General features: G+C 47.6%; 43 protein-coding genes, 3 rRNA genes and 2 riboswitches. Of the genes, 39 read left to right on the forward strand and 7 right to left on the reverse strand.

Going from position 1 to position 57,671, the window contains the following annotated elements; all coding sequences use genetic code 11:
* Positions 1-136 precede the first annotated feature (136 nt).
* A riboswitch (purine riboswitch) is annotated at positions 137-236 on the forward strand.
* Between the two features lie 173 nt (positions 237-409).
* From AC1S8V_RS03815 to AC1S8V_RS03840, 6 genes are all read left to right on the forward strand, one after another.
* Positions 410-1,786, forward strand: a complete 1,377-nt coding sequence (locus AC1S8V_RS03815; RefSeq protein WP_482072497.1) for an NCS2 family permease — start codon at positions 410-412, stop codon at positions 1,784-1,786.
* Positions 1,787-2,556: 770 nt separating this feature from the next.
* Positions 2,557-4,109 (forward strand): 16S ribosomal RNA (locus AC1S8V_RS03820).
* Between the two features lie 364 nt (positions 4,110-4,473).
* Positions 4,474-7,401, forward strand: a 23S ribosomal RNA gene (locus tag AC1S8V_RS03825).
* Positions 7,402-7,540: 139 nt separating this feature from the next.
* Positions 7,541-7,657 (forward strand): 5S ribosomal RNA (gene rrf, locus AC1S8V_RS03830).
* The 16S, 23S and 5S rRNA genes sit together here, the layout of an rRNA operon.
* Before the next feature lie 360 nt (positions 7,658-8,017).
* Complete coding sequence (locus tag AC1S8V_RS03835) at positions 8,018-9,514, forward strand: alpha/beta hydrolase family protein (RefSeq protein WP_482072498.1); 1,497 nt, start codon at positions 8,018-8,020, stop codon at positions 9,512-9,514.
* Between the two features lie 442 nt (positions 9,515-9,956).
* Positions 9,957-10,964 (forward strand): beta-ketoacyl-ACP synthase 3, encoded by a 1,008-nt coding sequence (locus AC1S8V_RS03840; protein WP_482072499.1) that lies wholly within the window; start codon positions 9,957-9,959, stop codon positions 10,962-10,964.
* A 174-nt stretch (positions 10,965-11,138) separates the two neighbouring features.
* On the opposite strand, the gene AC1S8V_RS03845 is transcribed toward AC1S8V_RS03840, so the two are convergent.
* The gene (locus AC1S8V_RS03845; protein WP_482072500.1) at positions 11,139-13,073 is read right to left on the reverse strand and encodes an amidase family protein; all 1,935 of its coding nucleotides are present in this window, start codon (positions 13,071-13,073) and stop codon (positions 11,139-11,141) included.
* A 372-nt stretch (positions 13,074-13,445) separates the two neighbouring features.
* Between AC1S8V_RS03845 and AC1S8V_RS03850 the strand changes: the two genes are divergently transcribed.
* The 24 genes from AC1S8V_RS03850 (at position 13,446) to AC1S8V_RS03965 (ending at position 40,895) form a co-directional block, all read left to right on the forward strand.
* Positions 13,446-15,575, forward strand: a complete 2,130-nt coding sequence (locus AC1S8V_RS03850; RefSeq protein WP_482072501.1) for a DNA topoisomerase III — start codon at positions 13,446-13,448, stop codon at positions 15,573-15,575.
* A gap of 95 nt (positions 15,576-15,670) precedes the next feature.
* Positions 15,671-15,808: a hypothetical protein gene (locus tag AC1S8V_RS03855; RefSeq protein WP_017690703.1), complete on the forward strand. Its 138-nt coding sequence runs from the start codon at positions 15,671-15,673 to the stop codon at positions 15,806-15,808.
* Positions 15,809-15,935: 127 nt separating this feature from the next.
* Entirely contained in the window at positions 15,936-16,199 is a 264-nt protein-coding gene (locus AC1S8V_RS03860; protein WP_221818707.1) for a DUF1294 domain-containing protein, read from the forward strand.
* Positions 16,200-16,389: 190 nt separating this feature from the next.
* A complete protein-coding gene (locus AC1S8V_RS03865; protein WP_105405782.1) occupies positions 16,390-16,824 on the forward strand; it encodes a universal stress protein in 435 nt (144 codons plus the stop codon).
* A gap of 269 nt (positions 16,825-17,093) precedes the next feature.
* Positions 17,094-17,195, forward strand: a riboswitch (purine riboswitch).
* A 193-nt stretch (positions 17,196-17,388) separates the two neighbouring features.
* The gene (gene purE / locus AC1S8V_RS03870; protein ID WP_145326161.1) at positions 17,389-17,874 is read left to right on the forward strand and encodes a 5-(carboxyamino)imidazole ribonucleotide mutase; all 486 of its coding nucleotides are present in this window, start codon (positions 17,389-17,391) and stop codon (positions 17,872-17,874) included.
* Positions 17,871-19,073: a 5-(carboxyamino)imidazole ribonucleotide synthase gene (gene purK / locus AC1S8V_RS03875; RefSeq protein WP_482072502.1), complete on the forward strand. Its 1,203-nt coding sequence runs from the start codon at positions 17,871-17,873 to the stop codon at positions 19,071-19,073. Before purE ends, purK begins: the two co-directional genes overlap by 4 nt.
* Entirely contained in the window at positions 19,070-20,368 is a 1,299-nt protein-coding gene (purB, locus tag AC1S8V_RS03880; protein ID WP_047840491.1) for an adenylosuccinate lyase, read from the forward strand. Before purK ends, purB begins: the two co-directional genes overlap by 4 nt.
* A gap of 293 nt (positions 20,369-20,661) precedes the next feature.
* Entirely contained in the window at positions 20,662-21,534 is an 873-nt protein-coding gene (locus AC1S8V_RS03885; protein ID WP_482072503.1) for a phosphoribosylaminoimidazolesuccinocarboxamide synthase, read from the forward strand.
* A gap of 578 nt (positions 21,535-22,112) precedes the next feature.
* Positions 22,113-22,358: a phosphoribosylformylglycinamidine synthase subunit PurS gene (purS, locus tag AC1S8V_RS03890; RefSeq protein WP_017690695.1), complete on the forward strand. Its 246-nt coding sequence runs from the start codon at positions 22,113-22,115 to the stop codon at positions 22,356-22,358.
* Between the two features lie 4 nt (positions 22,359-22,362).
* Positions 22,363-23,052 (forward strand): phosphoribosylformylglycinamidine synthase subunit PurQ, encoded by a 690-nt coding sequence (gene purQ, locus AC1S8V_RS03895; protein WP_036606071.1) that lies wholly within the window; start codon positions 22,363-22,365, stop codon positions 23,050-23,052.
* Positions 23,030-25,273 carry a phosphoribosylformylglycinamidine synthase subunit PurL gene (gene purL / locus AC1S8V_RS03900; protein WP_482072504.1) on the forward strand — a complete coding sequence of 748 codons (2,244 nt, stop codon included), beginning with the start codon at positions 23,030-23,032 and terminating at the stop codon, positions 25,271-25,273. The genes purQ and purL overlap by 23 nt, the downstream gene beginning before the upstream one ends.
* Complete coding sequence (gene purF, locus AC1S8V_RS03905; protein WP_482072505.1) at positions 25,258-26,736, forward strand: amidophosphoribosyltransferase; 1,479 nt, start codon at positions 25,258-25,260, stop codon at positions 26,734-26,736. The genes purL and purF overlap by 16 nt, the downstream gene beginning before the upstream one ends.
* Before the next feature lie 9 nt (positions 26,737-26,745).
* A complete protein-coding gene (locus AC1S8V_RS03910; protein WP_482072506.1) occupies positions 26,746-27,234 on the forward strand; it encodes an immunity 26/phosphotriesterase HocA family protein in 489 nt (162 codons plus the stop codon).
* Between the two features lie 158 nt (positions 27,235-27,392).
* Positions 27,393-28,433, forward strand: a complete 1,041-nt coding sequence (gene purM / locus AC1S8V_RS03915; RefSeq protein ID WP_076329579.1) for a phosphoribosylformylglycinamidine cyclo-ligase — start codon at positions 27,393-27,395, stop codon at positions 28,431-28,433.
* The gene (purN, locus tag AC1S8V_RS03920; RefSeq protein WP_482072507.1) at positions 28,433-29,050 is read left to right on the forward strand and encodes a phosphoribosylglycinamide formyltransferase; all 618 of its coding nucleotides are present in this window, start codon (positions 28,433-28,435) and stop codon (positions 29,048-29,050) included. Before purM ends, purN begins: the two co-directional genes overlap by 1 nt.
* 333 nt (positions 29,051-29,383) lie before the next feature.
* The gene (purH, locus tag AC1S8V_RS03925) at positions 29,384-30,931 is read left to right on the forward strand and encodes a bifunctional phosphoribosylaminoimidazolecarboxamide formyltransferase/IMP cyclohydrolase (RefSeq protein ID WP_482072508.1); all 1,548 of its coding nucleotides are present in this window, start codon (positions 29,384-29,386) and stop codon (positions 30,929-30,931) included.
* Between the two features lie 130 nt (positions 30,932-31,061).
* Entirely contained in the window at positions 31,062-32,327 is a 1,266-nt protein-coding gene (purD, locus tag AC1S8V_RS03930; RefSeq protein ID WP_482072509.1) for a phosphoribosylamine--glycine ligase, read from the forward strand.
* A gap of 717 nt (positions 32,328-33,044) precedes the next feature.
* Positions 33,045-34,382 (forward strand): hemolysin family protein, encoded by a 1,338-nt coding sequence (locus AC1S8V_RS03935; protein WP_482072510.1) that lies wholly within the window; start codon positions 33,045-33,047, stop codon positions 34,380-34,382.
* 244 nt (positions 34,383-34,626) lie between these two features.
* On the forward strand, positions 34,627-35,709 hold the full coding sequence (locus tag AC1S8V_RS03940; RefSeq protein WP_482072511.1) for a hemolysin family protein: 1,083 nt from the start codon (positions 34,627-34,629) through the stop codon (positions 35,707-35,709).
* 252 nt (positions 35,710-35,961) lie between these two features.
* Positions 35,962-36,912 carry a ring-cleaving dioxygenase gene (locus tag AC1S8V_RS03945; RefSeq protein WP_482072512.1) on the forward strand — a complete coding sequence of 317 codons (951 nt, stop codon included), beginning with the start codon at positions 35,962-35,964 and terminating at the stop codon, positions 36,910-36,912.
* Between the two features lie 14 nt (positions 36,913-36,926).
* Positions 36,927-37,532, forward strand: a complete 606-nt coding sequence (locus AC1S8V_RS03950; RefSeq protein ID WP_482074380.1) for an alpha/beta hydrolase — start codon at positions 36,927-36,929, stop codon at positions 37,530-37,532.
* Positions 37,533-37,856: 324 nt separating this feature from the next.
* Complete coding sequence (locus tag AC1S8V_RS03955) at positions 37,857-38,747, forward strand: alpha/beta fold hydrolase (protein WP_482072513.1); 891 nt, start codon at positions 37,857-37,859, stop codon at positions 38,745-38,747.
* A 253-nt stretch (positions 38,748-39,000) separates the two neighbouring features.
* Positions 39,001-40,293 carry a threonine ammonia-lyase IlvA gene (gene ilvA, locus AC1S8V_RS03960; protein WP_482072514.1) on the forward strand — a complete coding sequence of 431 codons (1,293 nt, stop codon included), beginning with the start codon at positions 39,001-39,003 and terminating at the stop codon, positions 40,291-40,293.
* Positions 40,293-40,895: a GNAT family N-acetyltransferase gene (locus AC1S8V_RS03965; RefSeq protein WP_482072515.1), complete on the forward strand. Its 603-nt coding sequence runs from the start codon at positions 40,293-40,295 to the stop codon at positions 40,893-40,895. Before ilvA ends, AC1S8V_RS03965 begins: the two co-directional genes overlap by 1 nt.
* A gap of 149 nt (positions 40,896-41,044) precedes the next feature.
* On the opposite strand, the gene AC1S8V_RS03970 is transcribed toward AC1S8V_RS03965, so the two are convergent.
* Positions 41,045-42,013 (reverse strand): hypothetical protein, encoded by a 969-nt coding sequence (locus AC1S8V_RS03970; protein WP_482072516.1) that lies wholly within the window; start codon positions 42,011-42,013, stop codon positions 41,045-41,047.
* Between the two features lie 316 nt (positions 42,014-42,329).
* Between AC1S8V_RS03970 and AC1S8V_RS03975 the strand changes: the two genes are divergently transcribed.
* Positions 42,330-45,473: a stalk domain-containing protein gene (locus AC1S8V_RS03975; RefSeq protein ID WP_482072517.1), complete on the forward strand. Its 3,144-nt coding sequence runs from the start codon at positions 42,330-42,332 to the stop codon at positions 45,471-45,473.
* Positions 45,474-46,114: 641 nt separating this feature from the next.
* Positions 46,115-47,023 carry an AraC family transcriptional regulator gene (locus AC1S8V_RS03980; protein WP_482072518.1) on the forward strand — a complete coding sequence of 303 codons (909 nt, stop codon included), beginning with the start codon at positions 46,115-46,117 and terminating at the stop codon, positions 47,021-47,023.
* 16 nt (positions 47,024-47,039) lie between these two features.
* Here the strand turns inward: AC1S8V_RS03980 and AC1S8V_RS03985 are convergent, their stop codons facing one another.
* Positions 47,040-47,852 carry a DUF1129 family protein gene (locus tag AC1S8V_RS03985; RefSeq protein ID WP_482072519.1) on the reverse strand — a complete coding sequence of 271 codons (813 nt, stop codon included), beginning with the start codon at positions 47,850-47,852 and terminating at the stop codon, positions 47,040-47,042.
* Positions 47,853-48,266: 414 nt separating this feature from the next.
* Between AC1S8V_RS03985 and AC1S8V_RS03990 the strand changes: the two genes are divergently transcribed.
* The 3 genes from AC1S8V_RS03990 (at position 48,267) to AC1S8V_RS04000 (ending at position 50,475) form a co-directional block, all read left to right on the forward strand.
* Positions 48,267-48,500 carry a hypothetical protein gene (locus AC1S8V_RS03990; protein WP_482072520.1) on the forward strand — a complete coding sequence of 78 codons (234 nt, stop codon included), beginning with the start codon at positions 48,267-48,269 and terminating at the stop codon, positions 48,498-48,500.
* A gap of 255 nt (positions 48,501-48,755) precedes the next feature.
* The gene (locus AC1S8V_RS03995) at positions 48,756-49,586 is read left to right on the forward strand and encodes an alpha/beta hydrolase (RefSeq protein WP_482072521.1); all 831 of its coding nucleotides are present in this window, start codon (positions 48,756-48,758) and stop codon (positions 49,584-49,586) included.
* A gap of 103 nt (positions 49,587-49,689) precedes the next feature.
* Positions 49,690-50,475 (forward strand): DODA-type extradiol aromatic ring-opening family dioxygenase, encoded by a 786-nt coding sequence (locus AC1S8V_RS04000; protein ID WP_482072522.1) that lies wholly within the window; start codon positions 49,690-49,692, stop codon positions 50,473-50,475.
* 166 nt (positions 50,476-50,641) lie between these two features.
* On the opposite strand, the gene AC1S8V_RS04005 is transcribed toward AC1S8V_RS04000, so the two are convergent.
* Together AC1S8V_RS04005 and AC1S8V_RS04010 are read right to left on the reverse strand one after the other, a co-directional pair.
* The gene (locus tag AC1S8V_RS04005) at positions 50,642-50,854 is read right to left on the reverse strand and encodes a hypothetical protein (protein ID WP_017690673.1); all 213 of its coding nucleotides are present in this window, start codon (positions 50,852-50,854) and stop codon (positions 50,642-50,644) included.
* A 157-nt stretch (positions 50,855-51,011) separates the two neighbouring features.
* On the reverse strand, positions 51,012-51,551 hold the full coding sequence (locus AC1S8V_RS04010; RefSeq protein ID WP_215078003.1) for a DoxX family protein: 540 nt from the start codon (positions 51,549-51,551) through the stop codon (positions 51,012-51,014).
* Positions 51,552-51,888: 337 nt separating this feature from the next.
* Between AC1S8V_RS04010 and AC1S8V_RS04015 the strand changes: the two genes are divergently transcribed.
* The 4 genes from AC1S8V_RS04015 to corA all read left to right on the forward strand — a co-directional run bounded on the left by AC1S8V_RS04015 (position 51,889) and on the right by corA (position 56,170).
* Complete coding sequence (locus tag AC1S8V_RS04015) at positions 51,889-52,962, forward strand: DUF3048 domain-containing protein (protein WP_482072523.1); 1,074 nt, start codon at positions 51,889-51,891, stop codon at positions 52,960-52,962.
* 318 nt (positions 52,963-53,280) lie between these two features.
* Positions 53,281-53,898, forward strand: a complete 618-nt coding sequence (locus AC1S8V_RS04020; RefSeq protein ID WP_062327047.1) for a DUF47 domain-containing protein — start codon at positions 53,281-53,283, stop codon at positions 53,896-53,898.
* A 14-nt stretch (positions 53,899-53,912) separates the two neighbouring features.
* Entirely contained in the window at positions 53,913-54,902 is a 990-nt protein-coding gene (locus AC1S8V_RS04025) for an inorganic phosphate transporter (protein ID WP_482072524.1), read from the forward strand.
* 308 nt (positions 54,903-55,210) lie between these two features.
* A complete protein-coding gene (gene corA, locus AC1S8V_RS04030) occupies positions 55,211-56,170 on the forward strand; it encodes a magnesium/cobalt transporter CorA (RefSeq protein ID WP_482072525.1) in 960 nt (319 codons plus the stop codon).
* A gap of 142 nt (positions 56,171-56,312) precedes the next feature.
* Here corA and AC1S8V_RS04035 read toward each other — a convergent pair whose 3' ends face one another.
* Both AC1S8V_RS04035 and AC1S8V_RS04040 read right to left on the reverse strand, forming a co-directional pair.
* Positions 56,313-56,783, reverse strand: a complete 471-nt coding sequence (locus AC1S8V_RS04035; RefSeq protein ID WP_482072526.1) for a MerR family transcriptional regulator — start codon at positions 56,781-56,783, stop codon at positions 56,313-56,315.
* The gene (locus AC1S8V_RS04040) at positions 56,755-57,483 is read right to left on the reverse strand and encodes an SDR family oxidoreductase (protein WP_482072527.1); all 729 of its coding nucleotides are present in this window, start codon (positions 57,481-57,483) and stop codon (positions 56,755-56,757) included. Before AC1S8V_RS04040 ends, AC1S8V_RS04035 begins: the two co-directional genes overlap by 29 nt.
* Positions 57,484-57,671: the final 188 nt, after the last annotated feature.

Raw genomic sequence — 57,671 nt, forward strand, 5'->3', positions numbered from 1 at the left:
TTTAATTGGGTTGTAAACCGCTGAACTGGTTCTTTCTGTTAAATAATACGAACGATAATATAAGAGGGTGAGATTAATATTCGTTTTTCTCATTGACAAAATAGACACTACCCTCCTAAAATAGTGATGGGAAACAAACAAATAGCGCATACTAATTCGTATAATCCCGGGAATTGGCCCGGGAGTCTCTACGAGATCACCCTAATGATCTGGCTACGAAGAGGAGAAGGCTGAGCACAGGAATTCTACATGATTGCGGGGACATCACGCACATTAGAATTTTTTTTGTTCTTAGTAAAGGCCATAGTGCCACTCCTTATCAGCTGAGCCCTGGGGGAAGAGTCATCTTCAGGGTCATTTGTCGTTTTTCAATATGGCTTCAACATCTCTAAGGGGGAGTTAGTGAATTATGGATCGTTTCTTTAAACTAAAAGAAAACGGAACAAACGTTAGAACGGAGATTGTTGCGGGTCTTACTACCTTTATGACAATGGCTTACATTCTTTTTGTGAACACGTTGTTCTTGGGTCAAGCCGGGGCGGGAATGTCGGATAATGCCGTATTTTTTGCAACAGCCGTCGGCGCCGGATTAATGACTATTATTATGGGATTGTTCGTGAATATTCCGATTGCGCTCGCACCAGGTATGGGATTGAATGCGTACTTCATGACTGTCGTTCTTAGTTCGAATGGGGCGATTACTTGGCAAGCTGCTCTCGGAGCGGTATTCCTTTCCGGTATAGTGTTCATTATTCTGACCGTGACGAAGATTCGGCAAATGCTGCTTGTTGCAGTTCCGCAGTCGATCAAAATGGCCATTACGGTAGGTATCGGTCTCTTTATTACCATTATTGGTTTCAAACTTGCTAATCTCGTGGCTGTAACAGTTAATGTTGCACCAGACGCAGATCTGAGTCAGCCGATTCCAGGTAGCAGTTTTAATCTGTCATTGGGTAACTTTATAACGCATCATGATGCATTGCTGGCCCTGATTGGTTTACTCCTTATTGCTATACTGATGGTTATGCGCGTCAAAGGCGCTCTGCTGATCGGGATCGTAGCAACAACGCTGATTGGTATTCCGATGGGAGTTACGAATCTGAGTGGTCTTTCAGGCGCAAGCTGGTTGCCTAACTTCAGTGATCTGGCGGTTGGACAACTGGATTTGAAAGGTGCCCTCAGTCTCGGATTGTTCGAGATTATCTTTATCTTTACCTTCGTTGAATTGTTCGACACGTTTGGTACGATGGTAGGTACGGCAACGCGTATGGGCATTATGAAGGATAAGAAAAAAGGCGAGAAAACCATCGGTAAAGCGATGCTCGTCGATGCAGTTGGTGTCAGCGCGGGTGCTGCACTAGGTACAAGTACAATTACGGCATACGTTGAAAGTGCTTCAGGTGTTGAGGCAGGTGGACGTACAGGACTGACTTCGGTAACGACAGGTTTGCTGTTCATTTTGGCCCTGTTTATCGCGCCGCTTGCGCTGGTTGTCCCATCCGCTGCCACTGCTCCGGCATTGATCATCGTGGGTGTGCTTATGATGAGTCAAGTGCGCAGCATCGAGTGGGATGATTTCCTGCAAGCTTTCCCTGCGTTCCTTACCATTGTATTGATGCCTTTCACAGGCGGTATCGCGAACGGAATCTCTGCAGGTATCGTATCTTATGTGATTCTGGCGGTGTTCAGTAACTTGGTTACAGAGCGTAAAGTGAAAATTCACTGGCTCATGTGGATCTTGGCGCTCATTGTAGTCTGCCGATACGTATTTATTGGCGGGGAGTAAACTTAATTTAGTTTCTATGAAGAATAATAAGATAAGTTTATTATCTTAGAAATGAAAGAAGCGGAAGCCACGGGGTTCAAACCCGAAGCTTTCGCTTTTTTTGTATTCTTTTCTTAGCAAAAATGAATTTCAAAAATGTTTTCCTTCTATATATAAGGAATGAATATAATGATCTATGATTTGTTGGTTGTTTATCCAATGAAATCATCGGTTATAAAGTTCTAAAACGTGATGGGTCTGTACTGTATACAACATGAGTTTCTCTTTAATTGGATTAGGTATCATGTGAAAAACTTTTGCGTATGTAAGTTTATTACTCCGATCATTAAAGTTAGTGCGCAGATGTATCATTTAGCCGGCTATAAGAAGATACTTGTTAAAAGGTCTATAGGGTACTCATTTTATAAGAATTTAATGTTTATTGAAAAAAGACTTGCGTTCCATAACTGTACATGGTATATTCTATTTCCGGCCGAAAAAACACGAGATACATGGTGCGGCAAGCAAATTAAATAAGCTTCGAAAGAAACTTGAAAAAAGAGCTTGCAAAGTTGGTTTGGAAGTGTTATGATATAAAAGTTGCTGATGTGAAAAACGCTCGGTAACGAAATGAGTTTGATCTTTGAAAACTGAACAACGAGTGAGTAAACATTCTGCTTGCAGAATGAACGCGAAAGTTGGAAACAAGCCTTGGCTTGAATCGACTGGAGCACAAATGAGATTTTTAATCTCGTCAGATTCAAAATGAGCTTATCGCTCTTTTCAATACTTTATTGGAGAGTTTGATCCTGGCTCAGGACGAACGCTGGCGGCATGCCTAATACATGCAAGTCGAGCGGAGTTGATAGGAAGCTTGCTTCCTGGATACTTAGCGGCGGACGGGTGAGTAACACGTAGGCAACCTGCCCTCAAGTTTGGGACAACTACCGGAAACGGTAGCTAATACCGAATAGTTGTTTTCTTCGCCTGAAGAGAACTGGAAAGACGGAGCAATCTGTCACTTGGGGATGGGCCTGCGGCGCATTAGCTAGTTGGTGGGGTAACGGCTCACCAAGGCGACGATGCGTAGCCGACCTGAGAGGGTGATCGGCCACACTGGGACTGAGACACGGCCCAGACTCCTACGGGAGGCAGCAGTAGGGAATCTTCCGCAATGGGCGAAAGCCTGACGGAGCAATGCCGCGTGAGTGATGAAGGTTTTCGGATCGTAAAGCTCTGTTGCCAGGGAAGAACGCTTGGGAGAGTAACTGCTCTCAAGGTGACGGTACCTGAGAAGAAAGCCCCGGCTAACTACGTGCCAGCAGCCGCGGTAATACGTAGGGGGCAAGCGTTGTCCGGAATTATTGGGCGTAAAGCGCGCGCAGGCGGTCATTTAAGTCTGGTGTTTAATCCCGGGGCTCAACCCCGGATCGCACTGGAAACTGGGTGACTTGAGTGCAGAAGAGGAGAGTGGAATTCCACGTGTAGCGGTGAAATGCGTAGATATGTGGAGGAACACCAGTGGCGAAGGCGACTCTCTGGGCTGTAACTGACGCTGAGGCGCGAAAGCGTGGGGAGCAAACAGGATTAGATACCCTGGTAGTCCACGCCGTAAACGATGAGTGCTAGGTGTTAGGGGTTTCGATACCCTTGGTGCCGAAGTTAACACATTAAGCACTCCGCCTGGGGAGTACGGTCGCAAGACTGAAACTCAAAGGAATTGACGGGGACCCGCACAAGCAGTGGAGTATGTGGTTTAATTCGAAGCAACGCGAAGAACCTTACCAGGTCTTGACATCCCTCTGACCGGTACAGAGATGTACCTTTCCTTCGGGACAGAGGAGACAGGTGGTGCATGGTTGTCGTCAGCTCGTGTCGTGAGATGTTGGGTTAAGTCCCGCAACGAGCGCAACCCTTATATTTAGTTGCCAGCACTTCGGGTGGGCACTCTAGATAGACTGCCGGTGACAAACCGGAGGAAGGTGGGGATGACGTCAAATCATCATGCCCCTTATGACCTGGGCTACACACGTACTACAATGGCCGGTACAACGGGCTGCGAAATCGCGAGATGGAGCCAATCCCAACAAAGCCGGTCTCAGTTCGGATTGCAGGCTGCAACTCGCCTGCATGAAGTCGGAATTGCTAGTAATCGCGGATCAGCATGCCGCGGTGAATACGTTCCCGGGTCTTGTACACACCGCCCGTCACACCACGAGAGTTTATAACACCCGAAGTCGGTGGGGTAACCGCAAGGAGCCAGCCGCCGAAGGTGGGATAGATGATTGGGGTGAAGTCGTAACAAGGTAGCCGTATCGGAAGGTGCGGCTGGATCACCTCCTTTCTATGGAGAATCGTTTCCCGCGTGGAAACATTCAAATAAGCAGGTTCTTAGAACCTGCGACAGCAATTCATTTCGGTCCGTCACTTCGGTGTGGATGAAATGAAGAGCACAACACTCACTCGTTGCTCAGTTTTGAGAGCTCAAACTCTCAAACAGCTTGCTTTTGCATGGAGCTTGTTCTTTGAAAACTAGATATCGAAACGAAACAAACGCGAATTAGAACATTCCTTTTTAGCTGAACTTGTGTTAAAACAAGTTTCAATAAAAACGGTAGATTGCTGGAGCGAGTGATCGAAATGGAGCGACTTTTGGATTTGGACACAGTCCAAACCAAGCGGAGCGACAGCTCGAACACGAGCGCAATGGTTAAGCTACTAAGAGCACACGGAGGATGCCTAGGCGCTAGGAGCCGATGAAGGACGTGGCGAACAACGAAACTGCCTCGGGGAGCTGTAAGCAAGCTTTGATCCGGGGGTGTCCGAATGGGGAAACCCAGCTGGGGTAATTTCCAGTTACTCACAACTGAATACATAGGTTGTGCAGAGGCATACCAGGGGAACTGAAACATCTAAGTACCCTGAGGAAGAGAAAACAATAGTGATTCCGTCAGTAGCGGCGAGCGAACGCGGAGAAGCCCAAACCAGAGAGCTTGCTCTCTGGGGTTGTGGGACGTCTCACATGGAGTTACAAAGGAACCGGTTAAGCGAAGAGGTCTGGAAAGGCCCGCCAAAGAAGGTAAAAGCCCTGTAATTGAAAGTTGGTTCCCTCCGAGACGGATCCCGAGTAGTGCGGGGCACGTGAAACCCCGTATGAATCCGGCAGGACCATCTGCCAAGGCTAAATACTTCCTAGCGACCGATAGTGAAGCAGTACCGTGAGGGAAAGGTGAAAAGCACCCCGGAAGGGGAGTGAAATAGAACCTGAAACCGTGTGCTTACAAAAAGTCAGAGCCCGTTTTAGGGGTGATGGCGTGCCTTTTGTAGAATGAACCGGCGAGTTACGTTCCCGTGCAAGGTTAAGGTGAAGAGCCGGAGCCGCAGCGAAAGCGAGTCTGAATAGGGCGAGTGAGTACGTGGACGTAGACCCGAAACCGGGTGATCTACCCCTGTCCAGGGTGAAGGTGCGGTAACACGCACTGGAGGCCCGAACCCACGCATGTTGAAAAATGCGGGGATGAGGTGGGGGTAGCGGAGAAATTCCAATCGAACTCGGAGATAGCTGGTTCTCCCCGAAATAGCTTTAGGGCTAGCCTCGGAAAACAGAGTCGTGGAGGTAGAGCACTGATTGGGTGCGGGGCCCGCAAGGGTTACCAAGCTCAGTCAAACTCCGAATGCCATAGACTTACTTCCGGGAGTCAGACAGTGAGTGCTAAGATCCATTGTCAAAAGGGAAACAGCCCAGACCATCAGCTAAGGTCCCCAAGTGTGTGTTAAGTGGGAAAGGATGTGGAGTTGCACAGACAACCAGGATGTTGGCTTAGAAGCAGCCACCATTGAAAGAGTGCGTAATAGCTCACTGGTCGAGTGACTCTGCGCCGAAAATGTAACGGGGCTAAACACACCACCGAAGCTATGGCTTGATGCTTTGCATCAGGGGTAGGGGAGCGTTGTATAAGGGTTGAAGGTGTACCGTAAGGAGCGCTGGACATTATACAAGTGAGAATGCCGGTATGAGTAACGAAAAGATCAGTGAGAATCTGATCCGCCGAAAGCCTAAGGGTTCCTGAGGAAGGCTCGTCCGCTCAGGGTAAGTCGGGACCTAAGGCGAGGCCGAAAGGCGTAGTCGAAGGACAACAGGTCGAAATTCCTGTACCACCGTAAGCCGTTATGAGCAATGGGGGGACGCAGTAGGGTAGTGACGCGGACTGATGGATGTCCGTCTAAGCAGTAAGGCTGATGTGTAGGCAAATCCGCACATCGTAAGGCTGAGCTGTGATGGGGAGTGAAAATTACAGTAGCGAAGGTCATGATCTCACACTGCCAAGAAAAGCCTCTAGCCAGGTGATGGTGCCCGTACCGCAAACCGACACAGGTAGGCGAGAAGAGTATTCTAAGGCGCGCGGAAGAACTCTCGTTAAGGAACTCGGCAAAATGACCCCGTAACTTCGGGAGAAGGGGTGCCCCGGTAGTGTGAATAGCACGAGGGGGCCGCAGTGAAAAGGCCCAAGCGACTGTTTAGCAAAAACACAGGTCTGTGCGAAGCCGTAAGGCGAAGTATACGGGCTGACGCCTGCCCGGTGCTGGAAGGTTAAGGGGAGTGGTTAGGGAGCAATCCCGAAGCTGTGAACCGAAGCCCCAGTAAACGGCGGCCGTAACTATAACGGTCCTAAGGTAGCGAAATTCCTTGTCAGGTAAATTCTGACCCGCACGAATGGCGTAACGACTTGGGCGCTGTCTCAACGAGAGATCCGGTGAAATTTTAATACCTGTGAAGATGCAGGTTACCCGCGACAAGACGGAAAGACCCCATGGAGCTTTACTGCAGCTTGATATTGAATTTGGGTACGATCTGTACAGGATAGGTGGGAGCCTTTGAAGCAGGAGCGCCAGCTTCTGTGGAGGCAACGTTGGGATACCACCCTGATCGTATCTAGGTTCTAACCTGGTACCGTAAACCGGTGCGGGGACAGTGTCAGGTGGGCAGTTTGACTGGGGCGGTCGCCTCCTAAAGAGTAACGGAGGCGCCCAAAGGTTCCCTCAGAATGGTTGGAAATCATTCGAAGAGTGCAAAGGCATAAGGGAGCTTGACTGCGAGACCTACAAGTCGAGCAGGGACGAAAGTCGGGCTTAGTGATCCGGTGGTACCGCATGGAAGGGCCATCGCTCAACGGATAAAAGCTACCCTGGGGATAACAGGCTTATCTCCCCCAAGAGTCCACATCGACGGGGAGGTTTGGCACCTCGATGTCGGCTCATCGCATCCTGGGGCTGAAGTAGGTCCCAAGGGTTGGGCTGTTCGCCCATTAAAGCGGTACGCGAGCTGGGTTCAGAACGTCGTGAGACAGTTCGGTCCCTATCTGTCGTGGGCGTAGGAAATTTGAGAGGAGCTGTCCTTAGTACGAGAGGACCGGGATGGACGTACCGCTGGTGTACCAGTTGTTCCGCCAGGAGCACCGCTGGGTAGCTATGTACGGAAGGGATAAACGCTGAAAGCATCTAAGCGTGAAGCCCCCCTCAAGATGAGATTTCCCAGTATGTAAGACCCCTTGAAGACGACGAGGTAGATAGGCTGGGGGTGGAAGTGCAGCAATGCATGGAGCTGACCAGTACTAATCGGTCGAGGGCTTATCCAATATGCAAGTTGTAATTCGTAGGTTTCGTTTCGAATCTAGTTTTCAGAGAACAACACTCTGAAGATGCGCTGAACCATTCATCCACACAGCCGTGCCCGGACCGAATGGAACGCGAACGCATTTGTTATACAAATGCCCGTTTGGTGGCGATGGCGGAGGGGTTCCACACGTACCCATCCCGAACACGACCGTTAAGCCCTCTAGCGCCGATGGTACTTGGACCGCAGGGTCCTGGGAGAGTAGGACGCCGCCAAGCAAAGAACCACTGCCGATGTTATTCGGTGGTGGTTTTTATTTTTGTCTAATTGGATCTATGAAATTAGGAACAGCTCAGATTTGACGGGCTGTTTTTTTATTACCCATTCACCTTAGATATCCAGATGTGCACTTAACCAGCAACCTGGATACATACTTGATAGATGAACAAACAAACTAATCTTGCCGAAAGGAAGAAGCCAGCACATAACATGCTGTTTTCTGCCCCATCGTAGGCAACTTACAACAATCTTACAAGAGTGTAAGGCGATTGTAATCTAGATCAATAGGTATCAATCTTGCTGCTCCTGTATATTAATCCTATCCATTGCTGGGATTAATTTTTATAGGGGGAGTTGGCGTGAGACTTTTTGAAATACTGCTGTTCTTTTCAAGTGTTTTTTTGTTGGCAATCCCATTTATTTTCAATCAACGTATCAGGAGATCTGCTTTGCTCCTGACAAGCGGAGCAGGCTCCATTTTTTTAGTGATACATCTTCTTGTCGAAGGATACAGGGTTCAGCTTTTATTTTTATACGGATTTACGATCCTGATGCTTATGCTTTCAATTATAGATGTTTTCATAACGCAGAAAGCCGTACGGACTACCTCGCGAATCCGTAGAGTGCTGGGTCCCCTTTTAATTGTGATTGGGTTAATCGCAACAGCGTGCCTTAACTATGTGTTTCCCGTATTCGACCTTCCGGCGCCAACCGGCAAGTTGAAGGTAGGTACGCAAGTCTTCCATTTCGTTGATCTTAACCGAGAGGAGACATTTGGAAAAACCGCGACGGGCAAGAGAGAATTGATGGTTCAGGTATGGTATCCGACTGAAGCCGGCACTGGGGAGTACGCTTCCTTTATCCCTGATACCCGGATTTTATCTTATATGGGGGAGAACTTTGGTCTTCCCGGGTTTACTTTTCAACACCTGAAGTATGTATCCAGTCATTCATATTCGGGGGGCAAAGTCTCTTCGGAACAGGCCTCATACCCGTTGATCCTTGCAAATCCCGGAAACGGATCTTCCAAGTTCCTCCACACGTCGCAAGCCGAAAATCTCGCGAGTCACGGATATATCGTGGCTGTGATCGACCACACCTACAATACATTTGCGACCAAGTTTCCGGACGGTCGAATCACGACCAGCACAACCGACAACTTATTCTCGCCCGATCATGATTACCGGACGGGAAGGGGAGTTCGAGACAAGTTGGGAAAAGTTTTAACCGAAGATGTGGCATTTGCGCTGGACCAATTCGAGCTCATTCAATCGGGGCAGATTCCAAGTCATCTAAAAGGGAGGATCGATCTCGGTCATGTCGGGGTGTTCGGTCATTCCATAGGCGGAGCGACGGCCTATGATGCTTCTTACGATCCGAGAATCACGGTTGGAATAGACTTAGATGGAGGGCTTTATCGACTGCGTGAAAGAGAGGGGCTGCGAAAGCCGTTTTTGTTCATCAACTCGGAAAGCTATTCCGAAAAATTAAAAAGGGTGTTGGATAACCGGGTCTACACGGATGCAGAGCTCAACCGTATGGGCTCGACAAGAGAGTGGGAGGATCAAGTAACGGAAGATAAAAAGTTAGAGCTTGAACGGATGCTCGAAACGGTCGACGAAGGGGGACAAGTCCTCTATATCGATAATACGGAGCATTTGAATTTTGCCGATGTACAGTTCATTTCTCCGATTTTCAACATGCTGGGAATTACGGGGAAAATTGCGCCCGAAAGAGCGAACTCCGTTATCAATGCCTATATGCTGGATTTCTTCGATATGTATCTGAAAAATCAAGGCGGAAACTTAATGAAAGGACCGGATAGCCGCTTTCCGGAGGTGAAGTTCGTAAACTAGCTATTATAATTACAGAACAGGCTGCCGATTCTGCGATAGCCTGTTCTCTATGTGATATCGTATCCGTTTCCTCAAGCGTGGCTGCCCATTATGCCAGGACACAACTACAGTCCAGCAGTCGGGCACAAGTTAGTGTTGAACGCTCTTGAACGCTGCTTCCATCCTTCCACAAACAGATGTATCTTGTATTTTACTTTGAAGGCAAGATTGACTCTGAGGTGTGGAGATGGCTCGGTTCAATTGCCGCGGAATTCGATGATGCTGTTGACCGCGTCCCAGAACGGCTCATCATGATTTACATTCAACTTGAAACTTGTTATGCGGAGCAAGGAGATTACATCTATTATATTTCGCAAAGAATTGAGCTGTCTTCTCACAAATTAGTACCAAGTACTAGAAGTTAGTGCTATAATGATAAAAAACAAAAGAGGTGACTACCGGTATGAATCATCAATCAAAGGCAACCATCACGGCAATGGGGACGTATGTACCGGATCGAATATTAACGAATGCTGATCTGGAGAAATTGGTCGAGACAAGTGACGAATGGATTGTGCAACGTACAGGCATGAGAGAACGGCGAATTGCAGCTGAAGATCAATTTGTATCTGACTTGGCTACCAAGGCTGTAGAAGACATGATCCGCCGTTACCAAGTAAGTGTAGAAGATGTGGACATGATCCTTGTGGCTACAAGCACACCTGAATATGCCTTCCCAAGCACGGCATCCCGGGTACAGGCCAACCTAAAAATCCCACACACCGGCGTACTGGATTTAAATGCTGCATGTGCAGGTTTTACTTACGGGCTACAGCTAGCCGACAGTCTGGTGACCAGTGGAATGTACCGTAAAGTACTGGTTATTGGAGCAGAGACGTTGTCCAAAATTACGGATTACACAGACCGTACGACTTGTGTATTGTTTGGTGACGGAGCTGGAGCTTTTTTGGTGGAGAGCTCAGCGGCTGAAGAAGGTGACTTTATGGCAGCCGTATCAGGTACACATGGAGAAGGCGGTGTACATCTCTATAAGAGTGGTCTGTCTTCAGAGATGAATGGTGTGCCTTTACAGGGTGAGGGATGCCTTGTTCAGAATGGGCGAGAGATTTATAAGTGGGCTGTACGGACGATCCCAGAGCAATTGGATAAGCTGATAACAAAAGCTGAATTAAGCCCTGACCAGATTGACTGGTTTGTCCCGCATAGTGCCAATATGAGAATGATTGAGGCTGTTTGCGAACGTGGTCCGGTTCCTTTGGAACGTACTTTAACCAGTGTCGAGTATCGTGGTAACACATCTGCTGCTTCCATTCCGCTTGCTTTACAGCTTGCAGTGGATGAAGGGAAATTGAAAGAAGGACAGAGCGTAGCTCTCTTTGGCTTTGGCGGTGGTCTGACGTACGCAGGTCTGGTGCTGAAATGGGGTGTGCCGGACAAGGTTCAGGAATGAGTAACATACGACTGTATGCAACACAAAAATAAATAGAGAACATAAAAGAGACCACCCAAACTTCATGTAGTCATGAAGAAGGTGGTCTCTTTTATGGGGTAACTCGTTTTAAAAAAGTGATATGATTGCATCTATTTTTTGTGTTAACCGGAATTGCTTAATCCCGTAAATATTTTATGGCGTAAGCGTAGGTGCTTGGCGGTGATGAGTTCCTTGTTCGTAGCTGTAAGCCAGCTTGATCAAGGTTCCTTCATCAAAGGCACGACCCAGGAATTCCATACCTACAGGTAAACCATCGGTTGTGAAACCAGCAGGGACCGTGATCGCCGGGAAGCCGGAGAAAGGACTTAGTCGGTTATTACCACCTGATGATTGCCCTTCACCAATAACACCAGCAGCCTGTGTAGACGTAGGATAGATGATGGCATCCAGGTTGTTGTCCGCCATAACTTTCAGCAGGGACTCACGTGTAACTTGGGTACGCTTCAGAACAATGTCCTTATATTCGGTAGTCTCGAGTGTTTGGCGTGCATCCCGCGTCTTCATGGATTGCTCTTGGGACTTGTCGAACTCTTCGGAAGCGATGATCTCGGACAGAGTGTGATATGGAGCATCTGCACCCAATGAGTCCAGATAGTCATTCAGTTGGAACTTGAATTCATATCCACTAAGGCTTGGGTATTTGTTGATCTCAGTCAAGTTGGGGATGGAAATGGGAACTGCGGTAGCGCCCAGTGACTTCAGTTCTTCCACAGCTGTGTTGATCACGTCAGCTACGGCTTTTTCTTCGGCTTTGGTGCTTGGGATGAGTTCTGTGGCCACACCAATGCGTGCACCTTTCAATCCGTTCACATCCAAGAAGTCTGTATAGCTGGTAGGGATTTTTCCAACTGCGTAAGCTGTAGTCACATCCTTTTTGTCATAGCCGGCTGTAGCATCCAGCATGATTGCGGCATCACTTACGGTACGAGCCATAGGTCCACCGACATCCTGTGTCAAAGCCAAGGGGATAATGCCTTCACGGCTGGACAGTCCGATGGTTGGACGGATACCCACGAGGCTGTTGAAGCTGGACGGGATTCGGATCGAACCGCCAGTATCTGTACCCATGCCGGCTGCAGCAAAGTTAGATGCAATGGCAGCCCCTGTTCCACCGCTTGAGCCACCTGGATAGTGGTCCAGAGCGTAAGGGTTCAGCGTTTGTCCACCCAGTGAGCTGGATGTCGTGATGCCAAATGCGAATTCATGCAGGTTTGTTTTGCCCAAAATAATGGCACCAGCTGCTTTGAGCTTCTTCACTTGTTCAGCATCGTGAGCAGGAATGGAATCTTTCAGACAGATACAGCCTGCGGTTGTCGGCATATCGTTGGTATCAAAGTTATCTTTGACCAGAATCGGAACGCCATGCAGAGGTCCACGAGCACCTTGAGCTGCACGTTCTTCATCCAATTGCTCCGCAATTTTCAGCGCATCTGGGTTCAGTGTTAATACCGCGTTGATGCTTACACCTTGATCATCGTATTTTTCAATGCGGTCCAGATATTTCTGAACCAGCTCTTTCGATGTTAGTTTTCCTTGCGTCATTGCGGCCTGGAGATCCATGATGGTTGCTTCCTCCAGGACAAACGGTTTTATGTAGTTATAAATGCGGTCTTTCAATATATAGAGGTCCTTCTCGGTAAGTACAGCGTTTGGAAGAAAGAGGGATTCTGTATAACCTTTCATTAAACCTGCGGTATTCAATGCACCTACAGCACCCGCGTAGGAAGCTTGATCTGGAACATCTTTGAATGATTCGGAAGCAGACTCAAGTTCGAGCCATTGTTGCAAGGCGACCGCAGCATCTTTACGTTGTACGCTTGAGCCAGAGAGCTTGTCCATGGTAAAAGGAACACCTGCAAGTGTTGCGGCTTCTTCCATGGCCTTAGCAAATGCTGCGGCAGTAGCAGGCGCTTTACCTGCGGTTACAGCTGCAACCGTAGTTTTGCTCGTAGGCGTTGCCGTTGCGGCTGATGCCGATGGTACCGTTCCTCCCCATGTTGTGGCAACAACAGCTCCTGCCAATAACAAAGCCCCACTTTTTTTCAATACAGATCCATGATAAGTCATGCATCCACGCTCCCTTCGTGTGTCCCATTGATGTGTGTTAGCAGCGATTCTGTTTCTATGCTTTTGACACATTGTATAGTTATGTTAGGTAATCTTACAATGCTTAGATTTATCCAAAAAAACGTATACATCAATACTCATCCGGATAAAATCTTATTCATGCTTCTATTTACGTGAGCTCAGGAAAACTATTAAACACTCTTATGTAATTAAACATAACGTGTATTTGACATGTTGACTAAACATGAGGTTTCAGGATGCGAGTAGATTAGGAAGTAGAGATGACAGAGCATACCTTTACCGCGAAATGATATAATGAAAAGATAGGAATAAAAGAGACATAACGTTCCACCAGAGAGGAAGAGATATGAAGTGAAGACATTGGTACTCGCAGAAAAACCATCTGTAGCACGCGAAATAGCCAGAGTCATGGGTGCGCGTGATAAACATAAAAGTTATATGGAGGGCCCGAAATATATCGTTACCTGGGCACTTGGGCATCTGGTTGGATTAGCTGAGCCGGAGGATTACGATAAGAAGTATGCAACATGGAATCTGGAGGACTTGCCAATTCTGCCAGACCGTACGAAACTGAAGGTACTTAAAGAGACCAACCATCAATATAAAGCGGTGCAGCAGCTGATGAAGCGTCAGGATGTAGGTGAGCTAGTCATTGCGACGGATGCGGCCCGTGAGGGAGAATTGTTGGCCCGTTGGATCATGCAGATGGCGGGGTGGAAAAAAACTTTTAAACGCCTGTGGATTTCTTCCCAGACGGATAAGGCGATCAAAGACGGATTTGCATCGCTGAAGCCAGGCAGTCAGTTCGACCGTCTCTATGAATCAGCACGTTGCCGGGCGGAAGCCGACTGGATGATTGGACTTAATGTGACCCGTGCACTTACCGTTCGTTTCAAAGCGCAGTTATCTGCTGGGCGGGTTCAGACGCCAACCTTGGGCATGATTATGGACAGGGAAAATGAAATTAACGGTTTCCGTTCGCAGGAGTATGAGACGTTAACGGCAGATTTGGGAGGTTTTCAGGCAGTGTGGCGGGCAGCTGGGGGAGATTCACGAATCTTCGACCCTCAAGAAACCCAGGAATTAAAGAAACGGGTAGACGGGCGCAAGGGCACGATTGCTCAAGTGAAGAAAAGCGAGAAGGTAGAACCACATCCACTGGCATATGACCTGACGGAACTGCAACGGGATGCCAACAGGAAATACGGTTTCTCGGCGAAGCAAACATCAAACGTCCTGCAACGTCTGTATGAACAGCACAAGCTTGTGACATATCCGCGTACGGACAGCCGATACCTGACTTCGGATATGACAGCAACGTTGAAGGAACGGCTGGACAGTGTTGCCATTGGGCCTTATGCGTCTCTTGCACGTCCTTTGCTGCGCAAAAATCTGAATATCACCAAACGTATTGTGGATGACAGCAAAGTGACCGATCACCATGCGATTATCCCAACGGAGCAGACGGTGCTTCTGAATCAATTGAACCCGGAGGAACGCAAATTGTACGATCTGATCGTACGTCGTTTTATCAGCCTGTTCTATCCGGCAGCGAAGTATGATTCGGTTGCGATTACGGTTCAGGTAGGGAATGATTCATTCCATGTCAAAGGTACAACGGTGAAAGAAAGTGGATGGCGTGAAGTATACGGCGGCGATTACAGTGATGATGACGATGACCATGCTGACGATGCAGCAGGCCATGAGCGTGCGCTTTTGCCAGATGTGCAGCAAGGACAGTCTGTGACAGTTCAGCGTTGTCATATTAAAAGTGGCCAGACGATACCGCCCAAACGGTATACCGAAGCTGCTTTGCTATCCCAAATGGAGAAGTATGGGCTGGGTACTCCGGCGACACGAGCAGATATTATTGAGAAGCTGGTTAGTTCCGATACCATTGATCGTCAAGGTAATAGCTTGCATCCAACCGGCAAAGGAAAACAGTTGATTGAGCTGGCTGCCCCACAGCTGCGTACACCGGATCTAACTGCCCGCTGGGAAGCTGAATTGGAACGCATCGCTCGTGGGCAAGGGAAACCGGGACCATTCCTGGATAGCATCCGTTCTATGGCGAAAGAGCTTGTGTCTACGGTGAAAGGAAGCAAAGCGGAGTATAAGCCACATAATGTGTCGAATAGCCATTGCCCGGACTGTAATGCACGATTACTGGAGAAGAAGGGCAAGCGTGGCAAATTCCTTGTATGTCATACCGAGGACTGCGGTTATCGTCGTTCGGCAGAGAAAAGGTTATCCAACCGACGTTGTGCGCAGTGCCACAAAAAGATGGAAATCAAAGAAGGCAAGGCGGGGCTATACGTGCAATGTCTGCCATGCGGTATTACAGAAACATTGGATAAGGACAAACAGCATGTGAACAAACGGGATCAGCAAAAGCTGGTGAAACAATATGCAAAGCAGGAGTCCATTGGGTCTAACCTTGGAGATCTGCTAAAGGCGGCTATGGAGAAAAAGGGAAAGTAGAGCAAGCTCTGAGTTAGCGCAGATCGCATCACGCATGTAACGCGGTATAAGATCCTCTGTTTTCAGGCAACGTAAGCCAAGGAGGTGATACCCATATGCCGCATAACAAGCCAGAGAAAATCCATAATCAGCAAAACAAAGACAGTATTAGGGAAGAGAGTATCGCTGTGCGTCCGGACAAAGCAGCCAAAAGAGCACCAAGCCTGAACGGTATTCCAAAACAGGAGTCCTAGAGTCATAGTGTGGTTAGCGTTCTTACAAAAACTTGCGGTTCCCTACCCGGTGCGTTGAACATGTCTCTGATGAGGATTATAATGGAGACAGGGAGATGTCCCGGGATAGGGGGACCGCTAGAATTTTATGCAAACTGGACTTATCTTGTGGTTTTTATTTATTAATGTAGTTGGTTATCTGGTGATGTCGGATGATAAGAAGCGTGCACAACAACGTCGTGATCGTACACCCGAACGGACGTTATTCTTGCTTGCGTTTATAGGCGGTGCTCTGGGAGTCTGGATCGCGATGTATCGGAAAAGGCATAAAACCAAACATCCCAGCTTCACCATTGGCATTCCGTTGTTGTTGTTCCTGAATGCCGTAATCTATGGTTACTTTATTCAATGAATTCATGGAGATGAATTTTAGTTGAAGTAAATGGTAGTCGTCAGCCCGCATAATATGTAAATATATTCTTATGAATGGTTCATTGTGGCATAGGAACGTTTAAGGAATTATATGGTTCTGTTCGTTTATTGCATGTCAGACCGAAGCTTGCTTCGCGTGTTCTACATATAAAGGAAGGGACGGGATTTACATGTTATTTTCCAAAATATTAGTGGCTTATGATGGTTCCAAAGCTTCAAATAAAGCACTTGATCGTGCAATTGAGCTAGCTAAAGTATCTCCCGATGCTGTATTAGATGTCATTCATGCTTTTGATTTCCCACGTATATTTATTGGTGAGGGGTTGGCTCCACTGCCACCTTCACTTAATAATGACTACTACAATCTGGCAGTACAGACGACAGATGAAGCGAAAGAACGAATTCAGGCTGCTGGTGTAACGGCCAATGTGGATCTGATTCAAGGGGCAGCTGCGGAAGTATTGCTTGATTTTGCCAAAGAGAATGATTCCGATATCATTATCATTGGTAGCCGCGGACTGGGCGGTATTCGAGAATTTGTTCTGGGTAGTGTCAGTCACAATGTAGTACAGCATGCTCAGGTTCCCGTACTTATCGTAAAATAAAGGATAAAGTGTGTTCACACTAAAAGCAGGAAGCCGGTTGTCTTCGAGAGATTGAAGAGGAGCCGGCTTTCTTTTATGGGGTGAAATGGATAGCTAAGCCAAAGTCTTGCGGTAATTCCCGAACATTATATTTGTCAATATGTTAAATGTTCGTCTTTAAGTTGACATTAGCTGTAGGGGATTGTTAGAATGTTAGATGTGTCGATCAGGTAAGAATAAGGTCGAGTAGGAACGAAATGTGTAACAAGATATTACAAAACGAATGAAGATGGTTTGAATAGATATTTGCTCGTATAACGCCGGGAATAGGGCCCGGAAGTATCTACCCGGGAACCGTAAATTTCCGGACTACGAGGAGATACGGCTGAGAGTCGCATGCAACCAGATGCGGACAGCAAGCCCCCTTTTGGCATGTCCAAATGAGGGATACGTATTTCTTGGAGTCCGGTGTCCGAAGAAAATGTGATGTTTTCGCGGGTAGCGGATTTTTTCATTTCACACGTAAAATGAATTCCTGAATACCAGATGTAATCAAAAAAGCTCAGACGGGAGTTGGATGTATTCATGTCACTGCAAGTCGCTGTAATTATGGGCAGCAAGTCGGATTGGGAAACGATGAAATATGCGTGCGAGGTGCTGGACGAGCTGGAGATTGGGTATGAGAAAAAGGTGGTCTCCGCCCATCGTACACCGGATTTGATGTTTGAATACGCAGAGCAAGCGATTGATCGGGGATTCAAGGTGATCATTGCAGGTGCAGGCGGGGCGGCACATCTACCCGGAATGGTTGCAGCCAAAACGATGCTTCCGGTCATTGGCGTTCCTGTTCAGTCCAAAGCATTGAACGGTCTCGATTCCTTGTTGTCCATTGTTCAGATGCCTGGCGGAATTCCCGTTGCAACTGTGGCAATTGGCAAGGCAGGAGCAACCAATGCAGGGCTGCTCGCAGCTCAGATGATTGGTGCTTTTGACCCGGATGTCCAACGTCGCTCTGAAGCTCGCAGAGAGCGTATCAAACAAGAAGTACTCGAAAGCAGTGAAGAACTATGAGTAGAGTCGGGAACCAATCCGGTGTAGCAGGAGAATTACAGCAAGTTCTGCTGCCCGGGAAGACAACCATCGGCATTCTTGGAGGCGGACAGCTCGGACGTATGATGACGCTCGCAGGAACGGCAATGGGTTATCGATTTGTTACTCTTGATCCCGCCTCGGATGCACCTTGTGGTCAGATTGCTCGTCAGATCGAAGCAGGATATGACGATGTAAAAGCTGCGCTTGAGCTAGCTCGGCAATGCGATGTCATTACGTATGAATTTGAGAATGTGGATGCAGAAGTCGCTGCGCTGCTCGAACGTGAGTCCTACGTTCCGCAAGGAAGCGCGTTATTGTACACCACACAACATCGGTTGCGTGAAAAACGGGCGATTGAAGCCGCCGGGGTAAGAGTTGCGCCTTATCGTGAGATCACAAGTGCGGATACAATGCTTGCAGCTGTAAGTGAACTTGGCGTTCCATGTGTACTGAAGACGGTGACTGGAGGTTACGATGGCAAAGGCCAACGGGTAATCCGGGAAGCGAGTCAGGCTGTTGCGGCATACGAAGAACTTGCAGCTACTGGTGCGGAACTGGTGCTGGAGCAATTCATTAAGTTTGAATGCGAGATATCGGTCGTTGTAGCGCGTAGTACAAGTGGGGAGATCAAGACGTTCCCGCCAGCGGAGAACATTCATGTAAATAACATTTTGCATGCTTCAATTGTACCGGCTAGAGTTGCCGCAGACATCCAGATTGAAGCGCAAAAGCTGGCAGCAGCAGTGGCAGAATCGATGAAGGCTGTTGGGCTACTGGCTGTGGAACTGTTTGTAGCGGCGGATGGAAGACTGTACGTCAACGAACTGGCACCAAGACCGCATAATTCTGGTCACTATACGATGGAAGCCTGTGCGACTTCTCAGTTCGAACAACATATCCGTGCCATCTGCGGATTACCACTCGGGGACACTTCGTTATTGAGTCCGGTCGTTATGGTCAATGTGCTTGGAGAACATCTGGAAGGCATTATCGCCAGAACAGGGCAACCTGATGCGGAAGCGATAGAGCTCGGAGTGATTCCCAAGCTTCACATATATGGTAAAGCCGAAGCGAAAACAGGACGGAAGATGGGGCATGTGAATCTGCTCTGTCAGGATGTTGAAGAAGGATTACAATGGATTGAACAAACTAATCTCTGGAGGAATACAAATTCATGATTGAACGTTATAGCAGACCCGAAATGAGAGCCATCTGGACAGAAGAGAACAAATTCCAATCGTGGCTGGAAGTTGAAATTTGTGCATGTGAGGCGTGGGCCGAACTGGGTGTAATTCCTAAGGAAGAAGCGGCATTGCTTCGTCAGAACGCATCTTTTGACATCGACCGCATCTATGAGATTGAACAGGAGACACGTCATGACGTTATCGCATTTACACGTACGGTATCTGAAAGTCTGGGTGCAGAGCGGAAATGGGTGCACTACGGACTGACTTCCACAGATGTCGTGGATACGGCTCTGGGTTATGTACTGCGTCAAGCGAATGAGATTCTGGAAAAGGATATCGTGAATTTCATTGAAATTCTTCGTGAAAAAGCACTGGCTTATCAGCACACACCAATGATGGGACGTACACATGGGGTACATGCAGAGCCAACAACATTCGGACTAAAAATGGCGTTGTGGCATGAAGAGATGAAACGGAACCTGGAGCGTTTCCGTCATGCCGCAGACAATGTACAATACGGCAAAATCTCAGGTGCAGTAGGAACGTATGCGAATATCGATCCGTTTGTCGAAGAGTTTGTCTGCGAGAAGCTGGGTACGAAGCCTGCGCCGATCTCGACTCAAACATTGCAACGTGACCGTCACGCGGAGTATATGGCTACACTGGCGTTGATCGCAACGTCCCTGGACAAGTTCGCTACAGAGGTACGTGCACTGCAGAAGAGTGAGTTCCGTGAAGTGGAAGAAGCATTTGCTAAAGGTCAAAAAGGATCTTCTGCGATGCCGCATAAGCGTAACCCAATCGGTAGTGAAAACATCTCCGGCCTGTCCCGCGTCATTCGTGGACACATGGTATCCGCATACGAGAACGTAACACTCTGGCATGAGCGCGACATCTCACATTCTTCCGTAGAACGTATCATTCTGCCGGATGCAACGATGCTGCTGAACTACATGCTGAACCGTTTTGGCAACATCGTGAAGAACCTGACGGTATTCCCTGAAAACATGAAACGCAATATGGAGCGTACCTACGGGGTACCATTCTCCGGTCGCATCATGACGAAGCTGATCGACAAAGGTTTCAGCCGCGAGCAAGCGTACGATACCGTTCAACCACGTGCGATGCAAGCATGGGAAGAACAACGCCAGTTTCAGGATATCGTGAAATCCACACCGGAAATCACGGAAGTGCTGAACGAAGAAGAAATCGCAGATGCGTTCAACCCGTCATGGCACCTGAAGCACGTGGACACGATCTTCAAAAAGCTCGGCTTGAACGACTAATACTTCAATAAGGCTATAGCGCAGAATGATGGACTAGCAGGGAACGCACATTAGTAAAAAATTAATTACTAACTAAGATATAGGTTGATTATGTGTTCACGCTGGAACGGAGAAGGCAGAAAAAACCTGGAGAAGCGAAGCGTTCGCCTTTATTCCCGGATTTTAACCATTTAAAAGTGAGATCAAAAAATCCGGGAATAACAGCGATCGAAAGGTTGTTCTGCATTCGGAGTGGCCCGCGTGATTAGGGGAATTGAACTTATATTTTACATCTCCTGAAAGAAGGTGAGCTCATGGCACTGTCCACTGCGGCAGATCTCGTTAAAGCACCTCTGTTATATAAAGGAAAAGTACGTGAATTGTACGATCTGGGTGAACATTTTCTGATCGTGGTTACCGACCGAATCTCGGCATTCGATTACGTGTTGGACCCGGCAGTTCCCGAGAAAGGAAACGTACTGAATAAGCTCAGCAGCTTCTGGTTCGAACTGACGGGTGACATGATGGAGAACCACGTCGTTCATACCGATGTGAATCAACTGGGTGATCTCATCACAGACCCTGAATTGCTCAAAGACCGCATCATGGTAACCCGCAAAGCGGAACGCATTGATATTGAATGTGTCGTGCGTGGATACATCACTGGTGGTGGATGGAGACAATATGAGACAAGCGGTGAAGTCAACGGGATCAAGCTGCCTGATGGACTTCGTAAAAACGCCAAGCTCGAAGTTCCCATTTTCACCCCGGCAGCCAAAAACGATGTTGGTCACGACGAGGACATCCCAATGGATCGCATGAAAGAACTGGTGGGAGACGGACTTGCAATGGAGCTTCAGGAAAAAAGCCTGCGCCTGTACGAATTCGCCCGCGATTACTGTGATCAGCGTGGCATCATTCTCGCAGACTGCAAATTCGAGTTCGGCATCGTGGATGGCAAGGTCATCCTGATTGACGAAATCTTCACCCCAGATGCATCACGCTTCTGGGCCAAAGAGAACTATGAACTCGACATCGAGATCGACAGCATGGATAAAGAGCCAGTGCGAACCTATCTCGCTGGAACCGATTGGGACAAGAACAGTAAACCTGATCCACTCCCACAAGAGGTGGTTGAAGCAACAACTGCAAGATACGTCGATATTTATAACCGTTTAACGAGATAATAGGTTGTAACGTTTGAGGAAGCTAACGTTTGAGCGGGCTGCGGGAAAGTTTGGCTTTCGATCGCTGTTGCCCCCGGAATGTTTTGATTGGAATCCTTTTTTCAAAAGGAAACATTCCGGTTGCAAAGGCGACGCTTACGCTTCTCCAGCTCAAATCTTTCCCTCCGCCAGTGTCAAACTGGGGGATGAGGCAATTAAGAGCGGTGGCTTCCCACAGGTAGGGGAAGCCTGAAAAAATTACGAGAATTAAATTCACTGATTACTAAAGTAACTTAAAGACCATTCACTGTTTTCACGTAATGGTCAGTCTCGACCATTACACACCGTGCAACGTAAAAGGTTTAGGCCTTTAAAAAACGTCGCATGGACTAGCGGAGGGGCGGAATTGTTCTTAAAGGAGCGATAGCGTTCGCCTTTGTCCCTGGGTTTTGACCGCAGAGCGGGCCAAAACAATCAAAAAACCTGGGGACAACAAGCGACCGGAAGAACAATCCGCCCCGGAGCAAGCTCCCCAAGTCACTTTTTTTAACAGTGTAAAGCATTTATCCCGTTCATTACTGAGGAGGAACATAAGGATCATGATCAAAGCAACCGTATATGTCACTATTAAGCAAAGCGTACTCGACCCGCAAGGCGTAGCTGTTCAAGGAGCCCTGCATTCCATGGGATTCAACGAAGTGGAAAGTGTACGGATCGGTAAAGTCATGGAACTGAACCTGGATACAACAGATCGTGCGGAAGCGGAGAAACGTTTGAAAGTCATGTGTGAAAAGCTGCTGGCCAACACCGTTGTTGAAGATTACCGCTACGAATTGGAGGGTTAATCTCATGAAATTTGCAGTTCTTGTGTTCCCTGGCTCCAACTGCGACATCGACTGTTACAAGGCAGTAGAAGATGCCATTGGACAAGAGGTTGATTATGTATGGCACACGGCTACAGATCTATCGGCTTATGATTGTATTTTAGTTCCGGGTGGTTTCTCTTATGGTGACTACCTGCGCTGTGGAGCGATTTCCCGCTTTGCACCGGTAATGAACGAGGTAGCGAAAGCTGCCGAACAAGGTAAATATATTTTGGGTATTTGCAACGGATTCCAGATCCTGACGGAAGCGGGATTGCTTCCAGGTGCATTGATCCGCAACACATCCCTGAAATTCCGTTGTCACGATACGGTATTGAAAGTGGCGAACGCAGATACTCCTTTTACACGTGACTATGCACCTGGCGAAGAGATTATCATCCCGATTGCGCACGGTGAAGGCAACTATTATTGCGACGAGGAGACGCTCGCGAGTCTGCAAGCAAATAACCAGATCGTATTTACGTATGGTACCAACCCGAACGGTTCCCTGGGAGATATTGCGGGAGTCTGTAACGAGGCTGGAAACGTGGTCGGCATGATGCCGCATCCAGAGCGTGCAGTGGATTCACTGTTTGGTTCGGAAGACGGCAAACGTATGTTTACATCTATTTTGAAAGCATGGAGGGATCGGCATGACGCAGCAGCTATCCGCTAAGGAACCGACAGCAGAACAGGTCGCAGAACATAAACTTTACGCACAAATGGGCGTATCTGACAGCGAGTATGAGCTGATCTGTGAGTTCATGGGGCGCAAGCCAAACTACACGGAAATTGGTGTGTTCAGTGTAATGTGGTCCGAGCATTGTGCTTATAAAAATTCCAAGCCATTGCTGCGCCGTTTCCCAACGACTGGACCACGTGTCCTGATGGGACCTGGTGAAGGTGCCGGTATCGTGGATATCGGTGATAACCAGGCCGTTGTATTCAAAATTGAAAGCCATAACCATCCTTCCGCGGTTGAGCCTTATCAAGGTGCGGCAACAGGTGTGGGCGGCATTATCCGTGATATTTTCTCCATGGGCGCAAGACCGGTAGCGTTGTTGAACTCCCTTCGTTTCGGCAAGCTGGAGAGCGATCGCGTTAAATATTTGTTCGAACATGTTGTAGCGGGTATTGCTGGATACGGTAACTGTATCGGTATTCCTACGGTTGCGGGCGAAGTCATGTTTGATGAAAGCTACGAAGGCAATCCGCTGGTTAATGCCATGTGTGTGGGTCTGATTGATCATGACAAGATTCAGCGCGGTGTAGCTAAAGGTGTAGGTAACCCGGTTTACTATGTGGGCCCACCAACAGGCCGGGATGGTATTCATGGAGCAACCTTTGCATCGGTTGAACTGACGGAAGAATCCGAGTCCCAACGGACAGCGGTTCAGGTCGGTGACCCGTTTATGGAGAAACTCGTCATGGAATCCTGTCTGGAATTGATCGACACGGGCATCGTGCTCGGTATTCAGGATATGGGTGCTGCGGGTCTGACATGTTCAAGTGCAGAGATGGCAAGTAAAGCGGGTAACGGTCTGGAATTGTATCTGGATCAGGTGCCACAGCGTGAAGAAGGCATGACGCCTTACGAGATGATGTTGTCTGAGTCTCAAGAACGGATGTTGTTCGTCGTTGAGCCGAAGGATGAGGCGCAGGCGATGGAAATTTTTGAGCGTTGGGGCGTAATCTGTGCCAAAGTTGGTAAAGTTACGGATGACGGTCGTCTGAAATTGATCCACCACGGCGAAGTGGTCGGAGATATGCCGGTAACGGCATTGGTTGATGAATGTCCAGTGTATGACAAACCTTCTTCTGTACCTGCGTACTATGAGCAAAGTGCTTCCATCGACACGCTTCGTTACGACGAAGTGTCGGATCTCGGCCGAGCGTTGAAACAAGTGCTGGCTTCACCAACCGTAGCAAGTAAAAAATGGGTGTATGACCAATACGACTACATGGTGCGTACAAGCACTGCCGTTCGTCCAGGTTCGGATGCAGCCGTAGTTACGATTCGTGGCACACGCAAAGGTCTCGCTATGACAACGGACTGTAATGGACGTTATGTGTACCTTGATCCTGAAGTTGGTGGACGGATTGCTGTAAGTGAAGCAGCGCGTAATATTGTATGTTCCGGTGCAGAGCCGCTGGCGATCACGGACAACCTGAACTTCGGTAACCCGGAGAAGCCGGATATTTTCTGGCAAATGGAGAAAGCGGTAGACGGTATGGCAGAAGCTTGCCGTGTGCTGGATACGCCGGTCATTGGTGGTAACGTAAGTCTGTATAACGAAAACGCCAAAGGCTCCATCTACCCAACGCCGGTTGTCGGTATGGTAGGTCTTGTTCATGATACGGATCATATCACGACACAAGCATTCAAATCCGAAGGTGATGTCATCATCCTCCTCGGTGAAACGAAAGCTGAACTGGGTGGCAGCGAGCTGCAATACGCGGTTCATGGTCAGACGGAAGGTCGTCCGCCAGAACTGAACTTGCAAACGGAAAAAGCGTTGCTCAGCACGGTGCTGGAAGCTATTCAATCCGGTCTCGTTCGCTCTGCGCATGACTTGTCTGAAGGCGGCTTGGCTGTTGCACTCGCAGAGTCTTGTATCAGCGGTAATGTAGGAGCACAGGTGAATGTGGAGACGACGTTGCGTGCAGATCACGCCCTGTTCAGTGAGAGCCAATCCCGTATCTTGTTGTCGGCTGCGCCAGAGCAAGCGGGTAAACTTGAAGCATTTGTACGTGAGCGTGGTGTACCTGTAGCTGTGATTGGACGTGTAGAAGGAAGTAACCTGACGATTGAATTGAACGGAACATCAGCCGTGAGCGAACCTGTAGGAGGTTTGGCTCAGGTCTGGGAGGATGCGATTCCATGTCTCATGAACTGACGACAGGACCGTTGTGGACAGGCGATTATTATAATGAAGGGTCCGGCAAGGAAGGACTCGACAAATTGAAGGAAGAATGCGGCGTGTTCGGGGTGTATAGACACCCGGATGCGGCTTCGCTCTCCTATTATGGACTGCATGCGCTGCAACATCGGGGCGAAGAAAGTGCAGGCATGTGTGTGAGTGATGGCAGCCAGTTTAACTATCATCGCGGCATGGGTCTCGTGAAGGAAGTGTTCACCAAAGACCTGATGCAGACGTTGACCGGGGATATTTCTATTGGACATGTCCGGTATTCAACAAGTGGTGACAGTAAACTGACGAACGCACAGCCATTGGTATTCAAATACCGTGATGGTGATCTGGCGGTAGCGACCAACGGAAACATTGTGAATGCACCAACGATCCGGCGTGAGCTGGAGCAGAGCGGGTCCATTTTCCAAACAACAAGTGATACCGAGGTTATTGCGCATCTAATTGCACGGTCCTCCAAAGGGCTTGTGGAAGCGGCAAAAGAGGCGTTCCAACGCATTGTGGGCGGGTATGCATTTCTGATTATGACCAATGATAAGCTGCTCGTGGCTTCCGATCCTCACGGTCTTCGTCCGTTAACGATGGGCAAATTGGGAGATGCGTATCTCTTCGCATCCGAGACGTGTGCACTGGAAACGATCGGCGCAGAGCTGATCCGTGATATTGAACCGGGTGAACTGCTTGTGCTGGATGCAGATGGTCTGCACGAGGATCGCTTCGATCATCACAAACACCGCAAGGCGCTGTGTGCGATGGAGTATATCTACTTTGCCCGTCCAGACAGTGATATGAATGGTACGAACCAGCATGCTGCCCGTAAACGGATGGGAAGCCGGATGGCGATTGAGTCGTTTGTGGATGCCGATCTGGTCACAGGTGTACCGGACTCCAGTATTTCCGCGGCCATTGGTTATGCGGAGCAAACGGGTATCCCATACGAGATGGGTATGATCAAGAACAAATACACCGGACGTACGTTTATCCAGCCGAGCCAGGAATTGCGGGAGCAGGGCGTGAAGATGAAGCTCAGCGCTGTGCGCCGCGTTGTGGAGGGCAAACGTGTGGTCATGATTGACGACTCCATTGTACGGGGAACTACTTCCCGGCGGATCGTGAACATGCTGCGTGACGCAGGAGCAACGGAAGTTCATGTACGCATTACATCACCACCTTTCAAAAACCCGTGCTTTTATGGCATCGATACGCCTGACAGCCGCGAATTGATCGCCTCACAGCTGTCGGTGGAAGAAATTTGCCGTGAAATTAATGCGGATTCCCTGTCGTTCCTCAGTCCGGATGGACTGATTGCATCGATTCAGGGAGATAATCAGGATGACTATAAGGGCGGGCTATGCCTCGCATGTTTTGATCATGATTACCCAACCCGCCTCGACTTCAATGGCGAAGAAAAATTCGGCTGCAGCTGTTAATCCATGCGGATGAAAAAGAGCTATAACGAAGGCGATGTATTTCTGATTCCGATGAAGGATGGCCGATTTGCAGTATGCCAGGTAGTATGCGCGCTTAAAGGCAGTCTCAAAAAGGCATTTTCGTTCGGCGTGATGAGCATTCAGCGTGACGACACCGAAAGGTTGGAAGATGGCGATTTTCTCTTCTATTCCTTTGAGAAACGTAGAAGCAACGTCATATTCACTTCTCCGGCCAATATCCGAAATGGAACGTGGAAGATCGTGGGTAACACGCCTTTGACTCCCGAAAAGGAAGAACTGAGAGTATTTCATTGTGCAGGACATTTATACTGCGGCGATGAGTATATTCGAAACCTTCAGATTGAGGAGTATAGCCAGTTTAATACGCTCGGTGTAGCCGGGTTTGAATTGGTACAAAACCATCTGTTAGAGATGGAGCAAGATAGGTGGGTTGGACTTAACATTAACACGAAAACGAAGAGGGCAGAAAGAACCTGAAGAAGCAAAGCGTTCGCCTTTATCACCGGATTTTCCCTTTTAGAAAAGGGATCGAAAAAATCTGGGGATAACAGCGATCGGAAGGTTGTTCTGTCATCGAAGTGGTAAGGGTTAATACTCTAGTTCAATTTTTATAAGATACGAAGGGTGTGATGGTTGTGTCTGAAGCATATAAAAAGGCCGGCGTTGATATCGCGGCAGGTAATGAAGCGGTTGAACGGATGAAAAAACACGTGAAGCGTACCTTCCGTCCGGAAGTGATGACAGATCTGGGTGGATTCGGTGCCCTGTTCGGTTTGAACAAAGATAAATACGATGAGCCAGTGCTTGTATCCGGTACGGACGGTGTAGGCACCAAGCTGAAAATTGCGTTTGCCATGGACCGTCACGATACCATCGGAATCGACGCGGTGGCCATGTGTGTGAACGACATTGTGGTACAGGGTGCAGAACCACTCTTCTTCCTTGACTATCTGGCATGTGACAAAGTCATTCCGGAGAAGATCGAAGCGATTGTTGCGGGAATCGCTGAAGGCTGTCATCAGTCAGGCTGTGCATTGATCGGTGGCGAGACGGCGGAGATGCCGGGCATGTACAGTGAAGGTGAATACGATATTGCCGGATTCACGGTGGGCATCGTGGACAAAGCGAAGATCATCAACGGCACAACCATCGCCCCTGGCGACACAGTGATTGGATTGGCCTCCAGCGGTGTGCATAGTAACGGATTCTCGCTAGTACGCAGACTTTTGTTGGAAGATGCAGGACTTGATCTGCATGATGAAGTAGCGGAACTGGGCGGTAAGCTGGGTGATTCCCTGTTGGAACCTACGAAGATCTATGTTAAACCTCTGTTGTCCCTGCTGGAAAAGGTAAAAGTAAAAGGCATGGCACACATTACAGGTGGCGGCTTCATCGAGAATATCCCACGTATGTTGCCGAGCAACGTGAATGTGGATATTGACTACGGCTCTTGGCCGATCCTGCCGATCTTCAACCTGTTACAGGAAAAGGGAGCTGTATCGAACCGTGACATGTTCACCACATTTAACATGGGTGTCGGGCTTGTACTGGTCGTTAATGAAGCAGATGCAACGGAAGCTCTGCAACAACTGAAGGCATCTGGTGAAGAAGCGTATATCATTGGCCGTGTTACTGAAGGAGATGCGCGAGTAACCTTCACGGGAGCGGATGTTTAATGGCGAACTACCGCATAGCTGTATTTGCCTCGGGTGAAGGGTCCAACTTTCAGTCATTGGTCGATGCAGTACGAAACGGTGGGCTGAAAGCATCCGTTGATCTGCTCGTGTGTGATAAAACGTCTGCACGCGTTGTACAACGTGCACAGGACGCAGGCGTGGATTGTCATCTGTTTACTCCGAAAAATTATGCTTCCCGTGAAGCCTATGAGGCAGAGATCGTGGAAGTGCTTGAATCCAAAAAGATCGACTTGGTCGTTCTTGCGGGATATATGAGATTGCTGACTTCTGTTGTGGTGGATCGTTACGCAGGGCGGTTGATTAACATTCATCCGTCCTTGCTACCGGCATTTGCAGGAAAGGATGCAATTGGGCAGGCTCTCGACTATGGCGTGAAAGTTACGGGCGTGACCGTGCATTTTGTGGATGGAGGCATGGATACTGGACCGATTATTGCCCAGCATCCGGTTCCCATTTTGCCAGAGGATACGCCTGAGTCAATCAGCCGTTCCATTCATGCGGCCGAACAGCTGTTATACCCCGAGGTTGTTTCCTGGTTCGCTCAAGGTCTGGTTCAGTTAGAAGGGCGTCATGTCACTGTTAACAAACCGGTTTGATATAAGTTGAAAATTTTTTACACATTAACGGAGAGGACAGAAAAAACCTGAAAAAGCGAAGCTAAAAGCTTTCTGAAAGAAAGCTGCATCGGAAGCATACGCTTCGCCTTTATCACCGGATTTTCCCTTTAAGAAAAGGGAATCAAAAAATCTGGGGATAACAGCGATTGGAAGGTTGTTCTGTCATCGGAGTGTCCCGTGTAAACATCTTGGTTCAACTTCTATAACAGAAGTCGAATATTGGTACGCATTTTGTGATATTTCTCGGGAAATAAATCGGCTGTGTTTCGTCATGAAACGCGAAGCCATGGGACATTAAAGGAGGAGCATATTGTGAGTATCAAAAGAGCGCTGGTCAGCGTATGGGATAAAACAGGCATCGTGGACTTTTGCCGCGAGCTGTCGCAAATGGGTGTGGAGATTATTTCGACAGGAGGTACAAGCAGCCTGTTGTCGAAGGAAGGCGTACCTGTCATCGGAATTTCGGATGTGACCGGATTCCCGGAAATCATGGACGGACGTGTCAAAACATTGCATCCGGCAGTTCATAGTGGGTTGTTGGCTGTGCGTGATAACGAAGAGCACACACGTCAGATGGAAGAACTCGGTCTCGGCTATATCGATCTGGTTGTCGTGAACCTGTATCCGTTCCAAGAGACTATTGCGAAACCGGATGTAGCTTACGAAGACGCGATCGAGAACATCGATATCGGTGGTCCAACGATGCTTCGTTCTGCTGCCAAAAACCATGCTTTTGTTAGTGTCGTTGTTGACACAGCAGATTACGGCAAGGTGCTTGAAGAAGTTCGCAGCAATGGAGATACCACACTCGAAACTCGCAAACGGCTTGCGGCAAAAGTGTTCCGCCATACAGCGGCTTACGATGCAGTTATTTCTGACTATCTCTCCAACCTGAACGGTGATCCGTTGCCAGAGCGTCTGACGGTTACTTACGAAAAACTCCAGGATTTGCGTTATGGCGAAAATCCACACCAGCAGGCGGCGTTCTACCGCAAACCACTGGCTGCTCAAGATACATTGACAACAGCTGAGCAATTGCATGGCAAAGAGTTGTCTTACAATAACATCAACGATGCGAACGCAGCATTGCAGATTGTCAAAGAATTTGAAGAACCGGCGGTTGTCGCGGTTAAACATATGAACCCATGCGGCGTGGGCATTGGCGTAAGTATCTATGAAGCCTACAGCAAAGCATATGCTGCAGATCCAACGTCTATCTTTGGTGGCATTGTGGCAGCGAACCGCATTATCGACAGCGATACAGCAGGCAAATTGAGTGAGATTTTCCTGGAAATCGTACTTGCTCCTGACTTTACACAAGAGGCACTCGATATCCTGACGAAGAAGAAAAACATTCGTTTGCTCAAAACGGGTGAACTGAATGCTGCTCGTAAACGGGAGAGCCAGTTCGTGGTAACATCTATCGACGGCGGCATGATCGTGCAACAGTCCGATGTTCACTCCATTGAAGCGAGCGAGCTGAACGTGGTAACGGATCGTGCACCATCGGAAGAAGAACTGAAACAGCTGCTGTTTGGCTGGAAAGTAGTTAAACACGTGAAATCCAACGCGATTGTACTTGCTGCAAATGACATGACGGTGGGTGTGGGCGCTGGACAAATGAATCGTGTGGGTGCAGCCAAAATTGCGATTGAGCAAGCGGGCGAGCAAGCAAAAGGTGCTATTCTGGCATCCGATGCGTTCTTCCCAATGGGGGATACGCTGGAACTGGCAGCAAAAGCCGGAATTACAGCGGTGATTCAACCTGGTGGTTCGATCAAAGATGAAGAATCCATCAAAGTAGCCAATGAATATGGAATTGCCATGGTCTTCACAGGCGTTCGTCACTTCAAACACTAGAACGAAAAAGGTTTAAATAAGGGGTGTCGCCAGTCATACTTATGACTTATGGTACACCTCCTCTTTTTTAGTTTTTTTAACACGCGATAGCGTAACAAATCCAGTTATGCACAGAGGGGGAACAGAACGAATGGATATTCTGGTAGTAGGCGGCGGTGGCCGGGAACATGCAATCATCTGGGCACTGGCAAAGAGTCCAAAGGTAGACAAGATTCACTGTGCACCGGGAAATGCAGGTATTGCTCAGCTCGCTGAGTGTCATGCCATTGCGGTAAATGAATTTGATAAACTAACGGCTCTTGCTGTAGAGCTTAAAGTGGGTCTGGTGGTTATTGGTCCGGATGATCCGCTGGCGGATGGGATTGTGGATGCATTTGATTCGACAGGTATTCCGGTATTCGGACCCCGTCGTAATGCAGCAGAGATCGAAGGAAGTAAAACGTTCATGAAGGACCTGCTGCACAAATACAACATTCCAACCGCAGCCTATGAAAAATTCGACAACTACGAACAGGCTCAAACATACCTGAATGAGCAAGCAATTCCGGTTGTCATCAAAGCAGATGGACTGGCAGCGGGCAAAGGTGTGACGGTAGCTTATTCGCGTGAAGAGGCTGATCAGGCACTTCGCAGTATCATGGTGGAGAAGGTATTTGGTGAAGCAGGAGCCAAAGTGATTATCGAGGAATTCCTCGCAGGGCAGGAAATGTCCATTCTGGCTTTTGTCGATGGGGAGACCGTTCGTCCGATGGCGGCAGCACAGGATCACAAACCTGTATTCGACAACGACCAAGGGCCAAACACAGGCGGTATGGGTACATACTCACCTTTGCCACATATCCCTGCTTCTATTATTGAGGAAGCCGTGGAGACGATCATTAAACCAACGGCCAAAGCGATGGTGTCCGAGGGGCGTCCATTCCAGGGTGTATTGTTTGCCGGACTGATGATTTCACCAGATGGTAAACCCAAAACGATTGAGTTCAACGCACGTTTTGGTGATCCGGAAACACAGGTTGTATTGCCACGCCTGAAGAGTGACTTGTTTGATATCTTCTGGGCAACCGTTCATGGCAAGCTGGCTGATATTGAGATTGAATGGAGCGATGAAGCTGCAGTATGTGTGGTGCTTGCTTCAGGAGGTTACCCGGGTCCTTATGCCAAAGGCGTAGTCATTGAAGGACTCGATCAAGTGCAAGATGCCGTGGTATTCCACGCAGGTACAGCGCGTAGTGAAGCAGGAGAGTGGGTCACCAATGGTGGACGGATTCTGGGCGTAGTTGGCCTTGGTGCGGATATCGCCGAAGCTAGAAACAAAGCCTATGAACAGGCGGAGCGTATCCATTTTGATGGTAAACATCAGCGGACGGATATTGCTGCCAAAGCACTGGTATAGAATGAATACAAGAGCCCGCAAAGATGTGTACCGGAAAGGTATTTGCATCCTGCGGGCTCTTTGCTACGTATATAGATGTATCTTGTGTAAATGGCCGGACTTGTCCTTGTAGGGAAGGTACAAAACAGGATTAAATCTGGGTGTTTAGGCATGTTGTTTAATGTCCTAAAGTAAGGGGTAGTATTTTTATAAATTGGACTATACTAAACATGTGAACAATATCACATTATGAGGTAATATCAATCATATTATATAGAGTGTGTAACATACTTAGAGACTAATTTGTGAACATTATACTGTAACCTTGTTCCAAACCATGACGTGCAACTGGATGGTTGAGAGGGAAACATGGTATACTTTTCGGAAACAGGAATGAGTAAGAGGGGAGGTGGATATCTATTGGGTAGGCGATATTGTAAATTGTCCAAATGGCGAATCTAGGTGGAGTTGAGCGAGGAACAATTGACAGCATGAGGGGCAACCCGATTTGAATGAAGAAGTTTCTGCAAGTCATTGACTTCATCTTGAATTCCTGTTTTGGTTTTACAAGGTCAAACACGTACGACATATACAAATAGGATCATTATTCGATTTCATATAAGGCATACGCCATGATGAACGACAATGAACGACAAACAGCGGATGAATGGTTAACGTAGTTAACGGATCACGCTGTAACTATCTCTGGAGGTGAATCCCTGAGAACCGGGGAAATCATTGGACATAATTACCATATTGAATATCGCTTTACTTATTATCTTGATTGCATTGACTGCATTTTTCGTAGCATCGGAGTTCGCTGTAGTCAAAATTCGTACATCAAGAGTGGATCAACTGGTCGCGGAAGGCAATAAAAAGGCTGTATTAGCCAAAAAAGTTGTCTCGGACCTGGATTATTATCTGTCAGCCTGTCAGCTCGGTATTACGGTCACCGCATTGGGACTTGGTGCACTCGGAAAACCGACGGTTGAGAGATTGTTATATCCGGTATTCAATTATTTAGACGTACCTGCTTCAATCTCATCAATTGCTTCCTATGCGATTGCTTTTATCCTCGTCACGTTCTTGCATGTGGTTGTTGGTGAGATGGCACCCAAAACGCTGGCAATTCAGTTTTCAGAAAAACTGACGTTGATGCTCTCCCCATCGTTATACTGGTTTGGTAAAATCATGTATCCGTTCATCTGGGCGCTCAATGGAGCCTCACGAGTTCTTTTACGGGGCTTCGGTGTGAAGCCTGCTGAACATGATCAAGCCTACTCGGAGGATGAGATCAAGATCATCATGAACCAGAGTTATGAAGGGGACGAGAACAACAAGACCAAGCTTTCATATCTGGAAAATGTATTTGTGTTTGATGAACGTGATGCCAAAGACATCATGGTGCCGCGTACGGAACTGGTGACATTAGATCAGGATATGACCTATGACGATATTATTCCTATATTGGATGAACATAACTATTCACGTTACCCTGTCATCGAGGATGGGGACAAGGACCGCATTATCGGCGTTGTGAATGTGAAAAAGATTTTGCCTGACATGGTTGCTGCGAGATCGTATCAGCTGAGCGAGTTCGTTCGTGAGATCCCGTTCGTTTCCGAAGTTACACGTATTCAGGATGCGATGATTAAAATGCAGCAGGAACGTGTACACATGGCCGTGGTCGTGGATGAATACGGCGGTACCTCGGGAATCATTACGATGGAGGATATTCTGGAGGAGCTTGTCGGTGAGATTCGTGATGAATTCGATGCCGATGAGGTGGCCGATATTCAGGAGACCGGAGAGAATCAATATCTCATCAACGGCCGGGTACTTTTGGATGAAGTGGAGCGGCAGTTCGGACTTATCTTTGAAGGAAATGAAGAGATGGATACCGTTGCTGGATGGATTCAGTACCAGAAGGGTGTAGGTGTGGAAAAAGGCGATACGGTAGAACACGGTGATTATGTCTGGACCGTTGTCGATACCGAGAACTATCACATCAAGCAAGTTCTTCTGGAACGAGTGAGCGGTGCGCAGGTTGAGGAAGCTACAAGCGATCTTGCGTGATCTTGCGCGGAAATCTTTTGAAAATTTAAATGTTTTTTGGCAACGTAGCAGTGTAGGGGACGGAATCGATTCTGAAGAAGCGTAGCGTTCGCGTTTGCAAACCAATTTTAAACCTTTGAAAACAACAATCAGGAAAATTTGGAGGCAATGGCGATCGGAAGAACGAGCCGTCACCGGAACGTCACTCGTGCAACCTTAATATAAATTTTACTTGGAGGTGAATCCCTCAACCTGAGGGAAATCATTGGACGGAATAATAGCCTTGAATTTATTTTTAGTAGCCGTATTTATAGGTCTGACAGCCTTTTTCGTTGGAGCCGAATTTGCAATTCTTAAAGTACGGATGTCCCGAATCGATCAATTGATCTCGGAAGGTAACAAAAAGGCAGTACTGGCCAAAAAAGTGGCGCACAACCTGGATTATTATCTGTCTGCGTGTCAATTGGGGATTACCATCACGGCGCTGGTATTGGGAGCTCTGGGTGAACCTACCGTTGAGAAAATGCTGCATCCGCTGTTTGAGCGACTGGAAGTGCCAGCGGCGTTGTCTACCGTGCTTTCCTACGGTATCGCTCTGGCGATCATTACGTTCCTGCATGTGGTTATTGGTGAATTGGCACCGAAAACACTGGCGATCCAGTTTGCAGAGAGAATGACGCTGTTGCTGGCACCACCACTGTACTGGTTCGGTAAAATCATGAATCCGTTCATCTATGCATTGAATGGAGCTGCTCGTCTGTTGCTTGGCATATTCGGTGTAAAACCTGCCGGGCATGATACCGTTCACTCGGAAGAAGAGCTGAAGCTGATTATGGCACAGAGCTATGAGAGTGGCGAGATCAACCAGACGGAGCTGGACTATCTCAAAAACATTTTTGCTTTTGATGAGCGTCTGCTTCAGGAAATCATGATTCCAAGAGATAAAATCGTTACCTTAAATAAAGAAATGCCGCTTGATCAGATCATTGAGATGCTGAATCAACACGAATACACGAGATACCCTGTTATTGCGAATGGGGATCAGGCTCATTTTGTTGGCTTCATTAACACGAAAGAAATGCTGACGAGTGTGGCTGCGGGCAGAGACTTCAATATGGAGACCTTTGTTCACAATACGCCGAGTTTCTCCGAGCGTTCTCCAATCAAGGATGTGCTGATCCAGATGCAGCAAAGCCGTGTACACATTGCAACCGTGGAAAACGAGGCAGGTGCTACGGTAGGTATGGTTACGATGGAGGATATCCTTGAAGAGATTGTCGGAGATATCAAGGATGAATACGAGCACAAAGATTTGGTGAATCCACCAAAAAGAATGAAATTGGTTTAAGAAGCAGTGATACAAATGTGATACAAGAATAACGAAGCAACATAATCGTTCTAAAGCTAAGCAGGTTCCCGATGTGATCGGGGCCTGCTTTTTTGTAATAAATCTTAATTTTAAAATAAATGCTTGCATAATTCAGTCCAATGGATTAATATAAATTTAAAGAATCTTAATTTAAAGATAAATAACGAAAAGCAATAAATAAAAGAAGCAAAAACAACCTATGATACAACTAAAACCAAGGGAGTGGATATTATGTTCAGAACTTCAGGAATTCATCACATTACAGCTTTTGTAGACGATGCACAGAAAAACGTTGATTTTTACGCAGGTGTGTTGGCGCTCAGACTGGTGAAAAAAACAATCAACTTTGATGCACCAGATGTGTATCACTTGTATTACGGGAATGAGCAGGGTGCACCGGGCACAATCATTACCTTTTTCCCACAGCAAAATTCAAGAAGAGGTGTCATTGGTTCCGGTCAGACTGGAGTTACCGTATATGCGGTTCCTGTAGGAAGCCTGCCTTTCTGGAAAGAACGTCTTGCTTCCTTCGACATTCCATATGAAAATAAAACCAGATTCGGTGAGCAGTACATTCGTTTCTTCGACAAAGGCGGTCTGCTGCTTGAACTGGTTGAGCGCGAAGGTGGTCAGCCAAGCAACTGGACTTTTAACGGTGTGACACCGGAGCATGCCATCAAAGGATTTGGCGGAGCCGTATTGTTCAGCCACGTTCCTGAGAAAACCATGGACGTATTGGTGAGCAAACTGGGTCTGGAGCAGGTCGGTGAAGAGAACGGACTCCTTCGTCTTCAGGCAAGCGGCGATATTGGTCAGATCATCGATATTCAGTCTACAGGCATCCAACGTGGGATTGGCGGAGCCGGGACAGTCCACCATATTGCATGGCGTGCCAAAGATTACGCGGAGCATGAACAAATTCAGCAGGACCTAGAACAATCCGGATATCATCCAACGCCGGTCATTGACCGTCAATACTTCAACGCTGTGTATTTCCGGGAGCCGGGTGGTATACTGTTCGAACTGGCTACGGATCCTCCGGGATTTGCACGGGATGAACCAGAAGAGAGCATGGGCGAGAAACTGATGTTGCCTGAATGGTATGAACCACAGCGCGAGCAGATTGAACAATTGTTGCCACGAATTGAAGTACGTGAATGGAAAGGAGAGTCCAAATCATGACCACAACCAGTACAATGAAACATATCTATAAAGCAGGTGCCCAGCCGGATGCGCCAACAATCCTGTTGCTTCATGGTACAGGTGGAACCGAGAATGATCTGGTAGGTCTGGCGGAGATGATCGCACCAGGAGCTGGCATACTTGGGGTGCGGGGGAACGTATCGGAGAACGGGATGCCCCGTTTCTTCCGCCGTTTGGCCGAAGGTATTTTCGATGAAGAGGATCTGATTGCTCGTACGGCAGAGCTGGGATCTTTTGTAGATGCAGCTGCGGTGGAGTATGGTTTCGATCGGTCCAACGTATATGCACTGGGTTACTCTAACGGTGCCAACATTGCGGTAAGCCTGATCTTCCATCAAGCGGATGTATTCAAAGGTGCAATTCTGCATCATCCGATGGTACCGCTGCGCGGACTGGAATTGCCGGATCTGAAAGGTCTACCTGTGTTCATCGGTGCAGGAGAGAACGATCCAATTGTACCAAGACGTGAAACGGAGGAACTCGCATCGCTGCTCAGCGGTGCGGGTGCCGATGTAAACATGCATTGGGAGCGTCAGGGTCATCAGTTAACGCGTACCGAGGCAGAGGGCGCGGCAGCCTGGTTTAAGACACAGGCGTAAGTCGGGTGGATAGACGGTTATGAAACAGGTAGAGACAGCCTGATCGTGAAGATCGGGCTGTTTCTCCTTTTTATTTAGTGGCTGGAACAGTTACCCGATCCGATTATGGATTGGGTTTTCTTTTTGCACAAGGAACAAGGAGGGGGAACGGAACGATGGGAAGGGGGATGATCCTTGCAACGTGACAGAGGCGACAGAACTCCTTTAACTTGATGAAGCAATATGGTTGTCGTAAAGCATGGATTATTCTATAATGAAGTAATTGATAATCATTTTCAATTAGATTCGGCGAAAGATGACTATGCATGTAATCAGGAGGGGAACATGGATCCTAACCCTAGCTCACATACGTTTGGCTCAAGTGCGTTTGTGCAGACCCGCGATGGTCGCAAACTACATTATATGTCCAGGGGAACAGGAGATCTGACGGTGGTGTTTGAGTCCGGCATGGGCGCCTCCAGATCGAACTGGGGACTGGTTGCACCTGCCATTGCTGAGCATGTACGCACAGTCGTGTATGATAGGGCAGGCGCAGGACGAAGTGACGTCGACTCGACTCCGCGCAGTCTTGAACGCATTGCAGGAGATCTAGGGGATCTGCTGACGGCTCTTGGTTCGGGCCCATTCATTCTGGTTGGACATAGCTGGGGAGGTCCGATTGTACGGGCTGCTGCGGCTGCACATCGGTCTCGATTACGAGGTATTATTCTGGTTGATCCATCAGACGAGCATTGTGAATTGTATTTTTCGAACACGGCCAAAAAGAGTTTTGCTCTCAATGGTTTCCTCATTCCAATCATGGCGAGAACGGGCTTATACCGGTTGCTCGGCAGCAAGGCTGGACGCGTTCAGCCTGACGATGTGGCGGCGGATCACCTCAAGGAGGATTTCACTGTACAGGCAGCCAGCACGATGCTTGCGGAAAGCAAAACATTTCTGAATGACATGGCAGCGCTGCTGGAACATCCTCCGGCTCTGGGTGATCTGGAAGTCAGCGTGATCTCGGGTACGAAACCGGGCAAGGGAGAGGCGAAAATCAGACCTGCCCTCATCACGGCGCATCGCCAGACGGTGAGCCAGCTATCCAATGCGAGATGGATTGGGGCGGGTCAATCGGGACATATGGTTATGTATACAGACCCTCAGGTCATTATTGATGAAATTTTACGAATGATAAATGATAAGAGCTCAGGCGCAAGAACAGAACAAAAGTGATACAATACAAAGAAAAGCAGTGCGCGACATTGCTAGATAAGTTGAATTAATGATCTACACGATAACGGAGAGGACAGAAAGAACTCGAAAAAGCGAAGCGTTCGCCTTTATCACCGGATTTTTCCCTTGGAAAAGGGAATCGAAAAAATCTGGGGATAACAGCGATTGGAGGGTTATTCTGTCATCGTAGTGTCAGTGTAAATAAACTTTAGTTCAACTTATATAGACCATAAAAGCGGAGTGTGGAGACAACATGAAACCAGTTGAACAAGAACCAACGGGAACCACAAGTCCCGGTCGTGCCAGTGTTGGCATGGAAGATATCGTGCGCGCACATCATGTGCTGCGTGAGGTCATTGTAAGAACGCCGTTGCAGCGGGATGCTGTATTGTCGGCCAAATATAACTGTAATGTGTATCTGAAAAGGGAAGATCTTCAAGTGGTGCGCTCGTTCAAGATTCGGGGCGCCTATAATATGATTCGCAGTCTGACACCAGCCGAGATGGAGAAAGGTATTGTCTGTGCGAGTGCAGGCAACCATGCTCAAGGTGTTGCTTTTAGCTGTAATGCGCTCGGAATTAACGGCAAAATCTTCATGCCGAGTACAACGCCGAACCAGAAGGTGAAGCAGGTACGTCGCTTTGGTGGCAGCAACGTCGAAGTGGTGCTGATCGGGGATACCTATGACGATGCTTATGCAGAGGCAATGCGTGCATGTGACGAACAGGGCATGACGTTCATCCATCCTTTTGATCAACCAAAAATTATTGCAGGTAATGGTACGGTAGCGATGGAAATCATGGAAAGTCTCGATGAGAATGCCGACTACGTATTCGTGACGATTGGCGGCGGAGGGCTGGCAGCTGGCGTGGGAACCTACATGAAGACCGTGAGTCCAGAGACACGCATCATTGGTGTTGAGCCACTTGGGGCAGCTTCCATGAGTGAGGCGATGTTCCGCAAACAGGTTGTTACACTGGATGATATTGATAAATTCGTGGATGGTGCCGCGGTGAAACGGGTTGGTGATCTCACCTTTGATATCTGCAATAATATACTGGATGACATTGTGAAAGTACCAGAAGGCAAAGCCTGCACGACCATTCTGGAGTTATATAATGAAAATGCAATTGTAGTCGAGCCTGCAGGTTCCTTGGCTGTTGCGGCGCTCGAGCAGTATCGTGAGCAAATCGTGGGCAAGACGGTGGTCTGCGTAATTAGTGGCGGGAACAACGATATCGACCGGATGCAGGAGATCAAGGAACGTTCCCTGATCTATGAAGGGCTGAAGTATTATTTCATGGTTAATTTCCCGCAGCGTGCAGGAGCTTTACGTGAATTCCTGGAGGAAGTTCTAGGGAAAAATGATGATATCACCCGGTTTGAATATACGAAAAAGCATGATAAGGAAAATGGCCCTGCCTTGGTGGGCATCGAGCTGATGTACAAGGAAGATTACCACCCGCTCATTGAACGTATGAATCGCAAAGGTATCGCCTATACCGAGCTGAACAAAAATCTGAATCTGTTCAACATGTTAATCTGATGAATGATTCCAAGAAGCAATCAGATCACCAAGAAACATCTCCTCTGATCAGACCTGCGCGCATAGAAGATGCAAATCAGGTCATTCCATTGTTGTATCAGGCGATAGGGGACATTGCTTACGCGCTTGCGGGTGAGGCGGATCATGAGAAGGCGATGCAAATTTTGGAGGCGTTCTATGTACAGGAAGACAACCGGATTAGCTATCGTCATGTGACGGTGATGGAGCAGGATGGGCTGATTGCGGGGATTCTCGTAGCCTATGATGGCGGTGAAGCAGATCGTCTGGATCAGCCGATTCTGAATCGCCCTGGACGCAGCCGGGATGAGAAGTATATTTTAGTCAAAGAAACCCGTCCGGGGGAGTATTATCTGGATACTCTCTCGGTAAGTGAAGCTTATCAGGGGCAGGGCATCGGCCGTGCACTGATGGCTGCTTTTGAGCAGCAGGGCAGAGAGCTGGGTCACTCTCAGGTATCCCTGATTGTAGAACGGGACAATGGCCGTGCGCTAATGCTCTATGAACGGCAGGGATATGTCAAAGACGATGTGATTGTCATCGCAGGACATGAGTATAATCATATGGTCAAACCGATTCAATAGTGCAGGGAACTGACGGGTTAAGTCAGTTTTGATGATAGAGCAAGTAGAAACCGCCACAGGAGCGACTCCTGCGGCGGTTTTTTGTCGTGGTGATCTGTTGGAACTTAGCCTGAACTAGACCCTGATTCTAACCTTGGGAACAGAGTACCTTAATAGTTAGCATAATCGCTGGCCGGGACGTTCTGCTCCAGCCATTTCTGTACAGCAGCCGTTTTCTCGAATCGGGCTTCGGTTACGATGTCCATGAACTTTTCGAGCTTGGTCAGGAAGGCACTATCTTCGGATGAGTTGCGTTGTAAGACAGCTTTGTAACCTTTCTGGGCATTGACTGTCATTTTGTTCGTTTCATAGTCAAATAAAGGCGTATTGTTCAGGCCATAAAACGTATACAAGGTATAGTTATTCATCAGGTTTTTCACTTGTTGTACCCGATTGGACTTGGGATATTCATTCAGGAATCGTTCCTGATTCAAAGCACGATTGAGTATCTCCTGATAGCCAATGACCAGTGCACCATCATCGGCGGCAAGGTTACTGGTTTCGACCGCCATGATATTGATGTATTGTTTGATGTCTGGCTTCACGTACGAGATATATTTCTGAAAAGACATATAATTCATGATCGGATAGAGGGAGCCTTCGAGCATGACCAGGCGATAACCGCTATCCCGTGCCTGCTGGAGCAGTGCACGCAGACTGGTGTCGGTGGTGCGGGACATTAGTTTGGTGAAGCTGTCATTCCACTTGTAGGTCTTGATCATCTTGTCCTGAACATTAGGTACGAGTAAGCGGTCCGTCATGGCTGTTAGCGCCTTGTTGCGGGCATTCTCCAGTTGTAAGACCATCAGGGTTGCATGATGAGTGGTGACTTGATTGATATGGGATTCGAGATAGGTATCCGCGGCAGGCAAGCCGTTCTTTTTGTAGAGCATGGATTGAAATGTTTTATATATCGTTGTTGAACTGGCAGTTGTAACTTTGGTATCTGTACTGGAAGATGCGGCAGCAGCGACTCCGGATAATGGAGCTACACCCGTTTGGAGCAGCAAGACGATGGCGGTGGCTGTAATGAAGATGCGCATGCCTTTACGTTTGGCAGATTGGAACGATGATGTCATAAATATGAACCTCCCGTAGTTGAGAAAATGATAGGCGTTGTTCACTAGTTACTATACATTAACCCAATTGGGGCAGGATGTGGTTGCGGAATGGTGACAAATTCTTCTGTTATTTTTAACTTTTGGAGGGTGGAAGATAGAAGGATATCTCTGCGAAAATATTTTTTGTACAACTGGAAACTTTTGAGCTGATCGGAACGTCTTAGTTGTGCATAGGAAAATACAGGAATTAATGAAAAGAACAGCGAATCTATTTCGATGTTAACTAATTGCGAGAATGGGGATATGGGACATGAGGAAAGCGGGAGGAAAACAAGTGAAGAAGGTCATGTCAGCGCTGGCTGTATCGGCCATGCTGATGTCCGCACTTCCAACGTCGGTTATGGATGCAGCTGCGAGAATCAGTATATATATTAATGATGCAGAGTTATCATCTGCTCAGGCACCTGTCATGAAAGGTGGACGTGTACTGGTTCCACTTCGGTCGATTTTTGAAGGATTGGACGCGAAGGTACAGTACACCAACAGAACCAAAACGATTGTTGCAACTCGCGACGATCAGCAAGTTACTTTGACACTCGGTTCCAAAACGGCATACATCAACGGGGAAGCGATCTCGCTGGATGTACCTGCGAACACGATTAAGGGCAACACGATGGTTCCAATTCGTTTTGTCAGTGAAGCTTTTGGAGAGAAAGTGTTCTGGAACTCGCGCAATCAGCGTGTAGATATCAAGACAACGGCAACGCCTCCAGTGGACGAGACACAATACGCTGCATGGAACATCTATGGTTCGGTATCCGGAAGTAATGGAGATGGTCGTGACCTGACCGTGAGCTTCACACGTCCAACTTCAGAGAAGGCTGTATCTGCTTACCGGATTATGCTGGTGAAAACTCGCGATGTGAATAGCTTCACGGAGTCGGCAGCGTCTGCCGTACCTTCTGCGAACTATACATCTGTTACACCGAATGGCAGCAACCCGAAACTGACGCTCAATGCACAGACGCGTGACGTGAACGGGGATTTGCTCAATAGTAATGAAACGTATCGCCTGTATGTACTGACTGTTGGAAACAGCAGCAATAATTATAAAAATGCATTGAACTGGTCTTCCCAAGCATTGAAGCTCAATAATGTGAAATCCACAGTACAGGCAGTTACAAGCCTGCGTGCTGCAGATATTAGCGACTATGGCGATGGACGCGATCTGGAGATTAACTTCACGCAGCCGAGCACGACATCGAACATTACGTATTATCGTGCTTTTGTTGTTAAAGCGAAGGACTCTTCCGCATTCAATCTGGCTGCAGCGAACAAAGTGTCCAGTGCAAACTCCACGATCATATACAAAGGCAACACTGCTGCAGTCAAAAGCCAGCTGACTTCTTCGACACGGGATACGTCCGGCGAATTGATCAAAAGTAACACAGCGTATGTTGTTTACATCCTGTCGGTAAGCACAAATACAACGACAGACAGCAAGCTGTCCGCAGCATCATCTTCACTTACGCTGTCGGTGAACACAGCAACGTCTCCAGTGATTACACAGGTGAGAGACAACTCGGATTATGGAGATGGTCGTGATATTCAGGTGAGCTTCAACCGTTCATCGGATGAGTCCAAGGTGGCGAACTACCGTGTCTTCGTGGTGCGTAACTCGGTTGCCAGCAGCTTCAATCTGACGACAGCAAGCAACCTGTCCTCCAGTCTGTACTATACGGTGAACAAAACAGGTAACAACATTACAACAACATTGCCTTCATCCATGAAGGACACAAGTGGTTATAATGTAACGAATCTGCAAGATTATCGCATCTTTGTGATGGCGGTGGGCAACCAGCAGAATGGATACACCAATGCGCTGTCAGCTTCCTCCACTGTGCTGAGATTGACAACGAACGGTAATGCGGGAGTCATCAGTAACCTGGCTGTTGCGGATATCAGCGACTACGGTGATGGGCGTGATCTGCGGGTTTCATTCAACAAGGCTGCGGATGAATCCAGAATCTCTGCATATCGGGTATATGTTGTACGTTCCAATAGTGCAGGTAACTTTACACTGAGTGCAGCTAATGCATCGAACAATTACACACAAGTGAACAAAACGGGTGGCAACTTGTCCGTAACCCTACCTTCTAATGGGGTAGATACGAATGGGTATAGAATCTCTAATGGTAATGCGTATCGTGTGTTTGTCCTTTCTGTGAGTAATAGCGGAAACTCCAGTCAGAACGCATTGTCTTCTTACTCTTCACAGATTACATTGTGGGTAAACGCTGCTGTAACCGCTCCGAGCAGTGTGACTGCAATGGACATCGGTGATACTGGAGATGGACGTGATCTGCGTGTGACGTTCACTAAATCCGCAGATGAGACAAATGTGAATCACTATCGGGTGTTTGTGGTGAAAAATGCAAATGCAGGCAGCTTCAATCTGAACGCAGCCAATGCGGTGAATAGCTCAAATTATACGTATGTAAGTAGAACGGGAAATAATCAGACGATTACTTTATCTAATGGTTCGAGAACAGTGGATGGTGACTTGATCCGTAACGATGTGGGCTATCGAGTTTACGTGATGGCTGTGAATAACAACGGATCTCTGCCAAATGCATTGTCTTCTCCTTCCGGTGTACTTACATTGACTTCCAATACAGCTGTAGAGGCGGTGAGCAAAGTAGCGGCAACTGTGAAAGATGCATCGCAAGCCGCAGGCAACGTAACTGATGTAACAGTTACATTTACGAAGCCTGGTACCGAGACCGGCATTAAGCGGTATGTGCTAATGGTTGTACCTGCTGCAACGGCATTTGATCTGAATGCAGCCAAAACAACTGCAAATTCAAGTTTTGCAACAGTTGTTACTACTAGTCCGACAGACTTGCCGCTTTCATTGAAGGATAGCAATGGTAATGATATCAAAGCAGGAGTTTCATACAAGGTGGTTATCCTATCCGAATCATCAGATAGTAAACGGGAATCCAATATGTCTTTTTCCCCTGCTTTCACAATTAACGCTAAAAAACAGGCACCAACACCTGTCGAGAAGGTAACGGATGTGAGTGCATCTTTAAATGGAAATTCAATTAATATAGGTTTCATTAAGCCAACTAATGAAGCAGGTATTGCTCGTTACGATGTGTACATTGTTAAAGAAGGGAACGGTACAGGTACTTCTGGTAAAGTTCTAGCCACAGTAAGTACGGGGACTGCTCCATGGACAGCAACAGTGGATATTACAGCCAAGGATTCAGATGATGCAGCTTTTGGAGCGGGAAAATACAAAGTCTTGGTAGTCGCAGTGGCGAGTGATTTAACGATAAATACATCCGTTACTTCTGAAGGAGTTTTGACCATTCCGCCAGCTTCTTCTGGTACTGATCAGGGAAGCAACAATACGGGTACATCCTCCAATCCGGATACCGGTGCAAGTGCCTCTGGTGGTAGTGGTATTTAAGCATCTGCTGGAGATCCCCCTAAAAAAACAAGTTTAACGTTTGGATGCATACATCGTTTGGATAAGTGACAGTTGTAGTGAAGGGGACGGAATCGATTCTGAAGAAGCGGCAGCGCTCGCCTTTGTCTCCGAATTTCTACCTTTTAGAGGTTAATCAAGAAAATTTGGAGACAACAGCGATCGGAAGAACGATCCGTGACCGGAACGGCCACTCAAAGAAGAACCATCTATTATTCAGTAAAGTAACAATGTAGACTCCCTTTCCAAAGAGAAGGGAGTTTTTTTATTTTTATAATCCATTTTGAAAATCTTGTCGCCAAAAAGGTTCCTAAGACCATTGTTACATTGGGAACAAATAATGGATAATAAAGGGAAGTTGGCTGTATAGATCGAACTAAACATTTACACGAAACGGAGAGGGCAGAAATAACCTGAAGAAGCGAAGCGTGCACCTAAAAGCTTTCTGAAAGAAAGCTGCATCGGAAGCATATGCTATCCCCGGATTTTACCTTTTAAAAAAGGAAAACCAAAAAAATCTGGGGATAACAGCGATCGGAAGGTTGTTCTGTCATCGGAGTGGCCAGTGTAAATATCTTTAGTTCACCTTATGTAGAAGCCTATGAGCCGAAAGGAATGATGGAATGCTTGCATTTCGTTTGACGGGCCTGCCGGATTCCCGGTTGCCGCTATACCTGTATTGTGTGGGCACGCAGGAAGAGAAAGTTCGGCACAGACCGGATGGATTTCCGGTGTATCAGCTGTTTTTGTCACGCGGTGGTGAAGGGCAGTTCAAGATAACGGGAAAAGGGACATGGACGATGGGAGCAGGGCAGTTATTCATCGTGGAACCCGAGGTTGCGCATGAGTATGTGCCTCATTCCAAATCCAAAGGAGAACTGGGTTATATCGGTATTGGCGGTACATCGGCTGGATCGGTACTACAATCCACGGGTTTGCTTCAGAACGAACCGTGCCATATCTCCGGTTTTGAAATCATCTGGTCACGCATGACCAATCTCTGGTACGCGTTGGATCAAGGAGCAACGGAGATGTGGAACACATCAACCCTGATCTACCAGCTCATTTTGGATATAGCACAATCCAAAATCACCTCTGATGCTGGTATCGTAGGTATTGGATCATCTAAGGCCCAGAACGGGGCTGTAACACGTTCTGATCAGGAGTCCGATTCGGGCAAGGAGGCGCTCATCCGAGCAGTAGCATTGATGCATACTCACTACCAGGACGACCTGTTATTGAAGCATGTTGCTAATGCTGTGGGTTATTCGGTGCAGCATCTCAACCGATTATTTCACCAGCATTATGGCGTGACAGGACATCAGTATATGCAGCGATTGCGTTTGCAGAAAGCTTCGGACTGGCTGGACAAGCATCCACGAGCAAGTGTACGGGAGGCGGCAGAGACTGTAGGCATGGAAGTGAACTATTTCATTCGGATGTACAAGCGAGAGTTTGGAGAGACGCCAGGCATGGGAATCAAGCATCGCAATCAGCTCCAAATGGAAAAAGGGCCCCTCAAGGCCCCTTAATCGATCATATACCATGTTATACTTTTTTCTTCTCTCCAAAGAAAAGACGTAACGTTGCAAGTCCCACAACTCCGATCACCGCACTTACCCACGGAGCCAGTGCAAATACCGGAAGTGTATCACGCAGTGGATACCCTACAAACAGTACAAGGACCACGATGACAATGTAGATGATGATTCCCTTAAGGTTAACCCTAGGTACGGTGTTTTTGTCCGCTCCTTCATCGTCTGGTCGCTCAGCAAGGCGGCGAAGCATCTCCACCAATGCAATCCCGCCAACTGCTGCAACAATCAGGGAGAACAGACTGATGTGTTGGAATGGTTCCGTATCTCCGCCAGTCCAACCCACGAACAATCCCGCACATCCTTGGATCAACATGACAAAAGACAGAGCCGCCCAAGCGATCATGGCATACCATTTCGGTGTCCGTTTCGCTGGCTCTGGATTCTCAGTTTGCTGTGGTTCTGCAACGTTAGCTTTCTTTTTCGCTGAAGTTGATGGGCTTGTACTACGGGATGGACCCGGTTTCCCCATCTCAACGACAGCCGTCTTCTCGGGTGCTGTACCTGTTACCCCGAGCTGTGTATGGATGTCTTGCTCCAGATCAGCCCCGTATAGCTCGCGAGCGGGCTTGTTATCCTTCTGAGCCTGTACGATCGCTCTTCCTGTGGAGAGAATCCAGTCTTCCTGTGTTCTCTGGTCAGCTGGCGCATGGCGCGCAATCGTGCTGATTTGGTCATACAGTTTCACATTTTCAGGTGTCATCCGACTCATCTCGGTAATTTGCCGATTCTGTATTTCTTTAAGCTTCTTATAGGAAATCCCCAATGACTGCTCCCCCTGTCTACACACGTTCTGATCTTCCAAAGTCTGAAGACCCTGACGGTATTTTAGTATACGGGAAGGGCTCTCGTTTCGCAAAGTCATTCCTTATAAAAAAGCTGTTCATGGTGAGCCCATATCCACACACAGGCCAGTATGACACAGGTGCACAACAGCACCAGTTTTCCGTGATGTAGAATCCACTCCAGTAGATGTTCCATGAATTCATTCCTTTCGGCGGAAGGATTCCGAGGCATATGGCTGCCTGCATTTTTTATGGCTTATTTTCCCCGATTCATGTAAAAAAATACCCTCACTCCTTCCAGTTCTAACGATTGTGTGAAGTATGCATAAAGAGCAGCCGATTCCATCACAATAGTAGCATTTCCAACAGAAATCCGAGATTGGAGTGTGCTTGTTATGGATGAACAAACAGAATTGACGCGTAAGCTGCTACTGAACAGCAACTCCCGTGGAGTCGTGGACGAGGTCGTATCCTTTGAGGAGAACCTGGAGGATACGGAGTATGCAGAAGAACTGACAGATGGCAATTTGAAGGGAAGAAGTTTCTGGGACAATAGTGATTCGGGTCATGAGCATGAGTGGAATGGACGTGTGGAGACCCACGAGATGTTCCGTAGAAGTTACGAATAACAATTCTGCAACACTTGTTTTGAAATCCAAAAGATATCCGGGCCAGCTGTCATCAGCGTGGCTCATTTTTTTGCGCTTATTATCCGATAAAATGTAGATTGGTAGTCGACGTAGAAAGGGTTCTTACTTACGTTGACTTGCAGGTTGCGGAATGATAATATATTAATACGATCTTAATACACACTAAACTTATCGGATTATATATAATTAACGATTTGAACATAGACAGGCAACGCATGGAAAGGGGAAATCGGCATGGAACGTCAGATCAGTATCCGTCATGGACAGGAAGAATTAACAGCCACGATTCATTATCCGGTCGTGAAAGATATCAAGGAGGAGAAGAGTCAGCAACGAGTACCTCTGGCGGTCATTTGCCATGGCTTTGTTGGTAGCCGCATCGGCGTGGATCGTCTGTTTGTGAAGACTGCCCGCGAATTGGCTGAGGACGGTTATCTGGTCCTGCGTTTCGATTATATCGGTTGCGGAGAGAGCAGTGGGGAGTATGGAGCGGAGGGGCTGGAGTCCATGGTGCTGCAGACCCGTTCGGTGCTGGATTACGCGGTGAATTGCAGTGATGTAGATCCTACGCGCGTTACGCTGATTGGTCATAGTCTGGGTGGTGCTGTTGCATTGCTAACTGCTGTACGTGACAAACGTGTCAAAAACCTGGTGATGTGGTCCTCCGTGGGTTATCCATTCAATGATATCGTGAAGATTACGGGACGGGAAGTATACGATGAAGGTGTGAAACTGGGTGTTGCTGATTATCTCGGATACAAATTCACACCGACGTTCTTCGAGTCTCTCGCTGAACAACAACCATTTCAGGAAGCAGTCAAGTTTAGCGGCGATGTGCTCGTCGTGCATGGTACGTCAGATGAGATTATCCCTGTAGACTACGCATTCCTGTATCAAAAGGTATTCTGGATGCGCCAGGAGGGCCGTTGCGACAAGGAGATCATCTTTCAGGGCGATCACACCTTCTCTTCAGGTAAAGAGCGGGAACAGTTGATTACGCGTACCAGAGAGTGGTTGGGCGAGCGCCAGAAGATCGAGCAGGATTGGCAGCACTGGATGATATAAGTGGCAGGATTACAACTGTTTGGGGATGTCAGCTTGGAAAAGCGCCTTCTTAAGGGTAAAATAGAAGAGTAAGCATTCTATCCGTGTCTGGAGGTTGGCAGCAATGACATTACCCGCACTTTTCATTGCGCATGGTTCTCCCGCTCTGGCGGTGGAGAGCAATGACTACACTCATTTTCTGAACCAGCTTGGAGACAGGCTGCCGGCTCCGAAAGCCATTGTCGTATTTACGGCGCATTGGGATTGTCCCGAACCGTCCGTGACGATGGATGATACACATCAGACCCTGCATGATTTTTACGGATTTCCCTCTACGATGTATACCATGGAGTACCCTGCATCTGGTCAGCCAGATCTGGCGAACGAGATATGTGCGTTGTTCACCCGCTGCAATCTGGCGCATCAGCCAATTCGAGGCAGGGGCCTGGACCACGGCGTATGGGTACCACTGCTGCATATGTACCCCGAGGCTAATATCCCTGTGATCGCCGTATCAGTCGATTCGTTGCGTACGCCACAGGAACAGTATGATATTGGCCGTATGCTGGAACAGCTACGTCATGATAATGTCCTGATTATCGGTAGTGGTGGAACGGTTCACAATTTACGATTGCTTGGCAATAATGATGAACCGCAAGAGTGGGCAGTGGAATTTGATAACTGGATCGGGGAGCGCTTGGAGCAGTGGAACACGAGAGAGCTGTTTCAATATGAGAAAAAAGCCCCTCATGCACGTACGGCAGTTCCATCGTATGGTACAGAGCACCTTGCACCTTTGTTCTACGCGATGGGCACAGCGGATATGTCCCGATCAGCGAAGCGTCTATTCCAGTCTTACCCTTATGGAACGCTCAGTTTGAACTGCTGGCAGTTTGGGGACGGCGTGTAACTTGGAACAGACAACAGCCTGATTATGGCTAACAAGCCAGGTTTGTATGGATAACGTGTGTTAAAGTATACGATTAAAATATATAAACAAAAGAAGGTTCCTGAACCCGCTTGATGGGCTACAGGAACCTTCTTTCGATACGAAGCCTTATTTATGCAATAGGTATTTATTTGCGGATTTCGAACAATTCACAGTCGGTACGCGAGTGATAAGCGAGTTCACTGACACTGGATTGTACAACTACGGTGTTGCTGTCAAAACGGATAATGATGCCACCGGAGTCAATCTGGTGATTATCTTTGAAAACGCGAACCTTATACTTCATATTCATGGCTTCCTGAAAGTCCGCATCCGTCTCAAGACGTCGCTGGGTCGGCATATCGTGTACTCCTTTGATGTTCAACTTTACGTTCATCATAATACGGTTTTCTATGGATGGGCAAGTCAGGCAGGGCATTCAGGATGATCTTGGAAAGCAAAAAGCCCTGCTCTCCAGGGGGATTGGGAGCAGGGCCGAAAATTCGTTGAATGATTGTTTAAGCTGTTTTTTGAGTTGGGCTAATTGTTGGTGTGTCTTTAGGATGATTGCCTTTGTTGCGAGTGATCAATCCGCGAAGGTAAGGCAGTACCCAGTGATCCAGACCGATTTTACCTGCATTTGCACCAGCTACAACCAGGAAGATTTGCATCAGAACCAGTTGAGCGTTCGTGCTTACTGTACCCGAGAAGAGGAACGCGAAGTTCATTACGAGAGCCATCAGGGCAGCCAGTGTTGTGAAGCAGCCGAGTATGAGTCCGACACCTACAAGGAATTCACCAAGAGGAATGATGAAGTCGAACAGTCCTGCATTCGGTACAGCAAATTTCTCGAGGAATGTTCCCCACCATGCTTGCACTGTAGGGTTTTCACCGGTTGCTTTGCCGACTGCTCCGGCGAGGAACCCGCCAGCTTGGAATCCGCCAGTCAATTTGCTCCATCCGTGAGTCATCCAATCATACCCGATGTATACCCGAAGTACTGTCAAAATCCACATTGCCACTTTGTTTTCTCTAAGCCATTGGTTGAAGCTGAACATATGAACCACTCCTTCATGGAATTTAGTGTGTGTTGTTTTTTCTTTTTCTAAGTGATCACCTTTGATGTCTTTATTGTATAGTTCAAAAGTCGTTTTGTTTGTGATTAAAATCACAATCTAGTTCAAATTTTAAGTAAGGTTTAAGAAGTTCACATTTAGGACATATTTTTCCCGCGATATGCTGTTTCAAATGTGAATTACACGCTGTATCAAGGCCTTCTGGGCGCAGACAAATCAGATCGGGTGTGATTAAATGGAAAGAAATACGTGAAATGTTGCCTGCATGAGACATATATCACAACTTAGAACCAGGCCATATCGTTCAGGAGGTCCTATATTGAAGCATTTTAAATGGAACAAAGCAGCATCGGCTGCATCGCTGTTTATTCTCTCATTGAGCCTTGTTGCCTGCCAAAATCAAGAGGCAACCCAGATGCCACTTCAGCCAGAACCGACACCTGCACCTGTGCAAGAAGAACAGAACGTGGAGGAACCCAGCACGTCTCTGTACCCAGCACCTCTAACAGGTCTGCCAGCAGATGAGGCCATTACGCGGCGTCCACTCGCTGTGATGATTAATAATGCCCCTGCAGCTCGTCCCCAATCGGGTCTGAGTTCAGCCGATATCATTCTGGAAGTCCTCGCAGAGGGAGGCATTACCCGTTTCATAGCCATTTTCCAGAGTGAAGGTGGTGCTGAGACGGTTGGACCTGTACGTAGCATACGTCCGTATCTGATTGAGCTCGGTGAGAGTTATGATGGGGTTCTTGTTCATGCCGGAGGCAGTCCGGAGGCGTATTCCATTTTGCAAAGGCAGCAGAAACAGCATATGGATGAGATCTCGAATGGTGGGCCATATTTCTGGCGTTCCTCGGATCGTAAAGCTCCACATAATCTGTATACTTCAGCGGACAAGCTAAGAGAAGGGGCGGATATCAAGGGCTACAGTCATGACTTCAAGTCTCCTGTATACATCTATAACGAAGAAGGCGCGACATCCGCAGGAGAGACCGCAGAGCAATTCGATATCCATTATTTATTGGATAGTTATCGGGTGACGTATGATTATGATGAAGTTAGCGGACGATATATGAGATTGGTGAATGGTAAGGCAGATCAGGATCTGGATAATGGACATCAGCTTGGCGCAGAGAACATTATTGTGGCAGGTGCAGATCATAAGGTGCTCGACAGTGTAGGCAGGTTGTCAGTTAACCTGGAACAGGGCGGTGAGGCCATGCTGTTTCAGAAGGGCAAGATGATTCGCGGACAGTGGGTGAAGAAGCAGGGGGACATTATCCGTTTTGTTCAGGATGGCAGTGAAGTGGCACTTGTGCCTGGCAAGACGTTCATCAGCATTGTTCCGAATCAACCTGAATTTGCGAGTCATGTGAAGCTGGATATGCAATAAAAGGAATGGAATGAAAGAAAACAATGAAAAAAGGATCCATTTTGTCGTCGAAAAGGCATATTTTTGTACCTCTGCATGAAAAGTAGAAGGGTGTCGTATCTGAAATATCGTGTCGAATTGTAAAATTAGTGTAAAATATCGACTTGAATTTGCCATTATTCCAAATAATTAAGATTCATTTCAGATTAATGTGATAAGAATATAAAAAAGGATCGCATCTTTTGTACAAACCATGAAACAAATATGATAAGATATCAAAGGTTGTCATTTCATGTTTCATCGGTTATCGGCAATTTTTCTCGTAAAGGGGATAGAGCTATGAAGCTTAAGAAGAAGAAGGATATATTTTTTGAGACACTGGAGAACATGGCAGATACGGTTGTTCAAGCGGCAGATTATTTCTCCCAGCATGTTTCTAACCTTCAGGATGTGACTCTTTTTGCCAATGAAATGAAGAAGTACGAGTCCCAATGTGATGACTATGTGCACACGATTATTACGGAACTCAACAAAACGTTTATCACGCCGATCGAACGCGATGATATTATGGAGCTGACAACGACACTTGATGACGTATTGGACGGACTCGAAGCAACGGCTTCCCGTTTCTATATGTACCAACTGACGGACCCGGACGAATATATCGTTCAATTCGCTGAAATTTTGCGCCAATCGGCTTACGAAATTCAGAAGGCCATTCATTTGCTGTCTCAGAAAAAATTGCTGGCGATTCGCGAGTACACTATTCGTTTGAACGATTTGGAAAACCAGGGCGACGAAGTGCTGCGCAACTGTATCAAGAACCTTTTTGCTACCGTGCCTGATCCGATTGAATTGATCAAGCGTAAGGAAATTTACGAACGTCTTGAGACGACAACGGATGCTTGTGAACACGTAGCGAATGTGCTTGAATCCATCATCATGCGTAATTCTTAAGGAGCCAGAGAATAATGGAAACAACGATTTGGGTATTAGGTATAGTCGTCTTCCTTGCACTGGCGTTTGACTTCATCAATGGTTTTCACGACACGGCCAATGCCATTGCCACATCGGTATCTACACGGGCACTAACGCCACGTCGTGCGATCCTTCTGGCAGCGGTGATGAACTTTGTCGGTGCGATGATGTTTACAGGCGTTGCGAAGACGATTGGGGGGAGTGTGACCGACCCCACCACGCTGGATAACGGGATCGAGGTCGTCATCGTCACCTTGATCGCAGCGATTATCTGGAACCTGGTTACATGGTGGTTTGGTATTCCGTCTTCCTCGTCACATGCACTTATTGGAGCCCTGGCAGGAGCAGTATTCGTAGGTGCCGGATCGGATAAGTTGAAATGGAGCGGATTTACGGATATCGTCGGAGGGTTATTGTTATCCCCTCTGATTGCATTCGCGATCGGTTATGTGGTCATGATGATTCTAAAATATATTTTCGCCAAACGCAGTCCGCATAACGTGAACAAAGGTTTCCGTACGGTACAGATTTTCACGGCAGCATTGCAAGCATTCACGCACGGCACCAATGATGCTCAGAAAGCCATGGGTATCATTACCTTTGCCCTCGTGGCAGCAGGTGTGCAGGATAATCTGGATGTTCCGCTGTGGGTTAAAATCTCAGCAGCAACCGCGATGGCTCTGGGTACATCCATTGGTGGTTGGAAAATCATCAAAACGATGGGTACCAAGATCTTTAAAATTGAACCGATTAACGGATTTGCCGCGGATCTGTCAGCTGCTTCCGTTATTTTCACAGCAACGTTGCTTCACCTTCCGGTTAGTACAACGCACGCGATCACATCGGCCATTCTGGGTGTGGGTTCTGCGAAACGTTTCTCTGCTGTGAAATGGGGACTTGCTGGACGTATCATCATTACGTGGTTCATTACGATTCCAATTACTGCTGCACTGGCGGGTTTACTCTACTGGATTATTTTCTAAAGAGAGAAGTTATCCCGAATGAATTCGGGGTTAAACGGACAACCTGTTCATAACCATGTGAATATCGGGATATGTGGACAATTATACAACCAAAATCAAGAGACGCCTGTGCATGAACGTGTGGACAGGCTGGATATGTGGATAGCCATCCGTGGAATGATAAACCAAAAGAAGATATTCCTGTGGATACAGGAAACTGTGGATAGGGAAATGAGAGAAGCCAACAGGGTTGGCTTTTTTTGTTGTCGAGTTGGAAGGTATCTGTGTACAATAACGTAAAGATACAGGACAAGGACGTGGTCTGATTTATGATTCGTACACTCGCCATTACACGAGAACATCAAGTCTCCGTTAACGTTCCGCTTACACAGCTGGATCTGAACGATTATGCCTGGATATGGGCGGATTTTAACCAGCCAACAGAAGAGGAAAGCCGTTTGCTGGATACATATTTTAATTTTCACCCATTAGCTATAGAGGACTGTATGCATATATTGCAGCGGCCCAAGCTTGATTATTATGAACATTTGCAGTTTCTTGTGCTGCACGCACTGAACCCATCGACACTGGAAGCCGAGGAGGTTGACTTGTTTCTCGGAGCGAACTTCCTTGTGTCTTTTCATCATGGTGTATTGGAGGAAGTGGATGAGGCATGGGAACGATTGTTGCATCATGCACATGAACGAACCATCTGGGCGCGAGGTCCGGTGGCAGCAGCCTACACCGTGATGGACAAGCTCGTCGATCATTATTTTCCGTCTTTATTTGCCATTGAGGATGAACTGGCTGAATTGGAGAATCGGGGTGGACAAGAGTCGGTTGAAGACTTGATGAATCAGGTGTTTGATCTGCGTAGTCGATTGCTGAAGCTCAGACGAACCATAGTACCGATGCGGGATCTGCTCTATCGGGTGGTGAACTCCCAGCATGTGCAGCGATCAGGGGAACATACGGCTTATTTTACCGATATCTATGACCATTTATTGAAGCTGACGGACATGATCGAAGCGGATCGAGAGATGACGGCCGACCTGCGCGACAGTTATATTTCCCTGAACTCCAACCGGATGAATCAGATCATGAAGACACTCACGGTAATAACGACGGTATTTATGCCCCTAACGCTGATCGCCGGAATCTATGGCATGAACTTTGCCTATATGCCTGAGCTTCAGTGGAAGTTCGGGTACGGAGCGGTGCTGCTGTTGATGTTTGTACTTGGCGGAAGCATGGTGGCCTGGTTTGTGAAGCGGGGCTGGTTTAAGTAGGACAAATAGTGTCAGTTATCATTGTGTACAAGTAAAACTTATATAATATAACAAGCGATGATCTTTTTGGCACTTGTGGATGCACAAAAAAAAGATCATCGCTTGTGGTCTCCAAAATTCTAGCAAGCCGCTGGATGTTCTACTAGAATGTAGCGTCACAGTGAGGGTCATCAAGATTGGGATGTTCTGAGATCTCCCTGTAATGCTGGAGCTTATACGTTATAATGTCTGAGGTTTCGTGCAGTCTCGATATCTCCTGCTGAATTTTACGCTGATGCTCTTCAAGGATGGAGTATCTCGTAGACAGAGTTTCAGGTCCCTGTTCAGATAGCTCTCGATAGTGCTTCATTTGTTCTATGGTCATCCCGGTGGCCTTGAGCCGTGTCAAAAAAATAATGCCAAGGATATGATCCTTGCTATATTGTCGATGCCCGTTCGCTTTTCTCTCTGCGTAAGGCAGTAGGCCTACTTTTTCATAATATCGGATGGTATCTTCAGTTAAACCGGTTAGATTGGCTGCTTCCCGGATGGAAGTAACGATGTCTGGAATGTTCTGCATGAGATCAGACTCCTTAGTATTGGAATTACCAAGGTAGTTCTCCATTGTTTCCATAGAATCCTCCTGAGGGACCATTTTCATCCAGGACCGCTAATTTAACAACTATAACAGCTGCTTGCTTCACGGTGCCTAATCCTGTGAAGCCGTTCAGGTCGGTTGCTGTAAAGCCGGGATCAGCAGAATTGATCTTGAGCGGTGTGTTTCTGAATTCTTTGGCAAGCGTAACGGTGAACATGTTAACGGCTGCTTTACTGCTGTTGTAAGCGAGTAGGTTAAATTGGGCATGTTCGTGCTTGGGATCGCTATTATATGCAAGTGAGCCGAGGCCACTTGTCAGGTTGACGATTCGGCCTGCAGGGGATTGCTGTAATAAAGGCAGCATGGCCTGAGTAACGGAGATCATACCGAAGAAATTGGTGTCGTAGGTTTTCCGAATGTCCTCCAGAGAGATTTGACTGGGCGGAGTGGCTCCTCCAACAGAGATTCCTGCATTATTAATCAGCACGTCCAGGGAGCCAAACTGTTCCTTAATCTGACTGACAGCTGCCTCAATGGTAGCTTGGCGGGTTACATCAAGCATGATTTCATGAGCCTCGATATTCTCGTTAACCAGGAGTTGAGCTGCTTCCTCGCCTTTTAGTTTATTTCTCGCTCCCAGGAGAATGACATATCCCATTTTTCCTAACTGCAGAGCGGTTTCGAATCCGATTCCTTTGTTGGCTCCGGTAATTAGAGCATACCTTTTCGTTTGCATCTGTTATTCCTCTTTTCATTGAGTAATGTATAAGCATATGGGGTGGTGATCTCCGAATGGTACAACTTGGAGTGTGCTCCAAGTCAACAGGGGAATTTGGAAGAAGCAGATCGGGACGGGAGCGCACAAATAACCGAATACCCGTCTGTATCAGACTTTAGCATTCGGTTAAATATGTTTTTAATGAT

This window comes from Paenibacillus sp. B46(2026) (assembly GCF_056786355.1).

Coding starts and splice junctions, on each gene's coding strand:
- purQ (WP_036606071.1), top strand. CDS start 22,363: ATGAAATTTGCAGTTCTTGTGTTCCCTGGCTCCAACTGCGACATCGAC.
- AC1S8V_RS03995 (WP_482072521.1), top strand. CDS start 48,756: ATGGAACGTCAGATCAGTATCCGTCATGGACAGGAAGAATTAACAGCC.
- AC1S8V_RS03955 (WP_482072513.1), top strand. CDS start 37,857: ATGGATCCTAACCCTAGCTCACATACGTTTGGCTCAAGTGCGTTTGTG.
- AC1S8V_RS03980 (WP_482072518.1), top strand. CDS start 46,115: ATGCTTGCATTTCGTTTGACGGGCCTGCCGGATTCCCGGTTGCCGCTA.
- purN (WP_482072507.1), top strand. CDS start 28,433: ATGGCGAACTACCGCATAGCTGTATTTGCCTCGGGTGAAGGGTCCAAC.
- corA (WP_482072525.1), top strand. CDS start 55,211: ATGATTCGTACACTCGCCATTACACGAGAACATCAAGTCTCCGTTAAC.
- AC1S8V_RS03860 (WP_221818707.1), top strand. CDS start 15,936: ATGCAAACTGGACTTATCTTGTGGTTTTTATTTATTAATGTAGTTGGT.
- AC1S8V_RS03885 (WP_482072503.1), top strand. CDS start 20,662: ATGGCACTGTCCACTGCGGCAGATCTCGTTAAAGCACCTCTGTTATAT.
- AC1S8V_RS03865 (WP_105405782.1), top strand. CDS start 16,390: ATGTTATTTTCCAAAATATTAGTGGCTTATGATGGTTCCAAAGCTTCA.
- AC1S8V_RS04005 (WP_017690673.1), bottom strand. CDS start 50,854: ATGCCGACCCAGCGACGTCTTGAGACGGATGCGGACTTTCAGGAAGCC.
- AC1S8V_RS03990 (WP_482072520.1), top strand. CDS start 48,267: ATGGATGAACAAACAGAATTGACGCGTAAGCTGCTACTGAACAGCAAC.
- purS (WP_017690695.1), top strand. CDS start 22,113: ATGATCAAAGCAACCGTATATGTCACTATTAAGCAAAGCGTACTCGAC.
- purL (WP_482072504.1), top strand. CDS start 23,030: ATGACGCAGCAGCTATCCGCTAAGGAACCGACAGCAGAACAGGTCGCA.
- purK (WP_482072502.1), top strand. CDS start 17,871: ATGAGTAGAGTCGGGAACCAATCCGGTGTAGCAGGAGAATTACAGCAA.
- AC1S8V_RS03910 (WP_482072506.1), top strand. CDS start 26,746: ATGAAAAAGAGCTATAACGAAGGCGATGTATTTCTGATTCCGATGAAG.
- AC1S8V_RS03845 (WP_482072500.1), bottom strand. CDS start 13,073: ATGACTTATCATGGATCTGTATTGAAAAAAAGTGGGGCTTTGTTATTG.
- AC1S8V_RS04040 (WP_482072527.1), bottom strand. CDS start 57,483: ATGCAAACGAAAAGGTATGCTCTAATTACCGGAGCCAACAAAGGAATC.
- AC1S8V_RS03855 (WP_017690703.1), top strand. CDS start 15,671: ATGCCGCATAACAAGCCAGAGAAAATCCATAATCAGCAAAACAAAGAC.
- AC1S8V_RS03965 (WP_482072515.1), top strand. CDS start 40,293: ATGAATGATTCCAAGAAGCAATCAGATCACCAAGAAACATCTCCTCTG.
- purB (WP_047840491.1), top strand. CDS start 19,070: ATGATTGAACGTTATAGCAGACCCGAAATGAGAGCCATCTGGACAGAA.
- AC1S8V_RS04020 (WP_062327047.1), top strand. CDS start 53,281: ATGAAGCTTAAGAAGAAGAAGGATATATTTTTTGAGACACTGGAGAAC.
- purE (WP_145326161.1), top strand. CDS start 17,389: ATGTCACTGCAAGTCGCTGTAATTATGGGCAGCAAGTCGGATTGGGAA.
- AC1S8V_RS04035 (WP_482072526.1), bottom strand. CDS start 56,783: ATGGAAACAATGGAGAACTACCTTGGTAATTCCAATACTAAGGAGTCT.
- AC1S8V_RS03950 (WP_482074380.1), top strand. CDS start 36,927: ATGAAACATATCTATAAAGCAGGTGCCCAGCCGGATGCGCCAACAATC.
- AC1S8V_RS03815 (WP_482072497.1), top strand. CDS start 410: ATGGATCGTTTCTTTAAACTAAAAGAAAACGGAACAAACGTTAGAACG.
- AC1S8V_RS04010 (WP_215078003.1), bottom strand. CDS start 51,551: ATGTTCAGCTTCAACCAATGGCTTAGAGAAAACAAAGTGGCAATGTGG.
- purF (WP_482072505.1), top strand. CDS start 25,258: ATGTCTCATGAACTGACGACAGGACCGTTGTGGACAGGCGATTATTAT.
- AC1S8V_RS03840 (WP_482072499.1), top strand. CDS start 9,957: ATGAATCATCAATCAAAGGCAACCATCACGGCAATGGGGACGTATGTA.
- AC1S8V_RS04000 (WP_482072522.1), top strand. CDS start 49,690: ATGACATTACCCGCACTTTTCATTGCGCATGGTTCTCCCGCTCTGGCG.
- purD (WP_482072509.1), top strand. CDS start 31,062: ATGGATATTCTGGTAGTAGGCGGCGGTGGCCGGGAACATGCAATCATC.
- AC1S8V_RS04025 (WP_482072524.1), top strand. CDS start 53,913: ATGGAAACAACGATTTGGGTATTAGGTATAGTCGTCTTCCTTGCACTG.
- ilvA (WP_482072514.1), top strand. CDS start 39,001: ATGAAACCAGTTGAACAAGAACCAACGGGAACCACAAGTCCCGGTCGT.
- AC1S8V_RS03945 (WP_482072512.1), top strand. CDS start 35,962: ATGTTCAGAACTTCAGGAATTCATCACATTACAGCTTTTGTAGACGAT.
- AC1S8V_RS03970 (WP_482072516.1), bottom strand. CDS start 42,013: ATGACATCATCGTTCCAATCTGCCAAACGTAAAGGCATGCGCATCTTC.